Source organism: Cupriavidus necator (genome assembly GCF_040578825.1).
GTDB lineage: Bacteria > Pseudomonadota > Gammaproteobacteria > Burkholderiales > Burkholderiaceae > Cupriavidus > Cupriavidus necator_E.
In genome coordinates this window covers 1-57671 of sequence record NZ_JBEFLI010000029.1, presented here as the reverse complement: position 1 = coordinate 57671, position 57671 = coordinate 1, and the positions used below count along the sequence as shown (strand labels likewise).

At 66.3% G+C, this 57671-nt stretch carries 49 protein-coding genes (1 of these 49 running past the window's edge); 25 read left to right on the top strand and 24 right to left on the bottom strand.

Going from position 1 to position 57671, the window contains the following annotated elements:
- The 4 genes from AB1I47_RS16240 to AB1I47_RS16225 all read left to right on the top strand — a co-directional run.
- On the top strand, positions 1–722 hold the 3' portion of the coding sequence (locus AB1I47_RS16240) for an AbrB family transcriptional regulator (protein WP_354684771.1). 337 nt of this gene lie to the left of the window's left edge; 722 of the gene's 1059 nt are visible here — the last part of the coding sequence; its start codon lies beyond the left edge, outside the window; it ends in the stop codon at positions 720–722.
- A 51-nt stretch (positions 723–773) separates the two neighbouring features.
- Positions 774–1196 (top strand): PaaI family thioesterase, encoded by a 423-nt coding sequence (locus AB1I47_RS16235; RefSeq protein WP_354684770.1) that lies wholly within the window; start codon positions 774–776, stop codon positions 1194–1196.
- A gap of 12 nt (positions 1197–1208) precedes the next feature.
- Positions 1209–2108 carry a patatin-like phospholipase family protein gene (locus tag AB1I47_RS16230; protein ID WP_354684769.1) on the top strand — a complete coding sequence of 300 codons (900 nt, stop codon included), beginning with the start codon at positions 1209–1211 and terminating at the stop codon, positions 2106–2108.
- 64 nt (positions 2109–2172) lie between these two features.
- On the top strand, positions 2173–3642 hold the full coding sequence (locus AB1I47_RS16225; RefSeq protein ID WP_354684768.1) for a dihydrolipoyl dehydrogenase family protein: 1470 nt from the start codon (positions 2173–2175) through the stop codon (positions 3640–3642).
- A 17-nt stretch (positions 3643–3659) separates the two neighbouring features.
- Here the strand turns inward: AB1I47_RS16225 and AB1I47_RS16220 are convergent, their stop codons facing one another.
- Positions 3660–5126: a sensor histidine kinase gene (locus AB1I47_RS16220; protein ID WP_354684767.1), complete on the bottom strand. Its 1467-nt coding sequence runs from the start codon at positions 5124–5126 to the stop codon at positions 3660–3662.
- A gap of 2 nt (positions 5127–5128) precedes the next feature.
- Positions 5129–5803 (bottom strand): response regulator, encoded by a 675-nt coding sequence (locus AB1I47_RS16215; protein ID WP_354684766.1) that lies wholly within the window; start codon positions 5801–5803, stop codon positions 5129–5131.
- Positions 5804–6121: 318 nt separating this feature from the next.
- Between AB1I47_RS16215 and AB1I47_RS16210 the strand changes: the two genes are divergently transcribed.
- The gene (locus AB1I47_RS16210) at positions 6122–7183 is read left to right on the top strand and encodes an ABC transporter substrate-binding protein (RefSeq protein ID WP_354684786.1); all 1062 of its coding nucleotides are present in this window, start codon (positions 6122–6124) and stop codon (positions 7181–7183) included.
- Positions 7184–7208: 25 nt separating this feature from the next.
- On the opposite strand, the gene AB1I47_RS16205 is transcribed toward AB1I47_RS16210, so the two are convergent.
- The gene (locus AB1I47_RS16205; protein ID WP_354684765.1) at positions 7209–7955 is read right to left on the bottom strand and encodes a TetR family transcriptional regulator; all 747 of its coding nucleotides are present in this window, start codon (positions 7953–7955) and stop codon (positions 7209–7211) included.
- A gap of 635 nt (positions 7956–8590) precedes the next feature.
- Between AB1I47_RS16205 and AB1I47_RS16200 the strand changes: the two genes are divergently transcribed.
- The 3 genes from AB1I47_RS16200 to AB1I47_RS16190 all read left to right on the top strand — a co-directional run bounded on the left by AB1I47_RS16200 (position 8591) and on the right by AB1I47_RS16190 (position 14546).
- A complete protein-coding gene (locus AB1I47_RS16200; protein WP_354684764.1) occupies positions 8591–9841 on the top strand; it encodes an efflux RND transporter periplasmic adaptor subunit in 1251 nt (416 codons plus the stop codon).
- 68 nt (positions 9842–9909) lie between these two features.
- A complete protein-coding gene (locus tag AB1I47_RS16195) occupies positions 9910–13062 on the top strand; it encodes an efflux RND transporter permease subunit (RefSeq protein WP_354684763.1) in 3153 nt (1050 codons plus the stop codon).
- A 2-nt stretch (positions 13063–13064) separates the two neighbouring features.
- Positions 13065–14546 carry an efflux transporter outer membrane subunit gene (locus AB1I47_RS16190; RefSeq protein ID WP_354684762.1) on the top strand — a complete coding sequence of 494 codons (1482 nt, stop codon included), beginning with the start codon at positions 13065–13067 and terminating at the stop codon, positions 14544–14546.
- A 103-nt stretch (positions 14547–14649) separates the two neighbouring features.
- Here AB1I47_RS16190 and AB1I47_RS16185 read toward each other — a convergent pair whose 3' ends face one another.
- The 7 genes from AB1I47_RS16185 to AB1I47_RS16155 form a co-directional block, all read right to left on the bottom strand.
- Positions 14650–15489 (bottom strand): OmpW/AlkL family protein, encoded by an 840-nt coding sequence (locus AB1I47_RS16185; RefSeq protein ID WP_354684761.1) that lies wholly within the window; start codon positions 15487–15489, stop codon positions 14650–14652.
- Positions 15490–15541: 52 nt separating this feature from the next.
- Positions 15542–16819, bottom strand: coding sequence for a DUF2957 domain-containing protein (locus AB1I47_RS16180; protein ID WP_354684760.1), 1278 nt, complete (start codon positions 16817–16819; stop codon positions 15542–15544).
- Between the two features lie 38 nt (positions 16820–16857).
- On the bottom strand, positions 16858–18210 hold the full coding sequence (locus tag AB1I47_RS16175) for a DUF2957 domain-containing protein (protein WP_354684759.1): 1353 nt from the start codon (positions 18208–18210) through the stop codon (positions 16858–16860).
- A 229-nt stretch (positions 18211–18439) separates the two neighbouring features.
- A complete protein-coding gene (locus AB1I47_RS16170) occupies positions 18440–19345 on the bottom strand; it encodes a DUF1571 domain-containing protein (RefSeq protein WP_354684758.1) in 906 nt (301 codons plus the stop codon).
- Between the two features lie 229 nt (positions 19346–19574).
- Complete coding sequence (locus AB1I47_RS16165) at positions 19575–20570, bottom strand: TetR/AcrR family transcriptional regulator (RefSeq protein WP_354684757.1); 996 nt, start codon at positions 20568–20570, stop codon at positions 19575–19577.
- A 316-nt stretch (positions 20571–20886) separates the two neighbouring features.
- Positions 20887–22482 carry a GMC family oxidoreductase gene (locus tag AB1I47_RS16160; RefSeq protein ID WP_354684756.1) on the bottom strand — a complete coding sequence of 532 codons (1596 nt, stop codon included), beginning with the start codon at positions 22480–22482 and terminating at the stop codon, positions 20887–20889.
- An 8-nt stretch (positions 22483–22490) separates the two neighbouring features.
- Complete coding sequence (locus AB1I47_RS16155) at positions 22491–23072, bottom strand: hypothetical protein (protein WP_354684755.1); 582 nt, start codon at positions 23070–23072, stop codon at positions 22491–22493.
- Between the two features lie 111 nt (positions 23073–23183).
- On the opposite strand from AB1I47_RS16155, the gene AB1I47_RS16150 reads away from it, so the two are divergent.
- The 6 genes from AB1I47_RS16150 (at position 23184) to AB1I47_RS16125 (ending at position 28999) form a co-directional block, all read left to right on the top strand.
- Positions 23184–24245, top strand: a complete 1062-nt coding sequence (locus AB1I47_RS16150) for an AraC family transcriptional regulator (RefSeq protein ID WP_354684754.1) — start codon at positions 23184–23186, stop codon at positions 24243–24245.
- Positions 24246–24497: 252 nt separating this feature from the next.
- Entirely contained in the window at positions 24498–26051 is a 1554-nt protein-coding gene (locus AB1I47_RS16145; protein ID WP_354684753.1) for a flavin-containing monooxygenase, read from the top strand.
- A 44-nt stretch (positions 26052–26095) separates the two neighbouring features.
- Positions 26096–26986, top strand: a complete 891-nt coding sequence (locus AB1I47_RS16140; protein WP_354684752.1) for an SDR family NAD(P)-dependent oxidoreductase — start codon at positions 26096–26098, stop codon at positions 26984–26986.
- Positions 26983–27945 (top strand): alpha/beta fold hydrolase, encoded by a 963-nt coding sequence (locus AB1I47_RS16135; RefSeq protein ID WP_354684751.1) that lies wholly within the window; start codon positions 26983–26985, stop codon positions 27943–27945. The genes AB1I47_RS16140 and AB1I47_RS16135 overlap by 4 nt, the downstream gene beginning before the upstream one ends.
- 17 nt (positions 27946–27962) lie before the next feature.
- Positions 27963–28838: a metal-dependent hydrolase gene (locus AB1I47_RS16130; RefSeq protein ID WP_354684750.1), complete on the top strand. Its 876-nt coding sequence runs from the start codon at positions 27963–27965 to the stop codon at positions 28836–28838.
- On the top strand, positions 28835–28999 hold the full coding sequence (locus AB1I47_RS16125) for a rubredoxin (protein WP_354684749.1): 165 nt from the start codon (positions 28835–28837) through the stop codon (positions 28997–28999). Before AB1I47_RS16130 ends, AB1I47_RS16125 begins: the two co-directional genes overlap by 4 nt.
- Before the next feature lie 97 nt (positions 29000–29096).
- Here AB1I47_RS16125 and AB1I47_RS16120 read toward each other — a convergent pair whose 3' ends face one another.
- Positions 29097–29924 (bottom strand): MerR family transcriptional regulator, encoded by an 828-nt coding sequence (locus AB1I47_RS16120; protein ID WP_354684748.1) that lies wholly within the window; start codon positions 29922–29924, stop codon positions 29097–29099.
- A 107-nt stretch (positions 29925–30031) separates the two neighbouring features.
- On the opposite strand from AB1I47_RS16120, the gene AB1I47_RS16115 reads away from it, so the two are divergent.
- The 4 genes from AB1I47_RS16115 to AB1I47_RS16100 all read left to right on the top strand — a co-directional run bounded on the left by AB1I47_RS16115 (position 30032) and on the right by AB1I47_RS16100 (position 35716).
- On the top strand, positions 30032–31009 hold the full coding sequence (locus AB1I47_RS16115; protein ID WP_354684747.1) for a LysR family transcriptional regulator: 978 nt from the start codon (positions 30032–30034) through the stop codon (positions 31007–31009).
- Between the two features lie 115 nt (positions 31010–31124).
- Entirely contained in the window at positions 31125–32093 is a 969-nt protein-coding gene (locus AB1I47_RS16110; RefSeq protein ID WP_354684746.1) for a Bug family tripartite tricarboxylate transporter substrate binding protein, read from the top strand.
- A gap of 266 nt (positions 32094–32359) precedes the next feature.
- On the top strand, positions 32360–33331 hold the full coding sequence (locus tag AB1I47_RS16105; RefSeq protein ID WP_354684745.1) for a M14 family metallopeptidase: 972 nt from the start codon (positions 32360–32362) through the stop codon (positions 33329–33331).
- Between the two features lie 354 nt (positions 33332–33685).
- Positions 33686–35716 carry a methyl-accepting chemotaxis protein gene (locus AB1I47_RS16100; protein ID WP_354684744.1) on the top strand — a complete coding sequence of 677 codons (2031 nt, stop codon included), beginning with the start codon at positions 33686–33688 and terminating at the stop codon, positions 35714–35716.
- Positions 35717–35749: 33 nt separating this feature from the next.
- Here AB1I47_RS16100 and AB1I47_RS16095 read toward each other — a convergent pair whose 3' ends face one another.
- From AB1I47_RS16095 to AB1I47_RS16070, 6 genes are all read right to left on the bottom strand, one after another.
- Positions 35750–36277 carry an Sbal_3080 family lipoprotein gene (locus AB1I47_RS16095; protein WP_354684743.1) on the bottom strand — a complete coding sequence of 176 codons (528 nt, stop codon included), beginning with the start codon at positions 36275–36277 and terminating at the stop codon, positions 35750–35752.
- A 134-nt stretch (positions 36278–36411) separates the two neighbouring features.
- Positions 36412–36612 carry a hypothetical protein gene (locus AB1I47_RS16090; RefSeq protein ID WP_354684742.1) on the bottom strand — a complete coding sequence of 67 codons (201 nt, stop codon included), beginning with the start codon at positions 36610–36612 and terminating at the stop codon, positions 36412–36414.
- Positions 36613–36639: 27 nt separating this feature from the next.
- Entirely contained in the window at positions 36640–37236 is a 597-nt protein-coding gene (locus tag AB1I47_RS16085) for an OB-fold putative lipoprotein (RefSeq protein WP_354684741.1), read from the bottom strand.
- 46 nt (positions 37237–37282) lie between these two features.
- On the bottom strand, positions 37283–38527 hold the full coding sequence (locus AB1I47_RS16080; protein ID WP_354684740.1) for a glycosyltransferase: 1245 nt from the start codon (positions 38525–38527) through the stop codon (positions 37283–37285).
- Between the two features lie 108 nt (positions 38528–38635).
- Positions 38636–40063, bottom strand: coding sequence for a tRNA uridine-5-carboxymethylaminomethyl(34) synthesis GTPase MnmE (gene mnmE, locus AB1I47_RS16075; protein WP_354684739.1), 1428 nt, complete (start codon positions 40061–40063; stop codon positions 38636–38638).
- Between the two features lie 81 nt (positions 40064–40144).
- Complete coding sequence (locus AB1I47_RS16070) at positions 40145–40984, bottom strand: CHAD domain-containing protein (RefSeq protein WP_354684738.1); 840 nt, start codon at positions 40982–40984, stop codon at positions 40145–40147.
- A gap of 178 nt (positions 40985–41162) precedes the next feature.
- On the opposite strand from AB1I47_RS16070, the gene AB1I47_RS16065 reads away from it, so the two are divergent.
- A complete protein-coding gene (locus AB1I47_RS16065; protein WP_354684737.1) occupies positions 41163–41600 on the top strand; it encodes a PaaI family thioesterase in 438 nt (145 codons plus the stop codon).
- A gap of 27 nt (positions 41601–41627) precedes the next feature.
- Positions 41628–42014: a VOC family protein gene (locus AB1I47_RS16060; RefSeq protein ID WP_354684736.1), complete on the top strand. Its 387-nt coding sequence runs from the start codon at positions 41628–41630 to the stop codon at positions 42012–42014.
- Between the two features lie 18 nt (positions 42015–42032).
- Here the strand turns inward: AB1I47_RS16060 and tam are convergent, their stop codons facing one another.
- From tam to rpmH, 5 genes are all read right to left on the bottom strand, one after another.
- Complete coding sequence (gene tam, locus AB1I47_RS16055) at positions 42033–42803, bottom strand: trans-aconitate 2-methyltransferase (protein WP_354684735.1); 771 nt, start codon at positions 42801–42803, stop codon at positions 42033–42035.
- A 223-nt stretch (positions 42804–43026) separates the two neighbouring features.
- Positions 43027–44700, bottom strand: a complete 1674-nt coding sequence (yidC, locus tag AB1I47_RS16050; protein WP_354684734.1) for a membrane protein insertase YidC — start codon at positions 44698–44700, stop codon at positions 43027–43029.
- Between the two features lie 21 nt (positions 44701–44721).
- On the bottom strand, positions 44722–45030 hold the full coding sequence (gene yidD, locus AB1I47_RS16045; protein ID WP_354684733.1) for a membrane protein insertion efficiency factor YidD: 309 nt from the start codon (positions 45028–45030) through the stop codon (positions 44722–44724).
- A gap of 29 nt (positions 45031–45059) precedes the next feature.
- The gene (gene rnpA, locus AB1I47_RS16040) at positions 45060–45533 is read right to left on the bottom strand and encodes a ribonuclease P protein component (RefSeq protein ID WP_354684732.1); all 474 of its coding nucleotides are present in this window, start codon (positions 45531–45533) and stop codon (positions 45060–45062) included.
- Positions 45534–45705: 172 nt separating this feature from the next.
- The gene (gene rpmH, locus AB1I47_RS16035; RefSeq protein ID WP_008650850.1) at positions 45706–45840 is read right to left on the bottom strand and encodes a 50S ribosomal protein L34; all 135 of its coding nucleotides are present in this window, start codon (positions 45838–45840) and stop codon (positions 45706–45708) included.
- An 821-nt stretch (positions 45841–46661) separates the two neighbouring features.
- Between rpmH and dnaA the strand changes: the two genes are divergently transcribed.
- The 4 genes from dnaA to AB1I47_RS16015 all read left to right on the top strand — a co-directional run bounded on the left by dnaA (position 46662) and on the right by AB1I47_RS16015 (position 53732).
- Complete coding sequence (gene dnaA, locus AB1I47_RS16030; protein WP_354684731.1) at positions 46662–48467, top strand: chromosomal replication initiator protein DnaA; 1806 nt, start codon at positions 46662–46664, stop codon at positions 48465–48467.
- A 369-nt stretch (positions 48468–48836) separates the two neighbouring features.
- On the top strand, positions 48837–49952 hold the full coding sequence (dnaN, locus tag AB1I47_RS16025; RefSeq protein ID WP_354684730.1) for a DNA polymerase III subunit beta: 1116 nt from the start codon (positions 48837–48839) through the stop codon (positions 49950–49952).
- A 225-nt stretch (positions 49953–50177) separates the two neighbouring features.
- On the top strand, positions 50178–52703 hold the full coding sequence (gene gyrB / locus AB1I47_RS16020; protein ID WP_354684729.1) for a DNA topoisomerase (ATP-hydrolyzing) subunit B: 2526 nt from the start codon (positions 50178–50180) through the stop codon (positions 52701–52703).
- Between the two features lie 204 nt (positions 52704–52907).
- Positions 52908–53732, top strand: a complete 825-nt coding sequence (locus AB1I47_RS16015; protein ID WP_354684728.1) for a hypothetical protein — start codon at positions 52908–52910, stop codon at positions 53730–53732.
- Between the two features lie 253 nt (positions 53733–53985).
- Here the strand turns inward: AB1I47_RS16015 and AB1I47_RS16010 are convergent, their stop codons facing one another.
- Both AB1I47_RS16010 and AB1I47_RS16005 read right to left on the bottom strand, forming a co-directional pair.
- On the bottom strand, positions 53986–54735 hold the full coding sequence (locus tag AB1I47_RS16010; protein ID WP_354684727.1) for a nucleotide-binding protein: 750 nt from the start codon (positions 54733–54735) through the stop codon (positions 53986–53988).
- An 82-nt stretch (positions 54736–54817) separates the two neighbouring features.
- A complete protein-coding gene (locus AB1I47_RS16005; RefSeq protein WP_354684726.1) occupies positions 54818–56287 on the bottom strand; it encodes a hypothetical protein in 1470 nt (489 codons plus the stop codon).
- 273 nt (positions 56288–56560) lie between these two features.
- On the opposite strand from AB1I47_RS16005, the gene AB1I47_RS16000 reads away from it, so the two are divergent.
- Positions 56561–57671 (top strand): DNA/RNA helicase domain-containing protein (locus AB1I47_RS16000; protein WP_354684725.1); only part of this gene is annotated, 1111 nt, incomplete at its 3' end.

Here is a 57671-nt window from a genome sequence, read left to right as displayed (position 1 = left end):
TCGCCTTCAAGACCGCGTTCTTCTCCACCGCCATCGGCGGTGCCTCGGAGATGGCCAACCTCGCCGAGCGCAACGGCGCACGCATCGACCAGGTCGCCGCCGCCCATTCGCTGCGTGTGCTGATGGTGGTGGTGGCGGTGCCGGCGATCTTCCAGTACGGCGGCATCCATGGGCTCGATCCCTATATCCCGGGCCCGCGCGTGGTGAGCGCCCCGGGGCTGGTGGCGCTGGTGGCGATCACGCTGGGCGTGGCGCTGCTGATGCAGCGGCTGAACATGCCCAACCCGTTCGTGATCGGCACGCTGCTGGCGGCGGCGGTGCTGACGGCCTCGGGGGTCGAGCTGTCTGCCATCCCCACGTGGATGAGCCGTGCCGGCCAGTTGCTGATCGGCGTGTCGCTGGGCGTGCGCTTCTCGCGCGAGTTCCTGCATACCGCGCCGCGCTTCCTGTCCGGCGTGGCGCTGTACACGCTGCTGGCGCTGGTGGTGTCGGCGCTGTTCGGCTGGGGGTTGTCGGCGCTGTCGGGCGTGCACCCGGCCACGGTGATCCTGGGCACCACCCCGGGCGGCATTGCCGAGATGTGCATCACCGCCAAGGTGCTGGAGGTGGGCGTGCCACTGGTGACGGCCTTCCATGTGATCCGGATGGCCTTCGTGGTGCTGGCCACCGGGCCCCTGTATCATTGCCTCAAACATCGCGTCGCGCCGGAGGAGACAGCGTAGCGGTCCACACGGGACGGCTACGGCGCGGCCAGCCAGAACAAGGACACTGCCATGTCTGAAGCTTCACCGCAGCTGACCCTCGCCGCCATCGACGCCACCCTGGAGCGGGTGCTCGCGCCCTGGGTGCGCCAGCTCGGCCTGCGCGCCGAGGCCGTCGATGCCCAGGGCGTCACGCTGCGCCTGCCGTTCAGCGAATCGTTCCGCCATGCGGGCGGCGTGGTCTGCGGCCAGGTGCTGATGTCGGCGGCCGATACCGCGATGATCGTTGCCGTGGCCAGTGCGCTCGGCGCCTTCCGGCCGATGACCACGGTCTCGCTGACCACCAACTTTATGCGCCCGGTGATCGACGGCGACGTGCTGGTGCGCGCCAATGTGCTGCGCCTGGGCAAGACCGTGGTGTTCGGCGAGATCGAGCTGACCGGCACCGACGGCAAGCTCGCGGTGCAGGCCACCACCACCTACGCCCTGCTCTGATCCGCTGATCCATTGACTTCTTCCGCGCACGCCAATCCCTTCGACCAGGTCGTCTTTGCCGGCGGCGGCAACCGCTGCTGGTGGCAGGCGGGATGGTGGGACTCGGTCGCGCCGGAACTGCGGCTGCGCCCGCGCGTGATCGCCGGCATCTCGGCCGGTGCGGCCACCGCGTGCATGGTCTACGCGCATGACTCGCACCAGACCATGGACTATTACCGCGAGGTGCTGTCCAACAACCGCCGCAATGCCTACTGGAGCAACCTGCTGCGCAACGAGCGCGTGTTCCCGCACTACGGCATCTACCGCACCGCGCTGCTGACGATCTTTGCCGACGGGCGCATGGCGCACCTGCAGCGGGCGCCGGAGATCCGCATCGGCATCGCGCATATCCCGCGCTGGAGCGGACCGCGTCTCGCCGTCGCCGCCGGGCTGCTGGCGTACAACATCGACAAGCATGTGCTCAAGACGCTGCATCCGCGGCTGGGGCGCAAGCTGGGCTTCCGGCCGGAGTTCGTGCGGGCGCAGGACTGCGGCTCGCCCGAGCAGCTCGCCGACCTGCTGCTGCAGTCGTCCTCCACGCCGCCCTTTACCCCGGTGCTGCGCCGCGACGGCCGCCCGGTGCTCGACGGCGGGCTGGTCGACAACGTGCCGGTGGACGCGCTCGACACCGCGCCCGGCAATGTGCTGGTGCTGGTGACGCGGCTCTACCCGCGCCCGCGCCGTTTCGTCATCGAGCAAGGCGGCCAGCGCCGCCTGTACCTGCAGCCCTCGCAGCGCGTGCCGATCTCGAGCTGGGACTACACCCGGCCCGATGCCATGACGCACGCCTACGAGCTGGGCCGCCGCGACGGGGAAACTTTCCTGCGCGAGTGGCCGTCGATCCTGAATACCGAACTGCGTCCGGCCGCCTAGTGGCAAGTGTGGCGCCGGCCCGATCATTGTCGATGCGGCCCGCGTGCCGCGACAGGAGGCATGGATGACTAAGCGCCAGACAACCCCGGCCGGGACCAAAGAACCGCGGCGCGCCCGCGAGGTCAGCGCGGCGCCGCCGGTGCAGCAGGTACCACGCGCGCGCAGCGGCCGCACGCGCCGCAATGGCAAGGTGCGCGAAGCGGACCTGGTGGTGATCGGCGGCGGCTCCGGCGGCGTGGCCTGCGCGCGGCGCGCGGCCGCGCATGGCGCGCGCGTGATCCTGGTGGAGCGCGACGCCATCGGCGGCACCTGCGTCAACCGCGGCTGCGTACCCAAGAAGATGCTGTCCTACGGCGCGGGGTGGTCCGCCATCCTGTCGGGCTGCCTGTCGCATACCGGCGGCCATGAGGACTGGCGCGACGCCATCGTGCGCGTCAATGCCGAGGTGGCGCGGCTTAACGCCGCGTACACCCAGCGCCTGCACGAGTCCGGCGTGGAAATCCTGCGCGGCGACGCGCTGGTCACCGACAAGAACGAAGTGCGCGTCGGCGACGAGACCATCCACGCGCGCCGCATCCTGATCGCCACCGGCGCGCGCCCGCGTACGCTGGAAGTGCCAGGCGGCGAACTGGCGGCCAATTCCGACGACGTCTTTACCTGGCAGACCGTGCCGAGCTCCATCGCGGTGATCGGCGGCGGGTATATCGGCGTGGAGCAGGCATCGATCCTGTCGCGCTACGGCGTCAAGGTGGACCTGATCGTCGCCGGCGACCGGCTGCTGCCCCACTTCGACCACGAGATCGCCACCGCGCTGGCCGATGCGCTGGCCGCGCGCGGCGTGCGCCTGCACCTGAACGCCGAAGTCAACCTGCTCAGCCAGGCCAACGGCGCCGTGGAAGTCTGCTACCGGCCCACCGACCGCCCCGGCCAGACCGAAGCCGTGCGCGCGCAGGCGGCGCTGGCAGCGGTCGGGCGCGTATCCAATGTGCAGGGGCTGGGACTGGAAGACCTCGGCATCCATTTCGGGCCGAGGGGCGGCATCCGCGTCGATCGCCATTTCCGCAGCAATGTGCGCACCATCTACGCGCTGGGCGACGCCATCGAGGGGCTGCACCTGACGCCGGTGGCCACCGCGCAGGGCCGCTGGCTGGCCGACCGGCTGTTCAGCCGGCGCGGCGAGCGCGCGGATTTCGACGTGGTGCCCACCGCGGTGTTCTGTGAGCCGGCCATCGGCGCCGTGGGCCTGACCGAGGCGCAGGCGATCGAGGCCGCCGGCAACCCCGAGCGCATCCGCACGGTCGTGAAACGCTTTGTCTCGCTGGAGAACCGCTTCGGCGGCTCGCAGCACCAGTCAGTGTTCAAGCTGGTGCTCAATGCGCGCAGCGGGCGCGTGCTGGGCGCGCACCTGATGGACAACGCCGCGCCGGAGATCGTGCAGACGCTGGCGGTGGCGCTGCGGCTGGGCGTGCGCGAATCGCACCTGCAGACCACGCTGCAGCTGCATCCGACGGTGTCGGAGGAGTTGTTCGGCTAAGGGGGCATTCGCCGGCGTTATTCGCCGACCGGCAGCTTCAGCACCGCGCGCACGCCGGTGCCCTGCGCGCCCTCGCCCAGCTCCACCGTGCCGCCGAAGCGTGCCGCCATCTCGCGCGAGATCGCCAGGCCGAGCCCCGAGCCGGGCTCGGCATTGCCCACGCGCCGGTAGAAGCGCGCGAACACCTTGTCGCGCTCCTCGGCCGGGATGCCGGGGCCGTCGTCTTCCACCACCAGGCACGCGGTCTGGTCATCGCGCGTGGCCGACAGCGTGATGCGGCTGCCGCGCGGCGAATACTGGATCGCGTTATGGACCAGGTTGGCCAGCGCCTCGCGCAGTAGCGCGGGATCGGCGCGCACGGGCAGCTTCAGCCCCGGCACCGGCTCCCAGCCGAAGTCCTGCTGCTTGCCGCGCGCCAGCGGCAGGTAGTCCAGCGCCACCTGCTCGGCCACCGTGACGGCGTCGATGATCTCGATGGTGTCGGCTTCCTGCGCAGTTTCACCGTGGTGCTGGCGTACCCGCGCCAGCGCCAGCAGCTGGTTGGTCAGCCGCGCGGCCTGTTCGAGCTGGGTCACGATGCCGCCCACGGCTTCTCCGGCCGCCTCGCGCGCGGCCTCGGGATCGGGCGCGCGCAGCTGGCGCTGGGCGTACTCGGCTTGCGTCTTCAGGATCGCCAGCGGCGTGCGCAGCTGGTGCGCGGCATCGGCGATGAACTGCGCCTGGGACTGCGCCATCGCCGCCGAACGCGACACATGCAGGTTGACCGCATCGACCAGCGGCCGCACCTCGGCCGGCACGCGCTCGAACGTGAGCGGCGTCAGGTCCTCCGGCGAGCGCGCCTCGACATCGTCGCGCACGCGCGCCAGCGGGCGCAGCACGTAGGTGACGCCGCCCACCAGGATGGCAGCGCTCAGCACGATCAGCAGCAGGTCGCGCGCCAGCGCGCTGCGCCACACCGTGCCGATCAGCGCGCTGCGCGGCTCGGCGGTCTCGGCTACCTGGATGATCACGCGCATGCGCGCATCGGGCCGGTACACGGGCCGCGCCATCGCCGCGATGCGCACGGCCTGGCCCAGGTATTCGGCGTCGTAGAAGCGCGGCTGGTTGTTGACCAGCGTGCCGGCGGGCAGCGGCAGGTCGTCGTAGCCGGTGACGGTCTCGACGTTGCCCGTGCGTTCGGTCGACACGCGGTAGTACACATGCGTTTGCGCCGCCGTCTCGAACATCTCCATGGCGGCGTCGGGCAGCGTCAGCTGGATGCTGTCGCCGGCCATGCCGATGGCGTTGTCGATGGCGCGGAGCGAGCCGTACAGCGAGCGGTCGTAGGCGGTGTTGGCGGCTTCGCGCAGCGTGCCGTAGGTGAGCCAGGTGTCGATCGCCATCATCACTGCCAGCGCCGGCAGCAGCAGCAACAGCAACTGGCGGCGCAGGCTGCCGCGCCGCCACAGCAGCACGGGATGGCGCGGGCCCATGCGCAGGCGCATGGTCAGTGCCCGGCCTCGGGCTCCAGCAGGTAGCCGAAGCCGCGCAGCGTGACGATGGTGACACCGTGCCCGGCCAGCTTCTTGCGCAGCCGGTAGACCAGCACCTCGATCGCGTCGGGGGAGACGTCGGCATCGAGCGAGAACACCTTGTCGAGCAGCTGCGCCTTGGTCAGCGGCTGGCCGCTGCGCGCCAGCAGCGCGCCCAGCAGCGTGGATTCGCGCGGGGTCAGCGCCAGCGGCGCGCCGTCCAGCGTAAAGCTGCGGGTCTCGCCGTCGAACACCAGCGTGCCGCACTGCAGGCGCGGATGCGCGCGCCCGCGGCTGCGGCGGATCAGCGCCAGCAGCCGGGCTTCCAGTTCGGCGATGGCAAAGGGCTTGGGCAGGTAGTCGTCGGCGCCCAGGTTGAGGCCGCGCACCCGTTCGTCCAGCGTGTCCTGCGCGGTCAGGATCAGCACCGGGGTGCGGTCGTCGCGCCCGCGCATGCCCTTGAGCACGGCCAGTCCGTCCTTGCCCGGCAGGCGCAGGTCCAGCACCACCGCGTCGTATTCCTCGGCCTGCAGCCGCGCCTCGGCCTGCAGGCCGTCGGCGACGTGCTCGATCACAAAGCCGCCCTGCTCCAGCGCGCGGGCCACCCAGCGCGCCAGTTCAACTTCATCCTCCACCAGCAGGATGCGCATGCCGGTCCTCCTCCTCTGCCGGTTCCTGTTCTTGCGGCACGGGCGCAATCGCCGGGGTGCCGCGGGCGCCTATAATAACCCCGCCTTTCCGACTATGCCGCCGACTTTGCGGCGGACTTTGCCATGGTCCCAGGCTCGCAGGCTCTTCTTCGTCAGGCCTTCCTTACACGCCCCTCCGTGCTGTCCTTGCCGCCTCCGCCCGCTTCCGCGTTGCCCACTGCCGATGCCGCGCCTGCCTCGGGCCTGCGCCGCCGCCTGCTCGGCGCCTCGCTGCTGGCCGGCGCGGGCGTGAGCGCCGCACCCGTCCATGCCCAGTCTATGCTGCCCGCGCCACCGCCGGGCTACCCGTCCGGGTATGACGTCACCATCGCCCGCGCCCAGCGCGAAGGCGAGGTGGTGGTTTATGCCTCGACCGACATCCAGGTGGCGCGCCCGCTGATTGCCGCGTTCGAAGCGCGCTACCCGGGCATCCGCGTGCGCTACGAGGATCTCAACACACTGGAGCTGAACCAGCGCTTCCTGGCCGAAACCGCGGCGCTGGGCGGTGGCCGGCCCGCGCCGGGGATGGTGTACGCCGACGTGCTGTGGAGCACGGCAATGGACCTGCAGATCAAGCTGGTCAACGACGGCCATGCGCAGCGCTATGCCTCGCCCGAGCGCGCCGGCCTGCCCGGCTGGGCGGTCTGGCGCGACGAGGCCTGGGGCACCACCTTCGAGCCCGCGGTGGTCGTCTACAACCGCCACCACTTCGCCGGCATGCGCACGCCGCTCAGCCGCACCGGGCTGGCGCGGCTGCTGCAGGAGAATGCGCCGCGCTGGCGCGCGAAGGTGGTGACGTATGACGTGGAGCGTTCCGGGGTGGGCTACCTGCTGGCGCAGCAGGATGCGCGCATGGGCAGCGAGTTCTGGTACCTGGCGCAGGCGCTGGGACGCGCCGGAGTGCAGCTGTCGGCGTCCACCGCCGAGATGATCGAGCGCATCGCCAGCGGCGAGCTGGTGATGGGCTACAACCTGCTGGGTTCGTATGCGCTGTCGCTGATGGAACGGGGCGCGGCCATCGATGTGATCGCGCCGCGCGACTACACACTGGTGATGTCGCGGGTGGCGTTTATCGCGCGGCGTGCGCCGCGGCCCAATGCGGCGCGGCTGTGGCTGGACTACCTGCTGTCGCGCGAGGGCCAGGCGCTGCTGGCCAAGTCGACCTCGCAGCTCTATACCATCCGCACCGATACCGACAGCGTGCACACCGCCGCGGCGCTGTCGGAGCGGCTGGGCTACGCGCTCAAGCCGATCAGCGTCGGACCCGGCCTGCTGGCGGCGCAGGACGCCATGCGCAAGCGCGCGTTCCTGGCGCGCTGGCGCGAGGCGATGCGCGGGTAACCAGACCCCGGCTGCGCCCTGCCGGTCAGGGCACCAGGTCTCCGGTATCCAGCCCGCCGGCTCCCGCCGCCTGCTTGCAGGCCTGTTCGCACAGCGTGGACAGCTCTTCGTCGAGCCGCGCCATCGGGCGCGGCACATAGCCGTGGCGCAGTGCCGGGGAATACTTCAGGGTATCGATAAAGGCGTCGGCCATGCGCTCGGCATTGGCGTCGAGGTCGAAGTCCTCGGGCGAGAACAGCCAGTGCGCCAGCACGCCGCCCATGCAGGCATGGAAGGCGTTGACCGCCAGGTCCAGGTCAAGCTCGGCGGGCAACTGGCCCCGCTCCAGCGCCAGGCGCAGGTGCTCGCGGATCTTGACCAGGCCTTCCTTGTGCGACTGGCGCTGGCGCTCGAAGATGGCGCCGTTGTCCTGCACCATCTCGCACTTGTGGAAGATGATCTCGAAGATCCGGCGCCAGCGCGGGTTGATCACGGTCTGGCGCATCACGTAGGCGCAGATATCGCGGATGCCGCCCAGCGGGTCTTCCTGGCGCGCGAGGCGCTCCGGGTCGCACAGCGCCTCCACCGGCAGGTTGACGCGGTCGCACATGGCGGCGAACACATCGCTCTTGTTCTTGAAGTGCCAGTAGATCGCGCCGCGGGTGACCCCCGCCGCCTCGGCGATGTCGGCCAGCGACGGGCGCGCCACGCCACGGGCGTGGAACACGGTTTCGGCCGCGTCGAGAATCCGTTGGCGCGTTTCCAGCGCCTCTTCCTTCGTGCGTCTGACCATCTCTCTCTCTGATGCCGGCGATCACATGGCCCGACGGGCGTCATGGGCCGGCCTGTTTGGGGGTCTCCCTGGCGCCGTTGCCGTTCTTGCGGCCGGCGCTCTGGCCGGTGTTGCGCACCGGCGGGTCGTTGTCGTCACATGGCAATGCCGTCTCGGGCGTTGCGGCCGACAAAGGACGGCGCGCATCCTAACCCACGTTGGCGGTTTGCGCCGCAATTCCGGCCAGGGCCCCTTGCACTTGCGGACGGATCCGGTCGATAAATTCGAATTTGAGCCGCCTGCCAGCGCAAGGAAGTGTCGCCGATGTGCGTCAGCAAGCCCTTGCGTATGGAACAACTTAACATACATGCTTGAATGTATATATAATACGCGCTCACCCGGCTTTCGGCCAGCGGCCCACTGTGACATTGCCCTCACAGTTGGCATTTCCTGGCGAGGCCAGCCGGGGGTAAATCCAGTTCGTCATACAAAAGCCACCGTTCGTCGCAATCCACACCGCGACGCCGCGATTTGTGGCTAGCATCACGCTTTTGTCCGCCGCAAACCGTGCGGCGGGCTGTGTCGTTTTCCGTTTGCCACAAGATGGCAGGTCGGGGCGATGCGGCAGATCTCAAATTGCCATCATGGGGTTATCGATGAGGAAGTCCCAACGTATCCGTTGCGTTGCCGCCTATGCAGTCGCTGCGCTGTCGGCGCTGGCGCTCACCGCCTGCGGCGAAAAGAAGGCAGCCGGCGGCCCCCCGCCGCCGCCTGAAGTGGGCGTCGTCACCGTGACGCCGTCGTCCGTCGCCGTCGTCAATGAACTGCCGGGCCGCCTGGAAGGCGTGCGCACGGCCGAAGTACGTGCCCGCGTGGAAGGCATCGTGCTGTCGCGCAACTACACCGAAGGCGGCGAAGTGAAGGCCGGCCAGGTGATGTTCCGCATCGACCCGGCGTCCTACCAGGCCGAGCTGGCGTCCGCCCAGGCCGCACTGCAGCGCGCCGAAGCCAACGCCGTGTCGGCGCGCCTGAAGGCCGACCGCTACAAGCCGCTGGTGGCCGTCAACGCGGTCAGCAAGCAGGAGTACGACGACGCCGTCGCCTCCGCCGGCCAGGCCAACGCCGATGTGGCGTCGGCCCGCGCCGCGGTGCGCACCGCCCAGATCAACCTGGGCTACACCACCGTGACCGCGCCGATCACCGGCCGCGCCGGCCGTGCGCTGGTGACCGAAGGCGCGCTGGTGGGCAAGGGCGAGGCGACCAGGCTGGCGCTGGTGGAGCAGGTCGACCCGATGTGGGTCACCTTCACCCAGCCGGCTGCGGAAGTCACGCGCCTGCGCCGCGCCATCGAGTCCGGCACGGTCAAGGGCGTCAACGGCGGCGCCAACGTACGCCTGTACGTCGAAGACGGCCGCGAGTACGAGCACACCGGCAAGCTGCTGTTCTCGGACATGACGGTCGACCCCACCACCGGCGCGATCACGCTGCGCGCGCAGTTCCCCAACCCGAAGCGCGAGCTGCTGTCGGGCACCTTCGTGCGCGTGAAGATCGAGCAGGGCGTGGACGAGAACGCGCTGACCGTGCCGCAGCGGGCGCTGATCCGCGGCGCGCAGGGCGCCACCGTGATGGTGGTGGGCGCGGACGGCAACGTCGCGGCGGTGCCGGTCAAGGCGCCGCAGGCGATCGGCGACCGCTGGGTGGTCACCGAAGGCCTGAAGGGCGGCGAGAAGGTGATCGTCGAAGGTCTGCAGAAGGTCAAGGTCGGCGCGCCGGCCAAGGCCGTGCCGTTTGTCCAGGCGGGTGCCTCGGCCCCGGCCGCCACGCCGGCTGCCGCTTCGGCCGCCCCCGCGTCGGCGCCGAAGGCCGACGCGAAGCAGGAACAGAAGGCTGACGCCAAGCAGGGCTGAACGCTGCCGTACCACAAGTACGGCACCAATTACGGCACAAGCGGCTAGACAAAGAGGGAGCCAGTTTTATGGCCAAGTTTTTCATCGACCGGCCGGTGTTCGCGTGGGTGCTCGCGCTGATCATCGTGCTGGGCGGGCTGTTGTCGATCATGCAGTTGCCGATCGCGCAGTACCCGAACATCGCCCCGCCGACGATCTCGGTCACCGCCACCTATCCGGGTGCGTCGGCCAAGACGCTGGAGGATTCCGTCACCTCGGTGATCGAGCAGGAGCTCAACGGCGCGCCTAACCTGCTCTACTACAACTCGACCAGCGAATCGACCGGCCTGGCGACGATCACCATCGCCTTTGCGCCGGGTTCTAACGTCGACCTGAACTCGGTCGAAGTGCAGAACCGCCTCAAGCGCGTGGAAGCGCGCCTGCCGGCGGAAGTGCGCCAGCAGGGCGTGCGCGTGGACAAGGCCGGGAACAACTACATGATGTTCCTGACCGTGTCGTCCAAGTCCGGCACGGCCAGCGCGATCCAGCTCGGCAACTATGTCTCGGCGCAGGTGATCGACTCGATCCGCCGCGTGCCGGGCGTGGGCCAGGCCGACCTGTTCGGCACCGAGTACGCAATGCGGATCTGGCTGGACCCGTCCAAGCTGACCGGGTACAACCTGACCCCGCTGGACGTCAGCAACGCCGTGAGCGAGCAGAACGTCCAGGTCGCCGTGGGCGAGCTGGGCGCCACGCCTTCGCCCAAGGGCACCGAGCTCAACGCCACCGTCACCACCGAAAGCCGGCTGTCCACGCCGGAGCAGTTCGGCAACATCCTGCTGCGCACCAACCCCGACGGTTCGTCGGTGCGCATCAAGGACGTGGGCCGCGTGGAGCTGGGCGGCGCCGACTACTCGACGCAGGCCCGCACCAACGGCAAGCCGTCGGCGGCCATCGCCATCAAGCTGGCCCCCACCGGCAACGCGCTGTCCACGGCCACCGCGGTGCGCGCCAAGATGGAAGAGCTGTCGAAGAGCTTCCCGTCGGACTACCAGTACTCGGTGCCTTACGACACCTCGGCCTTCGTCAAGATCTCGATCGAGGAAGTGATCAAGACGCTGCTGGAAGCCGTGGTGCTGGTGTTCCTGGTGATGTACCTGTTCCTGCAGAACTTCCGCGCCACGCTGATCCCGACGCTGGTGGTGCCGATCGCGCTGTTGGGTACATTCGGCACGCTGCTGGCGTTCGGCTTCTCGATCAACGTGCTGACCATGTTCGGCATGGTGCTGGCCATCGGTATCCTGGTGGACGATGCCATCGTGGTGGTCGAGAACGTCGAGCGGATCATGAGCGAGGAAGGCCTCTCGCCACGTGAAGCCACGCGCAAGGCCATGGGCCAGATCACCGGCGCCATCATCGGCATCACGCTGGTGCTGACCGCGGTGTTCATCCCGATGGCGTTCTTCTCGGGCTCGGTGGGCAACATCTATCGCCAGTTCTCGCTGTCGCTGATCTCGTCGATGGCGTTCTCGGCGCTGCTGGCGCTGACGCTGACCCCGGCGCTTTGCGCGACGCTGCTCAAGCCGGTCGAAGCCGGCCATCACCATGAGAAGAAAGGCTTCTTCGGCTGGTTCAACCGCGCCTTCGCGCGTTCGGCCACCAGCTACCAGAGCATGGTGTCCCGCATCCTCGGGCGCACCGGCCGCTACCTGATCATCTACGCGGTCATCATCGCGGGCGTGGTGGTGCTGTTCCAGCGCCTGCCGTCGTCGTTCCTGCCCGATGAAGACCAGGGCTACATGATCACCGTGGTGCAGCTGCCCAACGGCGCGACGCAGGACCGTACCATCGGCGTGCTCAAGCAGATCGAGGACTACTACCTGCAGAAGGAAACCAAGGTGGTGGACCAGATGATCACGGTGGCGGGCTTCTCCTTCTTCGGCCGCGGCCAGAACGGCGGTATCGCGTTCGTGCGCCTGAAGGACTGGAAGGAGCGCACCGGCGATGGCGAGACCGCGCAGGCGCTGGTCGGCCGTGCCTTCGGCGCGCTGTCGTTCATCAAGGACGCGATCATCTTCCCGCTCAACCCGCCGGCGATCGCCGAGCTGGGCAACTCCTCGGGCTTTGACTTCCGCCTGCAGGACCGCACCGGCCAGGGCCACGAAAAGCTGATGGAAGCGCGCAACATGATGCTCGGCATGGCGGCGCAGAGCCCGGTGCTGGTGGGCGTGCGCCCCGAAGGCCAGGAAGACGCGCCGCAGCTGCAGATCGACATCGACCGCGAGAAGGCGCGCGCGCTCGGCGTCTCGGTGGCGGAGATCAACTCGACGCTGTCGATCGCGTTCGGCTCGAACTACGTCAACGACTTCATCTATGAAGGCCGCGTGCGCAAGGTGATCGTGCAGGCCGACGGCGCCGACCGCCGGCTGCCGGACGACCTGACCAAGCTGCGCGTGCGCAACAGCAATGGCGACATGGTGGCGTTTGCCGCGTTCGCGACGTCCAAGTGGATCATGGGCTCGCCGCGCCTGGAGCGCTACAACGGCATGCCGGCGGTGAAGCTCGCGGGCCAGGCCGCGCCGGGACGCAGTACCGGCGAGGCCATGCGCGTGATGGAAGAGAACTTCGCCAAGCTGCCGCCGGGCTTCGGCTTCGAGTGGTCCGGACAGTCATACGAAGAACGGTTGGCCGGCGCGCAGGAACCGATCCTGTACACGCTGTCGCTGATCATCGTGTTCCTGTGCCTGGCCGCGCTGTATGAAAGCTGGTCGATCCCGTTCTCGGTGCTGCTGGTGGTGCCGCTTGGCGTGCTCGGTGCGCTGCTCGGCGTGACGCTGCGCGGCATGCCCAACGACGTGTATTTCAAGGTGGGCCTGATCGCTACGATCGGTCTGTCGGCGAAGAACGCCATCCTGATCGTGGAATTCGCCAAGGACCTGCAGGCGCAAGGCAAGGGCCTGATCGAAGCCACGCTGGAAGCGGTGCACCTGCGTTTCCGCCCGATCCTGATGACGTCGATGGCGTTTATCCTGGGCGTGCTGCCGCTGGCGATCGCCACCGGCGCGGGTTCGGCAAGCCAGCGCGCCATTGGTACCGGCGTGATCGGCGGGATGATCACCGCCACCGTGCTGGCGATCTTCCTGGTGCCGGTCTTCTTCGTGGTGGTGCGCAAGCGCTTCAAGGGCAGCAAACGCCAGCGCATGCTCGACCAGAAGTGGCATGAGCCGCAAGAGGAAATCTGACAATGACAAAGACTCTGACCACGCTGCTGCTGGTGGCCGGCGTTCTGACGGGCTGCACGCTGGCACCCCGCTATGACCGCCCCGCGCCGCCGGTGGCGGGCAGCTACCCGGTGGCGCCCGAGGGCTACGCCACCGCCGAGGCCAAGAGCGGCGAGACCCGCCGCGCCGTCGATATCGGCTGGCGCGAGTTCTTCCGCGACCCGCGCCTGCAGGTGCTGATCGCCAACTCGCTGGAAAACAACCGCGACCTGCGCACCGCCGCGCTGCGCATCGAGGAAGCGCGCGCGCAATACCAGGTGCAGCGCGCCGACCTGCTGCCGACGGTGAACGGCACCGCCGCGTTCACCCGCGGCCGCACGCCGGCCTCGCAGTCGATCACCGGTTCGGACTTCACCGGCAGCACCTACCAGGTGGGCCTGGCGGTCAGCTCGTACGAGCTCGACTTCTTCGGCCGCGTGCGCAGCCTGTCCAACGCGGCGCTGGCGCAATACTTCTCAACGGAAGAAGCGCACCGCTCGGCGTATATCTCGCTGGTGTCGGAAGTGGCCAAGGCGTACCTGGCCGAGCGTTCCTACGCCGAGCAGTACGAGCTGGCGCGCGACACGCTGAAGGCGCGCGAAAGCACCTACGGGCTGGCCAGGCAGCGCTTTGAAGCCGGCGCCACTTCGGCGCTGGATTTGCGCGACAACGAATCGCTGGTGGCGCAGGCACGTGTCGCCGCGGCGCAGCTCGCGCGCCAGCGCGCGCAGGCGCAGAACGCGCTCGAGGTGCTGGTGGGCAGGCCCATCGCCACCATCGAGAACCTGCCCGAGCCGACGCGCCTGTCGGACGAGCGCATCGTCAGCGACATCCCGCCGGGGCTGCCGTCCGACCTGCTCGAGCAGCGTCCCGATATCCGCCAGGCCGAGCAGCAACTGAAGTCGGCCAACGCCAATATCGGCGCCGCGCGCGCGGCGTTCTTCCCGCGCATCACGCTGACCAGCAGCGCCGGCACCATCAGCCCGAGCTTCTCGGGGCTGTTCGATGCCGGCACGCACGCGTGGTCGTTCGCACCGCAACTGGTGCTGCCGATCTTCGACTGGGGCCGCAATGTCTCCAACCTGGACCTGGCCAACGTGCGCAAGAACATCCAGGTCGCCAACTACGAGAAGACCATTCAGACGGCCTTTGCGGAAGTGGCCGATGCGCTGGTGGCGCGCGGCACGCTGGAAGACCAGGTAACCGGCCAGGAAGAAGTGCGCAATGCGGAAGCGGCGCGCTACGAGTTGTCGCGGCTGCGCTTCCGCAGCGGCGTGGCTTCCTATCTGGATGAGCTCGATGCGCAGCGGCAGCTGTTCACCGCGGAGCAGGCGCTGATCCAGGCGCGGCAACTGCGGCTCAACAACGCGATCGACCTGTATCGCGCGTTGGGTGGCGGGTTGCAGGAGAACAGTCCGGTGGCGCAGCAGGGTACGGGTGCGTCGCAGGGGACGGTGACGCAGTGAGTTTTGCTCCCCTCTCCAGCTTGCGGGAGAGGAAGCACACAATCGGTAGTGCCAGCAAAAAGCCAGCGGTATTTGCCGCTGGCTTTTTTCTTTGCCCCTCCCCTCAGAACTTATACGAAGCCGCCAGAAAGAACACCAACGGATTCGGCTCCAGTTTAGTCTTCGACGTCGACAACACCGTCCCGTTGGCCGCCTTGATCGTCATCGTCGAGGTCGTCTTCAACGGGATATACGTTACCGCCGCCGTCAGCCCCCAATGCTCGTCGAAGTTGTAGGTGCCACCGATATTGAACACCGGTGCCCACGACGACGAAGCATCCGCGCTGACCGAAGTCGGCCCCGGAATCCCCGCCCCCGCCGCCAGGATTGCGCCAAGGTTGTTGTTCACCGAATTCGCGAACGCCGGATTGACTTCGATGTTGGTGAAGAAGTTATACGACACACCCAGCCCGACGAACGGCCGCAAGCGCGTGCCCGGCTCCAGGAAGTGGTACTGCACCATCGCCGCAGGGCTCCACTGCCGCGCCTTGGTGATGATCGGGTTCAGCGACGGATCGCCCAGGCTCTGGCGCCCGAGCGCGCCCGCCGGTCCCGGCGGAATCAGCTCGCCGTGGCCGTAGAGCTTGAATTCCGGCGGAATGCCGCCGACCGCGGTGACGGCGATATGGTCGGTGACGAAGTGGCTGAAGGTCAGCCCCAGCGTATTGGCATTGGACGACGAGATGCTGCTGCCCGGCGCGGTAAAGCTCGACGGCAGCCCGAGCGGATAGTTGATCGGCACGTCCAGCAGCGTGGTGGTCAGCGGATCGCTCTGGCCATGCGTGCGGATATGGAACCAGCCGGCCGAAACGACGTTGTCGCCCTTCTTCTGGGCGTGTGCAGGTGTAGCGATGACCGCCAGCGCGGCCAGCATCAGCGTGAGAGTGAGGCGTATGGTTTTCATCTTTTGTCCGCGGCAGTGAAAGTCACTGGTTGTTCGAATCGTGGCCCGATGCTTACTGCACGAAGGCGCCGATGGTGAAGTACGGCCCGCTGTCGCGCGTCTCCAGGAAGCCGAACACGCCGCCGGTGAACATCAGCTTGCCGGTGGCCGGCGCGCCAGCCGGCGCGTCGCGGTGCGTGGTGCGCACCACGCCCGGCACCTGCTGCGAGAAGTCGAGCCGGTACGGGATGGCGAGCGAAGCGTCCGAGGGCCGGAACGGATCCATCATCGTTGCCGCGGCCCCGATCAGCGCGGTCACGCGGTAGTTGAAGTTGCTGTCGACGCCGACATACTCGCCATTGACGGTGCCCTCGGTCACCGGCACCGCGGGCGCCATCATGCCGATGCCGATCTCGTCGTCGGCGCCCAGCGGCCCGTTGGCCAGCGAATCGTTGGCATAGCCCACGCGGATCATGACCGGCACCAGTTGGCCGCGCAGCTTGCCGACGATCAGGTAGGCCTTGCCCAGCGTATTGCCCAGCGTCGGCGGCTGGCTCTCGGCCTTGTAGTGGGTCGACAGCAATGCGCCGTTGGCCTGCGGCACGAAGTTGTTGCCCTTGCGCTCGCAGGTGCCGCTGGCGTTGTCACATACGGTGAAGGAACCATCGGCGGCCAGCGACATGCGGTAATCCTGCGCCACCACCTGGAACTGCTTCGACGGCACCTCATGGAAGCCGCTGCCGTTGTACTGCCCGGCGATCTTCGACAGGTCGGTCTCGGTCTGCGCGAAGCCGATGAACTGGAAGTACGGGAAGGTGGTGTCCGGCACCGCGCCCGCGCCGAGCACGCCGTTGAACTGGATGCGCGCGCCGGGGATGGTGCCGCCGGCAACGCCCTCCCCCACGAACAGCTTGGCCGGGCGGTTCGGGTCCAGGCTCGCGCCCAGCAGCTCGAAGGCGCACTGGTTCAGCTTCTCGGTCGGCAAGCCGGTCTCCGCCTTCAGCGTGCCGCGCATCACGTTCAGGCCGTTGGTGGGGTCGCTGCGCGTGGGCTGCACGGTGCCGGTCTGGCGCGGCACCGACGAATCCAGGAACGTGACCTGCCAGGTCTTCTGCGTGGTGTCGATCTGCACCTTGACCAGCTCGCCCGAGCCGGTGCCTCCGGTAAAGGTGGTCGAATAGTCGAGCGCTGCCGGGCATAGCCGCGCCTGCGCGGCAGACGGCGTCGACGGCGCATCGTCGCCGCCGCCGCCTCCGCCGCCGCAGGCAGTCAGGGCGGCTACGGCGGCCACAACCAGCGCGCGCGCCGGCTGGCGCAGCACATCGGTCTGGATCAGTCGATCGGGTTGCATGGCGTTGTCTCCTCGGTTCTGGGTCTTGTTGGATTCGCTCAGGGATTGGCCAGCACGCTGGCGCGGAAGACCGGGCTGGCGCTGCCCGCGCCGGACAGGTGGCCGAACACGCGCCCGCTGGCGATCAGCGCGCCGCTGGTGCCGCTGTTGTCGGTGGTGGTGACGATGCCCGGCGCGTTCTGCGTGAAGTCGAGCTGGAAGCCGCCGGTCTGGTTCATCGTCATCGGGTCGAGCAGGTCGACGCGCGCGCCCTTCACCAGCGACGCGGTGTACGCGAAGTCGCTGCCCGAGCCGATATAACCGCCATCGAGCTGGCCCGAAGCCAGTGGCGTGGCCGGCGCCATCAACGCGATGCCCGATTCGTCATCCACGTTCACCGTCAGCGGCAGCAGCGAGATCTGCGCGTAGCCCGTGCGCACCAGCACCGGGATCAGCGCACCATTGAGCTTGCCTACCACCATCAGCCCCTTGGCGCGGCTGGCGTTGTTGCCAGTGATGGCCGCGCCCTGGAACGACGGGTAGCGCCGCGTGCCGTCGGCGTTGCTGCTTTCGAAGGCGCCGTCGGCGCTGCGCAGTGTCCACTTGTTGCCGGTGCTGACGCAGCTGCCGCTGGCCGCGGTGCAGCTACCGTCGGCGTGAAGCGTCTCGGTGGCCTGCGCGGTCGCGGGCGTGAAATGGCTCGACGAGGTCAGCGAGCCGCCCGACGGTACCTGGTGGTAGCCGAGCAGGTTGTAGCTGCCCGCGACCTTGCTGAAGTCGGTTTCGGTCTGCGCGAACGCCAGCACCGGATAGAACGGGAAGGTGGTGGCCGGGATCGCGCCCAGCCCGAGCACGCCAGGGTACGAGATGGTCGCGCCCGGGATGCCGCCGCCGGCGACGCCATTGCCGAGGAAGATCACCGGCGGCCGCTCACTGTCGATATTGGCCTGCGAGGTGCCGTCGGATGCGGTCGCGGTTTGCAGTGCGATCGCGCAGCGGTTCTGCTCGGCGGTCGGCAGCGAGGTCAGGTTGGCGAAGCTGCCGGTGAAGGTCACGCCCGCGCGCGTCGGGCTGACGCTGCCCGGCTGCTTCGGCACCGGCGATTCGAGGATCTCCAGCTGATAGGTGCGGGCTGCGGTATCGAAGCGCAGCCTGACCAGTTCCCCCGCGCCCGAGCCGCCGGTGAAGGTGGTGCTGTAATCCAGCGTCGTCGGGCACAGCGATCCCGGCGGGCCGCCCACGGTGACCGGCCCCTGCGCCGGGCAGGTGCCGGTGGTGGCGCACTGCGGCGGCGTTTGCGTCGGCGTACTCTGCGCGCCATCGCCGCCGCCACCGCCGCATGCGGCAAGCGCGGTGGCAAGGCTCGCCCCGGTGAAAGCCAGCGTGCTGCGTCGAAGCATCGACATGGTCATTGCCTGTCTCCTCGTTTTTTTGTCGCGACCCCTGCTGCCGGATCTCTTGCCGGATCCCTCGCGGGTGCGGCGAACTCTCGCCGTTGCCGTGTTTTTGCGTCAATAGAGCGGCCGTTCCAAACAGGCGCCGCCGGCGTGTGGGCCGCGCAGGGCCGTCGATTGCCGCTGGCGCACGGCCGGCACGGCAAACGCCGCGCGCCGCGCTTCAAACGCTCGGTGCGCGCACCGCTCAGAAGCGATAGTCAGGATTGGCCGGATCGAAGGCCGAGGCCTCGAAGGTCTTGCGCACCAGCTTGTCAAAGACGATCTTCTCGACCATGTTGCCGTCGGCATCCCATGCGGTTTCCACGCGGATATACGGCTGCTTCAGGTCCAGCATCAGCTGCACCTTCCTGGCGTAGTACTGCGGCGCGCCGGCGGGCAGGTCCCAGGTGAGCGCCACCATGCGCACGCCCTGCTCCTGCACGATCTCGGCCTTGTTGTATTTCTCGGAGAGCCCCGCAGCGCGCAGCGTTCTGGCATCGCGCTCCAGCATCGACAGCACGTACTGCAAGCCGAGGTCGCGCACGGTGTGGTTCGATTGCGAACGCGCCAGCGTGCCGTCCAGCGCGATCCACATCGAGGTAAAGCCGAGCACGCCGCCGAGGTGGCCATACATCTCGTCCTTGCGGCGGGTCTCGTCGTAGATGATCTCCTGGCCCGACTGCGCGCCGCCCGGCAGCCACTTGGCATAGAGCTGCCGCGGCGAATGGCGGTAGCGGATCTGCATCTTCGCGGGCTGTTCCTGCCACTGGCCGTTGAGCCGTTCCTGGCGCGCCATCCAGTACTCGTACTCGGGATAGCGGTTCATCTCGGCGCGTGCCCATTTCAGCAAGGCATCGGGCTGCAGCGCCTGGAACACGGCCAGCACTTGCTCGTCGGACATGCGCGCGAGTTCGCCGCTGGCGACCTGGCGCGAGAACAACTGGGCCTGTTGCGCCGACGACAGGCCGTCATAGGCGGTGCCGCTATGGCTGGCGCTGGGGTGTTGCGTGGCGGTCTGGGCCAGCGCCGCGGGCCCCGCGGCCAATGGCGCGGCCAGGAGCCCGATGGCGATACCGACGGTGGCGGCAAGGTACAGCGGTTGGATCGACATGGCAGCTTCCTCCTGATGGTGTCCGCGGCAAGCGGAAACGCGGGCGGCGCAGGGCGAGCGGGGCCACCGCCGCACCCGTCGCTGCGGCTGCGCAAGCGAATGGGCGCACGGGGTCCGCAAGGCATGCGCGATGCCTCGCCGGGTGGATCGAGGTTTTCAGGTCTGCGGCACTGGCCGCAACGCGAGCGCGGTGGCGCCGGCCGGCGGTAACCGGGCGCGGCGCGCGCCGCTAGGTCCGGGTGCGCATCCGCATCCAGTCATCCAGCGGGTTGCTGGGAAAGCTCACGGTTTGCTCGCGCGCACGGACCGCAACACTGGTCACGGCGGCGCGGCTGGTGCCCTCATTGCGCACGGTGCGTGCGCTCATGCGGGCCTTGCCGATGGTGGCGGCGGTGACGGCGGCGCTATCGCTGGCCTGCTGCGTTACCGTTGCCTCCAGCGCGGCGTCATGTTCCGGCTGGAGGTCCGACTGCGGCCCTTGCAGCAAGGCCTTGCTCGCCTGCGCGGCGCGCTGTTCGCGCTGCTGCTCGCCCAGGTCGAACACCGACTGCAGTGCCGACAACTGGTCCGCATCCGGCTGCGCCACCGTCATGGCGGCTTCCACCATCGCGGTGAGCTGCGCCAGCACATGCGCATCGCTCATCTGCTTGCCCTGCGTGAACGCCGGCAGCAGGTTCTCAAGTTCTTCGGCGGCCAGCACGCCCGCCAGCGCCTTCAGCGCGAACTGCAGGCGCCAGCCGAGTTCGCGCCGCGGCAGCGCCGGCATGGCGCGCGCGAAGGCGTCGAAGAAGCGGTCGTACACCGGGGCGTAATGCTCCAGCAGGTACTGCTGGATAAAGGGCGAGCTGTCCGAATACACCCGTCCCAGCAGCCGCAGGAACGACGGCCCGCCGATCGCCGGATCGCGCGCCATCTGCAGCGCGGGCACGAACAGCGCGCCCATCACGTGTTCGCAGCGGATGCTGTTGCCGGGCCATTGCGCTTCGCAGGCATCGAGCAGCGCCAGGCGCCGCGCGTTGAGCGGGTCCAGCCGCCGGCTCAGCACGGCGTGCATCATGATGTCTTTGCTGCGGAAGTGGTAATTCACGGCCGCCAGATTGACGATGGCGCGCGACGTTACCTGCCGAAGCGAGGTGGCCTCATAGCCGACCTCGATAAACAACTTTTCCGTGGCGTCGAGAATCCGGGCCTTGGTGTCTCCTGCCGTGCTTTTGCCGGTCTTCATGGGGGCGTCTCTCTCCCTTGCTGCCTTGAACCCCTTTGCAATCTGCTTCGCTGCTTCGCTCCCAGCTCTGACGGCATACGGATGCTTGAAACAGTTGTACGAAGCCTATCCACGGCTTCGAGCGTTTCACAAGCGCTGAATTGGAAGGGCCACTCTAATTGCGGGCCTGGTGTGGGATTTCGCACGAACCTGTCTGCCGTGCCGTGCATGACAGCGGTTTGCCGCATGCCTGCAACGGCAAACATGGCAGGCATTGCCGCCTGCTGCATGAGGGCTGCGGTGCGATCGACTGCCATGCGCGCGACTGCGGAAAGCATCATGACGTGATATGACGCGCCAGCGTGTCGGCATTCTGCGCCGTCAGCGCGAACACCGACAATTGCGGGTTCGCCCCCACGCTGGTCGGGAACACGGAGCCGTCGAATACCGACAGGTTGGCAAGCTGGTGATGGCTGCCGTGGCTGTCCACCACGCCGCGGCGCGGGTCGTCGCTCATGCCGCAGCCGCCCATCAGGTGCGCGGTGAAGAGCGCGGTGCGGAACGGCCTGAGCGGCAGCCGCGCGATCGCATCGCGCGCCTCGGGCCAGCTACGGTAGTCGGCCGCATCCAGGTGGGCCGGCCGCACGCGCACCGCGCCCGCGGCAAACTGCGCCTCGGCCATGCTGAGCCACGCGCGCCGCACGCCGTCCCAGGCGTAGTCGCTCATCGCGTAATCGAGCAGCGGGCTGCCGTCGTCGGCCAGCCGCACGCGCCCGCCCTCGCTTTCCGGCACGAAGCCATCGCGCAGCAGCGCCAGCATCGCGTTGGTGTTGGGAAGCCGCGCCATGTCGCGTCGCAATGCCTCCCCGATGCCGTTGAGCACGCCGGCGCTGATGCCGGGGAACATTGGCGGCACCTCCAGCTTGTAGCCCATCTGGCCGGTGGCGCCGTCCTTCCACTGGAAGTGGTCGGAGGCCACCGATTGCGGCGCGCCATAATAGGGATCAATGCGATCCGGCATGATGGCGATGCTGATATTCACCGGGTGGATAAACGTGCGCAATCCCAGCCGTCCATGCGGATCCGGCGCGCGCGAGCGCAGCAGCAGCGCCGGGGTATTGATGGCGCCCCCGGCGGCAATCACATGCCGCGCGCGCACGATCACGCCAAAGCCGGTGGGCGTATGCCCGTCCGCGCCAAGCGCCGCGCCGGTGACTGACTGCACCCGCTTGCCGTCATGGTCGAGCGTGCGCACGCGCACGCGGTGCACCAGCGTCGCGCCGCTGGCCAGCGCCGCCGGGATGCTCGACACCAGCATCGACTGCTTGGCATTGACCGGGCAGCCGAAGCCGCAATAGCCCGAATTCCAGCAGCCCTTCACATTGCGCGGGATCACGTGCCATTCCCAGCCCAGCGTCTCGCAGCCGCGCCGCAGCACGTCGTTGTTGGGATTGGGCGCCATCGCCCACGGCGCGATGCCCAGTCGCGCCTCCACCTTGTCGAACCACGGCGCCATGTCGGCCTGGCTGTGGCCGGTGACCGCATGGTGCGAAGCCCAGTGCGCCAATGTCTGCGGCGGCGTGCGGAAGCTCGACGACCAGTTGACCGTGGTGCTGCCGCCCACCGCGCGGCCCTGCAGGATCGCGATGGCGCCGTCGGCGGTGGTGCGCGCGGCGGCCTCCTGGTACAGCTCGCGATAGGCGCGGTGCTCGTCCATGTCGCGGAAGCTGTCCGAGGTGCGCAGCGCGCCCTCTTCCAGCAGCACCACGCGCAGCCCGGCGCGGCTGAGCGCCTCGGCGCTGATGCCGCCGCCCGCGCCGCTGCCGACGATCACCACGTCGGCATCGAGCGTGCGCGTCGCGGTGAAGGTGGCGGCGTCGAGCACCTTCCAGCCGGCGGCGATGCCGGCATCGTAGAGATTGTCGATGGCCATGTTCGGTGTCAGGCGTGCAGCGCCTGGTAGATGGCCGCATTGGGGCCGGGATAGCCGCTGCCTGCCCACGCGGCCGGCATCACGTAGTAGCCCACGCTGCTGAGCTTCACCAGCACCACCGCGCCGGCATTGAGCGTGGCCAGCCGGCTCGCGCGCCAGCGCGCCAGAAAGGCCTGCATCTGCTGCGGCGTGGCGTGGTTCCAGTGCTGGCGGATGCCGGTCAGCGCCCAGCGCAGCGGCGTGCTGGCGAGCAGGCCGAACAGCTTGCGCAACTCGGCCTGCGCGCCCGCGCCCATCGCTGCGCAGTTGGCGTCGATATTGCGCAGCGCCTGCTGCATCAGCGCCGCGCGCCGTGGCGGCGGCGCTTCAGCGAGGTCGCTGACGATCGCCGGCAGCAGCGCGCTGAACAGCGCCACATCGTCCGGGCGCAGCCACGCCATGCCGGCCTGCGGCGCGGCATCGCCGGATGCGCAGCCGGCCAGCGACGGCACCAGCGCGGTACAGGCCAGCGCGGCGCTGAAGCCGGCGCCGACCTTCAGGAAGCCGCGGCGCGACAGCGCGTGCGGGGCACACAATGGATCCAGGGGCATGTTGTCTCCTGCGTCTGTCTGTTCTTGGGGCGGGGCAGGCCCGCATTGACGCTATCCGGAGTTTGGATAAAGATCGGTGCCCGGTCTTGATCCCGCATGACAGGTGATTTGATGCCACGCGCCAACCAGCCCGACGGCGGTGCCAGCGGCACGCTATCCTTCACCGTGTCGCTCGCCTACCTGCGCGCCGTGCTCGACCACGGCGCGCGCCAGGGCATCGCCCCGGCTGAACAACTGCGCGCCGTCGGCGTGGCGCCCGAGATCCTGGGTGCCACCGGCGCCCAGACCGCCACGCGCATTCCGGGCGCCGCGTACCTTGCGCTGCTCGACTGGCTCGAACAAGCCACCGGCGACCCGCACGTCGGCCTGCGGGCCGGCGCCGCGTTCGTGCCGCGCCACTACGCCGCGATGGGCTACGTGGTGCTGACCACGCCCACCGTGCGCGATGCCATCCTGCAGGGCATCCGCTATGAAGTCCTGGCCAACGATATCGGCCGCACCGGCCTGATCGAATCGCCCCATGCCGCCTGCATGACCTGGGAAGCGCAGCGGGGCCAGCTGTCGCGCCACGCGCATGAACTGCATATGGCGACGTGGGTGGTATTCGCGCGCTGGCTGATCGGTGAGCAATACGTGGCCACGCAGGTGGAATTCCCACATCCGGCGCCTGCCGATACCACCCTGCATGCGGAAGTGTTCGGCTGCCCGGTGGTATTCAGTGCCGGCCGCCATGCCCTGCATATCGCGACGTCGCTGCTCGCGCTGCCTTCATTGCAGGCCGATGCAGGGATGCAGGCGCAGATGACCCGCATCGCGGACTCGCAACTGCAGCTGTGCGTGCCGGCAGGTGCCGATGCGCTGGCGCAGGCGCGTGCCTATATCAGCGCGCGGCTGCAGCACGGCGACCTGCCGATCGCAGACGTCGCCGCGCACCTGTGCATGCCGGTTCGCACCTTGCAGCGGCGGCTGCAGGCGCAGGGCATCAGTTATTCAGGCCTTGTGGATAACGTGCGGCGCGCGCTGGCCGAGCAGTACCTCGCCGATCCCGCGCTCAGCCTGGCGCAGTGCGCGATGCGGCTGGGGTATTCGGAGCAGAGCGCGTTCACGCATGCATTCAAACGCTGGACCGGCGAAACGCCCCATGGCTGGCGGCGGCGGGTGAGCGAAGGCTGAAATCGTTGCCGGACAGCGTACCCACCGCTGCGCGCGCAAAAAATCCTTCCGTTTCAAACACACGAACGAATCCCGCGCTGCAAGCCGCCCAGGGCCCACATTGCCGCGTTTCATGTGCGCCAGCCGCCGCTGGAAATGCCCGGAAATTAGAACCATCCTTCAACTCACGGCATTGACCGCCCGCCATGCGCTTCCTACGATGACATCCATCAATGTCACAATCAACGCTGGAAAAAACGGTGAGGAGCGCCAATGCATGCACCCGCGGAACTGCCGACTGAGTCCACCGACATTGCCATCATCGGCAGCGGTTTTGCCGGCCTTGGCATGGCGATCCGGCTGCGCGAGCGCGGCGAGCGGGACTTCCTGGTCTTCGAGAAAGCGGACTCGGTCGGCGGCACGTGGCGCGACAACCATTACCCGGGCTGCGCCTGCGATGTGCAGTCACACCTGTACTCGTTCTCCTTCGCGCCCAACCCCGACTGGTCGCGCATGTTCTCGACCCAGCCGGAGATCCGCGCCTACCTCGAAGGCTGCACTGACCGCTTCGGCCTGCGCCCGCACCTGCGCCTGAATCATGAGCTGCGCCACGCCGCGTGGGACGAGGCCGCGCAGCACTGGCGGCTGCAGATGGCCGACGGCAAGGTGGTGCGGGCGCGCGTGCTGGTCTCCGGCATGGGCGGGCTGAGCCGGCCTTCTTACCCCGACATCCCCGGACTGGATGCGTTTGCAGGCGAGTGCTTCCACTCGCAGCACTGGAACCATCGCTATCCGTTGACGGGCAAGCGCGTCGCGGTAATCGGCACCGGCGCCAGCGCGATCCAGTTCGTGCCGCAGATCGCGCCGCAGGTGGCGCATCTCGACCTGTACCAGCGCACGCCCCCGTGGATCATGCCCAAGCCCGACCGCGAGGTCAGCGCGCTGGAGCGCTGGCTGTTCCGCACGCTGCCGTTCACGCAGACGCTGGTGCGCACGGGGATCTACTGGATGCTGGAGTCGCGCGTGCTCGGCTTCGTGCTGCATCCGCCGCTGATGAAGGTGGTGGAACGGATCGCGCGCCGGCACCTGGCGAAGCAGGTGCCCGATCCCGCGCTGCGCGCCACGCTGACGCCCGACTACACCATCGGCTGCAAGCGCGTGCTGATCTCCAACGACTACTACCCGGCGCTCACGCGCGACAACGTCGACGTGGTGACCACCGGCATCGCCCGCGTGGAGCGCGATGGGGTGGTGCTGCGCGACGGCACGCGGCGGCCGGCGGACTGCATCATCCTCGGCACCGGCTTCCATGCCACCGATCCGCTGCCGCGCGGCGTAATCGCGGGCCGTGACGGACTCGACCTGGTCGATGCGTGGCAGGACGGCGCGCAGGCCTACCTTGGCACCACGGTATCGGGCTTCCCCAACCTGTTCTTCGTGATCGGTCCCAATACCGGCCTGGGCCACAGCTCGATGGTGTTCATGATCGAGTCGCAGGTGGCCTACATCGTCGACGCCCTGCGGCAGATGCGCCGCGAAGGCGTGCAGGCAGTGGACGTGCGCGAGCCGGTGCAGCGCCGCTTCAACGCGCGCCTGCAGGCGCGGCTGGGCCATGCGATCTGGTCCGAGGGCGGCTGCGCGAGCTGGTACATCGACCCGCGCAACGGCCGCAACACCACGCTGTGGCCGGGCTTTACCTGGCAGTTCCGCCGCGCCACGGCGAACTTCCGGATGACCGACTACGACCTGTACCCGGTGCTGCGGCCGGCGGCGGACGAGGCTTCAGCGCCCGCTGCGCCCGACATCGCCACGGTCGCCGGCGCCTGAACACCACCACAACCACGACACCACACCGGAAGGAGACCCCGGACATGAAGGATTTCCGCAACAAGGTTGCCGCGATCACCGGTGCCGGCTCGGGCATCGGCCGCGCGCTGGCGGTGGCGCTGGCGCGCGCAGGCTGCCACCTGGCGCTGTCGGACCGCAATGCGGCGGGGCTGGCGCAGACGGCGGCATTCGCCATCGCCGCCGCGCCGCAGGCCCGCATCACGCAGCACACCGTCGATGTGGCCGACCGCGCCGCGGTCTACGCGTGGGCCGCCGCGGCCGCCGAAGCGCACGACCGCATCCACCTGGTCTTCAACAACGCCGGCGTGGCGTTGTCGAGCACGGTCGAGGGCATGAGCTACGACGACCTCGAATGGATCATCGGCATCAACTTCTGGGGCGTGGTGTACGGCACCAAGGCGTTCCTTCCTTACCTGAAGGCCAGCGGCGACGGCCACGTGGTCAACACGTCGAGCATCTTCGGCATCTTCGCGCAGCCGGGCATGGGCGCCTACAACGCCAGCAAGTACGCGGTGCGCGGCTTTACCGAATCGCTGCGGCAGGAGCTGGACCTGATGGACTGCGGCGTGTCGGCCACTACGGTGCACCCGGGCGGCATCAAGACCAATATCGCGCAGGCGAGCCGCGTGTCCTCCAGCGTCAACGGCTTCCTGGTGCGCGATGCGCAGCATGGCAGGGACGAGTTCGAGAAGTTCTTCATCACCTCGCCCGACAAGGCCGCGCGCGTGATCCTCGAAGGCGTGCGGCGCAACCGCCGGCGCGTGCTGATCGGGCCCGACGCATATGCCGCCGATGCGATGGCGCGGCTGCTGCCCGCGGCCTACCAGTCGCTGGTGGTGCGCGAAACGCGCCGCAAGCGCGACCTCGGTCCCGCCGTGGCCCCGGCGTCCGCCAGCCAGGGAGAGCGCCCGTGAACCGGATCGCGATCGAACAGGACGCGGCGCTGCTGGCGCCGCCGGGAACGCTGACGCGCTGGTTCGGGCAGGGCCGCGTGGGGCTTTTCAGCCTGTCGCGCGCCACGCTGGCGCAGCGCTATGCATTGCCCGCATCGCGCTGGGTGCGCGTGCTCGATGCGATGGTCCACTACACCGACGAAGGCCCCGCCGACGGCGAGACGCTGGTGCTGATCCATGGCTTCGGCGCGTCGCTGCATACGTGGGACGGCATCGTGCCGGCGCTGGCGCAGCGCTACCGCGTGCTGCGGCTAGATATCGCGCCCTTCGGGCTGACCGGGCCGCTGCGCGATGCGCGCGGACGCATCGTCACCATGGATGTGCATCGCTACCGCGATTTCATCGATGCCTTCCTCAACGCGGTGAAGGTGCGCCGCGCCAGCCTGATCGGCAATTCGCTGGGCGGGCTGATCGCCTGGGACCTGGCGGTGCGCCGGCCCAATGCCGTCGACAAGCTGGTGCTGATCGATGCCGCGGGTTTCCCGATGAAGCTGCCGGTCTATATCGACCTGTTCCGCCATGCGCCGGTGCGCTGGTCGGCGCCGTGGATGCTGCCCGAGTTCATCATCCGCGCCGCCACGCGCGACGTGTATGGCGATGCCTCGCGCGTGCCCGAATCCACCTTCCGCCGCTACGTGGATTTCTTCTATGCCGAGGGCAGCCGCGAGGCCGTCGGCAAGATGGTGCCGAAGCTCGACTTCGCCGGGCTCGACACGCACCTGCTCGCCAGCGTGCGCGCGCCCACGCTGGTGCTGTGGGGCGAGCGCGACCGCTGGATCCCGCCCGCGCATGCGCAGGCCTTCGCGGCGCGCATTCCCGGCGCGCAACTGAAGCGCTACGCGGGGCTCGGCCATGTGCCGATGGAAGAAGACCCGCAGCGTGTCGCGGCAGACCTGCTGCCGTTCCTGACCGGACATTGATCACCAAGGAGACCGCCATGATGCCAGTCCGCCGCGACGTGCATCCCCACCTGCCGCCAGCACGCATCAGCGACTGGCACGAACGGGGCCGTCACGTCACCCATTTCATCAACGCGCTGTCGATCTTCTTCCCCGCCGGGGAGCGCTTCTTCATGGACAGCGTGCGCAACTACCGCGACCAGGTGAAGGATCCCGAACTGAGCCGCGCCATCGCCGGCTTTATCGGCCAGGAAGCAATGCACACGCGCGAGCACATCCTCTACAACCGGCTGATGGAAAACGCCGGCCTGCCCGCTGCGGCGCTGGACCGCGCGGTGTGGAAGCTGCTCGACCTGCTGCGCAAGATCCTGCCCAGGTCATGGCAGCTTGCCCACACCATCGCGCTGGAGCACTACACCGCGATGCTCGCCGGCGGCCTGCTGCAGGACAGCCGCCACATGGGCTCTCGCTCGGAGGCCGGCTATATGCAGGTATGGACCTGGCATGCGCTGGAAGAAACCGAGCACAAGGCCGTGGCCTACGACGTGTGGAACACGGTGATGAAGCCCGGCCCGTATCGGTACTTCGTGCGCACCTTTACCATGCTGAGCACCACGGTGACGTTCTGGGCGATGGTGTTCGTGTTCCATATTGCGCTGGTGATGGCGGACAAGGACTGCCGCAACAAGCTGCCCGGATTCGGCAGCGTGATGCGCTTCCTGTGGGGCTCGCCCGGCGTGCTGCGCAAGATGATCCCGGAGTGGCTGAGCTACTTCCGCCCGGGCTTCCATCCGTGGGATGACGACAACCGCGCCGAGCTGGCGCGCATCGCACCGCTGATCGCCGAGATCGAGGACACCGCGCGCCGCGCGGGCGCTTCCACCCGCGCGCCTTCGTTGAGGAGCGCTGCATGACCGTCTGGCAGTGTCGTATCTGTGGGTTCGTCTATGAGGAAGCGTTCGGCATGCCCGAGCATGGGATCGCGCCGGGCACGCCGTGGGGTGCGGTGCCGGCGGACTGGAGTTGTCCGGACTGCGGCATGGCGAAATGGGATTTCGATATGGTGGCGGTGTAGGACGCTGCCTCGGTAGCTCGATGCGTCGGCATGTGCAAACCAGCAGCGTGACTCCCCCCTCCCGCAGGCGGAAGCGGGGAGCAAACCATCGCGGAAGTTACGGTTTTCCGCCGCCGTCCCCATCATGCAAATGCTCAATAATCGCCGCCACCCGATCCCCCAGATACTTGTTGGCCGAGATCTCCAGCGCCCGCATCATCTCCGTCTCCGCCATCACCAGCGCCAGCGGGCGGATGCGCCACAGCACGTCAACCAGCCGCGGCACGTCCTGCGGCGGCGGCAGCTTGCCGACGCCGAAGCGGTCGAGCTCGCGCACCACCATCGCCACGATCTGGTCCGATACCGCCTGGAAATGCCCGCGCGCCTGCGCGATGATCTCCAGCACGTCTTCCAGCGCAAAGCCGGCGCGCGCGATCTCTGCGCCCGCGGCGAGCGCGCGCGGACTGCGCGCCAGATAGCCCAGGCCGTCCGGTTCAAGTAGTCCCAGCGCAATCGCCCTCGCCAGCGCCGGCCGCGAGATCGCGCGGCCAAAGAGCCGCGCCAGCGCCAGGTACGAGTAATGCCGCGGCGCCTCGTTGGTCCACGGGCTGCTGATCGCCGTCTCCAGCCCCAGGATCGAGCGCAGGTCGTGGCCTTCGACGATGGCCTTGAGCAGCTCGGTGATATTGGCCAGCGTATAGCCGCGCGCCAGCAGGTGGTGGATCAGCTTGAGCCGCCCAAGGTGCGCCTGGGTGTAGATGCCGACGCGGCCGCGCCGCTGCGGCGGGTCGATCAGGCCGCGGTCCTGGTAGGAGCGCACATTGCGCACGGTGGTGCCGGTCGCGCGCGCCAGCTCGTCGATGGTGTACTCGGGAGCGGGCTGCGGCGGGTTGCCGGACGCCTGGCTGGTCGGGGACGATGGGGTGCGGCGCCGGGTCAGTGTCATGGCAAAAATTCTAACCGAGGAATGTGGCAGGCAAAGAAGACCGCCGGTTTTGCCGATAATGAGGGCATCGCCGCTCTGCACTCACCTGCCCTCACCGGTCCCTTCCCATGCACATCCGCTGGCTCGAAGACTTCGTCTGCCTGGCCCAGGCCGGCAGCCTGGCGCGCGCCGCCGAACTGCGCAACGTGACCCCGCCCGCGTTCGGCCGGCGCATGCAGGCGCTGGAGGTGTGGGCCGGCGCGCCGCTGATCGACCGCAGCGTGTTCCCGGTGCGTCTGACCGCCGAGGGCCGCCAGTTCCTGGAAGCCGCGCAGAGCGCCCTGCGCACCCTCGACGAAACCCGCCTGGCGCTGCGCGCCGCGCACCGCGCCGATGCCAGCACGCTGACCATCGCCACCGGCAAGACGCTGGCGCGCTCGATGGTGCCGGCGTGGCTGGCGGGGCTGCGCGAGGCGCTGCGGCATGACCCCGATGCCGCCGGCTTCCGCACGCGGCTGTCGACCTTCCCGACGCACGACGCGCTGGAGGTTTTCGCCGAGGGCGATGCCGATTTCCTGCTGTGCTACAGCCCGCCGGACCTGCCGGTGATGCTGGACGATGCGCGCTACCAGTTCCACCTGGCGGGCGTGGAGCGGCTGGTGTGCGTCAGCGCCGCGGATGCGGGCGGCGCGCCGCTGCATCGGCTGATGACCGGCAAAGGAAGCGACAAGGCCGGCGGCAAGACCACCGGCAAGACTGCCGCCAAGCCGGTGCCGATGATCGCCTACGCCGAGACCCTGACCCTGGGCCGCATGGTCAACCAGGAGATCGCGCGCCGCAAGCTGGCGCCGCGCCTGGACGTGATCGCGGTCAGCGACTTTGCCGAGTCGGTGCACGAGATGGTGCGCCAGCGCATGGGGCTGGCCTGGCTGCCGGCGCGGCTGATCGCAGACGACCTGCACGCCGGGCGGGTGGTGCGCGCCATTGCCGGCACCGGCGCCGAGGGCGACGACCTGGCGCTGGATATCCGCCTGTACCGCCCGCGCGCGCCGATGCGCCCCCTGGCCGAGGCGTTCTGGCGTGCCGCGGTGCAGGCGCCGCGCTAGCTTTGCGGCCATTGCCGGATCGGCAACCCCTGTTGCCAAAGCCGCACGCCGGCTTGGTCCCGCGCTCACTAACATCAAGCCACAACACTTAAACCGGGACCCCAGAGCCAAGACCATGAAGATCCTCCTGCGCGCGGCCGCTGCCGCACTCTGCCTTGCCACATCCGCCGGCGCCGTTGCCGCCACCTGGCCCGCCAAGCCGATCACGCTGGTGGTGGGCTACACCGCCGGCGGCAGCGTCGACCTGGTCGCCCGCACCATCGCGCCGGAACTCGGCAAGCGCCTGGGACAGAGCGTGGTGATCGAAAACCTGGGCGGCGCCGGCGGCACCATCGGCGCGTCCAAGGTGGTCAAGGCCGAGGCTGACGGCTACACGCTGCTGATGGGCTCGGGCAGCGAAGTGTCGATCGCGCGCCTGACCAACCCCGCGGTGCGCTACGACGGCGAGAAAGACCTGGCGCCGGTGACCTTCGTCGGCACGCAGCCGATGGTGCTGGTCGGCAAGGCCGGCCTGCCGGCGAAGAACGCCGCCGAGCTGATCGCGCTGGCCAGGGCGCAGCCCGGCAAGCTGGCATATGCGTCGTCGGGCGTAGGCACGCCGCTGAACCTCGCCGGCGAGCTGATCAAGCAGCAGGGCAAGGTCAATATCACGCACGTGCCGTACAAGGGCGCATCGGCGATGGCGACCGACCTGCTGGGCGGGCAGATCGACCTGGCAGTGATGGTGCTGTCGTCGGCGCTCCCGCATATCCAGGCCGGGCGGGTGCAGGCTTATGGCGTGACCGGCAGCAAGCGGGCGGCGGTGGCGCCGAATGTGCCCGCGCTGGCCGAGACGCCGGCGCTGAAGGGTGTGGATATGGGGGTTTGGTTCGGGCTGATGGGGCCGGCCAACCTGCCCAAGCCGGTGGTGGAGCGGCTGAATACCGAGATGCAGGCGGTGCTGGCGCTGCCGGAGGTGAAGAAGAAGCTGGCGGAAGCTGGCGTGGAGGTGACCCCGGGCAATCCTGCGCAGTTTGGCGGGTTTATCAAGCGGGAGACCGGGCGGTATCGGACGATTGTGCAGACTGCGGGCATTCAAGAGTAAGTGAGGTGTTGAGCGGCATCGCTTCTGCAAGCGCCTGCCCTCTCCCCCGCCCCTCTCCCGCGCGCGGGGAGAGGGGAGACCACAGCGGGCCTGGGCGAGGGCCGAAGCAGTTCGCAAGAACTGAAGCCGTTTCCCGACCGTCTGTTTGCTCCCCTCTCCCGCCTGCGGGAGAGCCGGGGGAGAGGGCAGGCGCCGGCAGGACCCACTGTCGCTAAATCAACCGAAATCAAAATCCCCTCCGTGCCACCTGAAGACACCAGATTCCGATGACCCAACAAGCCCTCCTCGAAGCCTACCCCGTCGACGTCACCTTCCCCGACATCCGCCCCTACGCCCCCGGCAACACCGGCATCCCCTACCTCTACACCTTCGACAGCGGCCAACCCGGCCCGCACGTCATGGTCAACGCGCTGACCCACGGCAACGAAGTCTGCGGCGCCATCGCCGTCAAGGCGCTGCTGGACCACGGCCTGCGCCCTCGCCGCGGCCGCCTGACGCTGTCGTTCGCCAACGTCGATGCCTACCACCGCTTCGATGCCGCCAGCCCAGATGCGTCGCGCTTCGTCGACCAGGACTTCAACCGCGTCTGGACCGCGGCCACGCTGGACGACACCAGCCGCGATTCCTCCGAGCTGCGCCGCGCGCGCGCCATGCGCCCGGTGATCGATACCGTCGACCTGCTGCTCGACCTGCACTCGATGCACGAAAAAAGCCGCCCGCTGATCGTCTCCGGTCCGCTCGACAAGGGCATCGCGCTGGCCCTTGCCTTGGGCGCCCCGGCCGACGTGATCGTCGACGAGGGCCATCCCGAAGGCCGCCGCATGCGGGACTACGACGGCTTTGGCGCTGCCGCCAGCCCGCGCAATGCGCTGCTGATCGAATGCGGCCAGCACTGGGAGCCGGCCGCGGTGACGGTGGCGCAGGACAGCACCGCGCGCTTCCTGCTGCATGCCGGCGTGGTCGATCCTAGCGACCTGCCCGCCGGCTGGCTGCAACCGCTGCCCACCACGCGGCGCGTGGTACGCGTGACCGAGCCGGTGGTGGCCACCAGCATGGATTTCCGCTTTGCCGGTCCTTACACCGGGCTGGAGACCTTTGCCGAGGCCGGCACCGTCATTGCCTGGCGCGACGGCGAGCCGGTGGTGACGCCCTATCCAGATTGCGTGCTGGTGATGCCATCGCTGCGGCAGTTGCGGCCCGGGGTCACGGTGGTGCGGCTGGGTCGGCTGGAGCGCTAAGCCTCTCGCCATCGTACGACCCACCACGGCCTCCGCTTGCCGACTGTGTACTCCCTCTCCCGGTTGCGGGAGAGGGCCGGGGTGAGGGCCAGGCGTGCCGACGAAGTGCCGCAGTCGATATTGCCAGCGCCCGCCCTCACCCCCAGCCCCTCTCCCGCACGCGCCAACCGACCAGCATTTGCGCCGTCCGCGCCACAAATCCGCGCCCGGCATCCCCCGAACGCTTCATCCACCCCCTTCCCTTCAAGTCCGGTCCGCTTCCATCCGTAAACCGCCACAAGACAACACGCCGCAGAGCGTGCCTTGTTCGCGCCCTCAACCACTGGCGCGTGGCCCTTTACCGGAGGACCTCGCATGCAACCGTCCGCTCCCCTGTCCGCCTACCCGGCGGCATCGCTTTCCCCTACCCGTTCATCCGCCACGTCACGGCTGAAGCTGGCCGGCGCACGTAGCGTCGGCACGCGCCTGGCGCTGATCATCCTGGTCGTGCAGCTGGTGGTGTTCTGCGCCTTCGCGCTGGCGCTGTCGGCCAGCAGCACGCGCCAGCTCGAAGCGCAGGAACGCGACAGCCTGCTGGCCGAAACGCAAACGCTGCGCGACATGGTCGCGCAGTTCGACGACACCATGCTGCAGGAGGCCGACCGCTTCCTGCGCACCTTCGCCTCGTTCGTGCCGGGCCCGTATGCGCTCGATCCCACGCAAACGGTCGAAGTCGCCGGCAAGCCCACGCCGCAGTTCCGCAGCGGGGACACCATCCTCAACGCCAACTTCGCCATCCCCGACCGCTTCCTCGACATCAGCGGCGGCACCGTGGCGACGATCTTCGCGCGCAACGGCGACGACTTCGTGCGCGTCACCACCTCGCTGAAGAAGCAGAATGGCGAGCGCGCCGTCGGCACGTTGCTGGACCGCAGCCATCCCGCGTACGCGGCGGTGACCTCGGGCCGCACCTACCGCGGCCTGGCGTGGCTGTTCGGCAAGCCCTATATGAGCAAGTACGAGCCGGTGCGCGACGCGGCCGGCAAGGTCGTCGGCGCGCTGTATGTGGGCGTCAACGTCGAGTCCGAGCTGGCGATGATGAAGAACCGCATCCGCCGCAAGCAGGTCGGCACGGACGGGCACTTCATGGTGATCGACGGCAAGGCCGGCACTGACCAGGGCAAGCTGCTGGTGGACCGCGCGCAGGAAGGCGGCAACCTGATCGATGCGCGCGACACGGCAGGCAAGACCTGGGTGCGCGACATGATCGCCGCGCGCGATGGCGCGGTGATGCATCGCGTGGCGCTCGGAAACGCGCCCGCCGGCGACCGGCTGACCGCCTTCGCGACGTACCCGGAATGGCAGTGGGTGATCGCCGGCACGGTGCCGCTGGAAAGCCTGCACCAGGCGCTGGTGGCCAACCGCAACCGCTTCCTGCTGGCCGGGCTGGTGCTGGCGCTGGTGGTGTCCGCGGGCCTGTGGTGGCTGCTGCGCCGCATGGTCAGCGCGCCGCTGGGCAGCGCGGTGCAGGCCGCCTCGCAACTGGCTGCCGGCGACCTGACCACGCGCATGGACAGCCGCCGCCGCGACGAGATCGGCGAGCTGATGCGTGCGATCGACGGCGTGGGACAGGGGCTCTCGGGCATCGTCGGACAGGTGCGTGCCAGCGCCTCGGCGATTGCCGGCAGTACCAGCGAGATCGCCAGCGGCAATGCCGACCTGTCGGCGCGCACCTCGACGCAGGCCGGCAGCCTGGAGCGTACGGTGTCGAGCCTGGAGCAGCTGGCCACCACCGTGAAGCAGAACGCCGACAACGCGCACGACGCCGACCAGGCCGTCGGCGGCGCCGCGGGCGCAGCGCGCGAGGGCGGACGCACGGTGGCGCAGGTGGTGCAGACCATGGATGGCATCCACCGCAATGCACAGCAGGTGGTCGACATCATCGGCATGATCGACGGCATCGCCTTCCAGACCAACATCCTCGCGCTGAACGCCGCGGTGGAAGCGGCCCGTGCCGGCGAGCATGGCCGCGGCTTTGCCGTGGTGGCAGGCGAGGTGCGCGCGCTGGCGCAGCGCAGCGCCAGTGCCGCGGGCGAGATCAAGCAGCTGATCGAGCGCACCGTGACCGACCTGCGCGCGGGCAACGACGCCGTGCAGCAGGCCGGCGCCGCCATCGACGATATCGTGCGGCGCGTGGAAGGCGTGGCGGCGCTGGTGCGCGATATCAGCGTGGCCTCGCGCGAACAGGCGCAGGGCCTGAGCGAGGTCAGCGGCGCGGTGGCGGAGATGGACAACGCCACGCAGCAGAATGCCGCGCTGGTGGAAGAAGCCGCCGCAACCGCGGACAGCCTGCATCAGCAGGCACAGGCGCTGCGCGATGCGGTGGAGGTGTTCAGGTTGGGGTGATTTGCCTGTCGTCCCCGCGAAAGCGGGGACCGTTCAGACCGGCGCAGCCTGCGTCCCGGCCGGCGGCTGCATCCCCGGGAACAACTGCTCGACCAGCTCATCCAGCTTCGCCGCCGGCTGCACGAAGTTGCTCAGGTTCAGCCCGCCCGCGCTGCGGTTGGCGTTGTAGATCGCCTTGCCGACGCGCTCGCCATTGCGGAACACCGTGATATCGACGCTGTTCAGGTACGAGGTCCAGTACCAGGCGCTGCGGGCGGTATATAGCGCCACCATCGGGCACGCCGCCACCGACGCATCCGCCTGCAGCAGCTTCACTTCGAAATTGCGCTGCTGCAGCGATGCGCGGAATGCCTCGACATAGTCATTGCCCGTGACCGGGTTCACCACCACGCACAGCAGCGTGCCGTTGGCGCCGTAGTGGCCGCGCGGACCGCCACCGGCCGGCTGGAACGCGGCAATGGCGTCGGAGCGGTCGGGGCGGTCGACCGGGGTTACGGCCTGGTAGGTCGAGCAGCCGGTAATCAGCAGGCCGAGGCTGGCGGCCAGCAGAGCTTTGTTCATGGGATTCCTGGATGGCATGAGGCGGCGCCGGCGCGCAATGCGGGCAGCCTGTCTTCACACTGTAGGCGCCGGCGCAACCATCCAATCTTGCGAACAGAACTGCAAAACCGGCGCTTCTGCGCCGGCGTGGCGCCTCAGGCCCCTGCGCCGCCCTGTGCCAGCCGGCCCACCAGGATCAGGCAAACGGCCGCCAGGCACAGCCCGATCACCGCCACCTGCAGCCGCGTCACGGGTTTGCCGCCCAGCAGCGTCTGGCTCAGCCACGCGGGCGAAACCACCCCGACGATCGTCGCGACCATGATCACGATGGCGAGGACGGACAACACGGATTGCATGACGAAACTCCGGAAGGGTCATGGGGATCAGTTAGCGCCGCCGCGCAGCAGGCAGTCGCGCAGCAGCGGCGTACCGTCCGCCAGCCCCGCGCCGTTGCATTCCAGCGCCACCTTCTGGCCGCGCCGGACCATGGTGGCGCGCGCCTCCACCTCGCACACCCGCCCTGCCGGCCCGCAGATCTGCCGTTGCAGCAGCAGCGCGCGCACGTTCACGCCGGGATCGTTGGTGCGGATATCGACAAAGACCTGGTCGCCCTCGCGGCGAATGCCGCTGGCCACGCCTTCGACGATCAGGTACTTGCCGACGTAGCGCTCGTTCGCGGCGTCAGGGCTGTTGCGATAGTCGTCCAGCATGGCGCTGGCCTGAATCTGCGGCAGGCGGTCGGCGGGACGGTCCGGGTCGATGCTGATGGGTTCGAGCGTGCCGTCGTGCGGCACGCCGCGCGCGACGCTGGCCGGTGCGGGTGCTGATGCCGGTGCCGGTTCTGCGGCGCTGGCATCGGCCGGCGCCGCGGGCTCGGGGCCGCCGACATCGTCGCGGCGGTCATTGCCGGCAAACCACAACATGCCAAGGACGGCCACGGCGACGATGGCAACGAGGATTTGCTGGGTACGGTTCAACATCGAAGGATCCTGCGTGAATGCGTGCGATAGCAGCGGGTGCCCGCGATTATGCGCCTTGCCGGCCGCAGAATCGCCCGATCGCGAGCACGGCGTTGTCGACGCCACGTTCTGCGGCGATCGCGCGGCCCAGCGTGGCAGCCTTCTCGCGCGTGGCGGCCAGCTCGGTAAAGCCGATCATCGACGCAAGCTGCGCGGCATCGATCTTGTGCCCTTCGACATGGCGCGGCGCCACGCCCAGCGCGGCCAGCCGGCCCGCCCAGAAGAACTGGTCACCGGCAAACGGCAGCACGATCGACGGCACGCCCGCCGCCGCCACCGCATGCGTGGTGCCCGCGCCGCCATGATGGATCGCCGCCGAGACGCGCGGCATCAGCCAGTCATGCGGCGTCGCGCTGACCACGTGGAAATTCGGCGGCAGCGCGCTGACGTCGATGCCGCTCCAGCCGGGATAGAACAGCGCACGCCGGCCATCCACCGCCTGCACCAGCGCCGTCACCACCTTCTGCCGGTCAAAGCCCGCCATGCTGCCAAAGCCGATATACAGCGGCGGCGCGCCCGCGGCGAGGAAGTCGCGCAGCGGCGCATCGGGCTGCCAGTGCGGCTGCGGCGGCATGGTCCACGCGCCGCACACCAGCCAGTCGGCATGCCAGTCGCGCGGGCGCGGCACCAGGTGCGGCGACATCGCGTACAGCGTCGGGAAATCGCGCCACATCGCCTTGCGCGGCGGCACGCCGAACAGCTTTGCGCGCGCGGCGTTGGTGGCCGGCCGGAACATGCGCCACAGCACGAAGTTGATCAGCATATGGCTGCCATAGCTGGCCCAGCCCGGCATCCGGAACGGTGGCAGCAGCGCCGACGGGAAATCGCGCGTGGGCGAGATCGGGAACATGCCCGCGGCAATCACCGGCTTGCCCAACTGCTCGCCCACCGACAGCGCCACATACGCCGTCAGCCCCGAAAACACGATGCCATCGGCATCGCGCGCGGCTTCGGCCAGCTGCGCCATCCACGCCTCGGTATTGTCCTCGGCAATGCGCGCAAACGCCCGCGTGGCCTCCGCCACGTTGCCGCCCTCGTTCATCAGCTTGTGCAGCGCGCCGCCGGGCGCCAGCGTCTGCTGGATGTCGCCCGCCATCGGCGCGAACGCCAACCCATGCTCCGCGGCCAACGCAGCCGCCGAGCGTTCGCCGAGCATCAGCACATCATGGCCGGCATCGCGCAGGCCCAGGCCCAGCGCAACGATCGGGCGACAATCGCCCTGGGTACCGAAGGTGATCAGGATGAGGCGCATGGAAACGAAGGCGCCGCGGTGCGCGGCGCGGGCAGGGTCGTGAGTGACCTGCAGTTTACCCGCGCCCGCGCGGGTGCGCGCAGCGGCATCGTGCCGCGTGTCAGCGCTTCATTTGCCGATGCAGAAGCGGGTAAAGATGGTCCCCAGCAGATCGTCGCTGGTGAATTCACCGGTAATGCTGTTCAGGCACTCCTGCGCCAGCCGCAGCTCCTCGGCAAACAAATCCAGCGCCTGCGCCTGGTGCTCGGCCTGTTCCGCCGCGATATCCAGGTGCGACTGCGCACTGCGCAGCGCCGTCAGGTGCCGCTCGCGCGCGAGGAACGTCCCTTCGTTGCCCGACTGCCAGCCGACCAGGCGCAGCAGTTCACGGCGCAGCAGCTCGATACCGGCGCCGGTGCGCGCCGAGATCCAGATCTCGGTCGGGTTGGGCCCGTTGGCGGCGACCACGTGCGGGCGGTTGCCGCTGAACATCATGTCGCCCACCGCGGGCGCCTTGTCGATCTTGTTGACCACGCGCACGATCGGCGAGCCCGGCGGAAGCTGGCCGCTGAGCTGGTCGTCGATGGCGTCGTCGGCCTCGGACAGGCCGTGGCGCAGGTAGTCGGTGGCATCGACCAGGTGCAGCACGATGTCGGCGCGGCGAATCGCGTCCCAGGTGCGTTCGATGCCGATGCGCTCGACCTCGTCCGAGGCCTGCTCGCGCAGGCCGGCGGTGTCGACGATATGCAGCGGGATGCCGTCGATCTGGATGGTCTCGCGCACGCGGTCGCGCGTGGTGCCGGCGATGGGCGTGACGATGGCCAGCTCGGCGCCGGCCAGCGCGTTGAGCAACGACGACTTGCCCACGTTGGGCTGGCCCGCCAGCACCACCGACAGCCCTTCGCGCAGCAGCGCGCCCTGGCGCGCCTGCGTCAGCACGGCGCCCAGTTCAGTGCGGATGGTGGCGAGCTGGCCGCGCGCGTCGGATTGCTCGAGGAAATCGATCTCTTCCTCGGGGAAGTCCAGCGTGGCTTCGACCAGCATGCGCAGGTGGATAACTTTATCCACAAGCTTGCGGATGGCATTGGAGAACTCGCCCTCCATCGAGCGCGCCGCCGAACGCGCCGCGGCCTCGGTGCTGGCTTCGATCAGGTCGGCGACGGCCTCGGCCTGTGCAAGGTCGAGCTTGTCGTTGAGGAAGGCGCGGCGCGTGAATTCGCCCGGCTCGGCCAGGCGCAGGCCGATGCTGTCGCCGGCCTGCAGGCAGCGCGTCAGCAGCAGCTGCATCACCACCGGGCCGCCGTGGCCCTGCAGCTCGAGCACTTCCTCGCCGGTGTAGGAATTCGGCGCCGGGAAGTACAGCGCCAGGCCGTGGTCGATGACCTTGCCGTGCGCATCGAGGAACGGCAGGTAGGTGGCGTGGCGCGGCCTCAGCGCCTGGCCGCAGACGGCGCGCATCACGGGGCCGACATCGGGGCCCGACACGCGCACCACGCCGATGCCGCCGCGTCCGGGCGCGGTGGCGATGGCGGCAATGGGAACCTGGGGAGCAGTCATGGCGGTATTGTCGCAGATCGTGTGCGCCCGGCGTGGTACCGGCAGCGCGGTGGGTCGGCCGCCATGGCGGGCGGGGATGGCTCAGCTCGTGCCAGCCAGCGGCGGTGGCGCCTGGTCGGTCACGGCCTGCTCTGTCACGGCCTGCTCTGTCACGGCCTGCTCTTGCAGGCACTCGGCCATCAGCCGGCGCGCGACCGTATCGTCGACAACGCCGCCGAGCTTCGCCTGCCGTTTGACCAGTTTGCGGTGCAGGCGTTTGCGGTAGCGCCTGGGCAATACCGGCTCGAACGCCTCGATCACGTAGCGCAGCCGCTTGCCGGCGATGCGCTGCGCGTGCACCGCATCGATATCGCCGCCGCGCGCGGCCCGGGCCAGCGCACGCAGGCGCTTGCGGCCGCGGCGCACGCGTTTGCTGGCGAAAGTGCCCAGCCGCCCCGGACTCTTGCGTGCCTGGGCGGCCATGTGGGCCAGGTCGCGATGCAGCGCGGGCAGCGGCCAGTCGCGGTAGGCGGCCAGCGCCGACAACATGGCTTCGCGTGCGCTGTCGCGGCGCTCGCGGGCGGTGTCGGCGACGGCGGCCAGCACGGTGTCGTCTGGCTCCCGCTTGCGCGCGGGGGCCACGGTCTCGGCCAGGAACACGTCCCAGTCGCGCACGTCGCCGGTGGCGCGGGTCAGCGCGCCCAGGTCGCGCTTCCAGCGGTCGCGTTCCTGGCGGGGCAACGACGGGCCCAGCGCCCAGGTCACGGCGCGCGCATGCCGCACCGCCACGCGCAGGGCATGCAGGTCTTCGGGGTCGTCGCGGCGCTGCAGCTGGTCGAGGGCATCCTCGATGCGGGCCAGGCCCGCCTGCGTCAACGCGGCGAAGGCGGCGGCGGGGCGCGTCTTGCGGCGCAGGACGGGTCGATTGGCGTCGGCGGTCATGGCGGTCTTCATGCGGTCAGGCGCGCATGCGGGACGCAGATGCTTGCAGTGTAGGCGACAGCACGCGCTTCTGCTCCATGCGGCGTACCAGGCGCGTGGATGGTTGACATGCCCCGCCCTTCGCGCTGGAATGCGCACATCCGTCTGGTGATGCAGTTGAACCGTACGAGGAACAGCCATGACCACCGAACAAGAGCGGCTCCTGCTGCGCGACACCATCGCGGCCGGCTTTCGCGATGCCGCCTTCGTCAACGACGTCGGCATCGCGCTGGCGGATTGCGGGCCCGGCTGGTGCGAATCGACGCTCGTCATCACGCCGCGCCACTTGCAGCACGATGGCATCGTCCACGCGGGCGTGCAGGCCACCATGGCCGACCACACCGCGGGCGCGGCGGCCACCACCATCCTCGAGACCGGCCAGCATGTGGTCACCGCGGAATTCAAGATCAACCTGCTCAGGGCCGTGCGCAGCGAACGGCTGCGCTGCCGTGCCGACGTGCTCAAGTCCGGCCGCTCGATCATCGTGGTGGAGGCGGATGTGTTCGCGGACGTCCACGGCGAATCCGTGCTGATCAGTCGCCTGAACGCGACCATGAGCGTGCTGGACCTGGCCTGAGCGTCAACCTCTGAAAGGAAGCGAGCCATGATCGACCATACCGGCGTGAACGTCAGCGACTACGGCAAGAGCCGCGCCTTCTACCTGGCGGCGCTGGGCGCCATCGGGTACGGCATCGTCAAGGAATTTCCGGCCAGCGTCACCGGCAGCACCGATGTGGCGGGGTTCGGCCCGCCGGGCAAGCCTGATTTCTGGGTCATCCGCGGCGTGCCAAACCAGCCGCCGATCCACGTGGCGTTCCGTGTGGACAGCCGTGAGGAAGTCGATGCGTTCTATCGCGCGGCGATTGCCGCGGGCGGGCGCGACAACGGCGGGCCTGGCATCCGGGCGCACTATCACCCCGACTACTACGGGGCCTTTGTGCTGGACCCGGACGGGCACAATATCGAGGCGGTGTGCCACAAGCCCGCCTGACGGGTTGGCGCTGAAGGCTCAGCGCGTCGCCATGATAAACAAGCGCGGGAACGGCAGCAGCACCGACCCGTCCGGCAGCGGCGGGTATGCCTTGGCGATCTCGGTTTCGTAGCGCGCCAGGTAGGCAGCACGCTCCGCGTCATCGAGCGGCTGCAGGAACGGCCGCAGGCCGCTGCCCTTGAACCACTCCACCACCGCTGCCGGGCCGCCCGCCAGCGGATGGTGGTACGTGGTCAGCCACACATCCACGCGCTGGCACAGCGGGCGCAGCAGCTCGTAATACCACTGCGCCGAGGCACGCTTGGCGCGGGCCTTGCTGGCGCTGGCGAGCTTGTCGGCCCATGGCGTTTCCGCGGCCACCTGGCGCATCAGCCGGTGCGCGGGTTCTTCCAGGTTGTCGGGCATCTGCACGGCCAGCGTGCCGCCGGGGACGAGCTTGGATACCAGCGTCGGGAACAGGCTGGCGTGGTCGGGCAGCCATTGCAGTACGGCATTGGCGAGGATCACGTCGTACGGCCCGGCATCGTTCCAGGCGCCGATATCGGCCACGCGGAACTGCACGTCAGGCAGCCGCTTGCGCGCGGCCTCGACCATGTCATCCGAGCTGTCCAGTCCGGTTACCGATGCGCACGGAAAGCGCGCCAGCAACACCTCGGTGGAATTGCCAGGCCCACAGCCGATATCCACCGCGCTGCGCACGATCTCGTTGGGAATGGCAGCGACGAGGTCGCGGACCGGGCGGGTGCGTTCGTCTTCGAAGGCGACGTATTGGTGGGCGGACCAGCTCATGAGGATTTCCTGATCTGTTGGCGCAGGCCAGTAGGATACGCCTGCCATAGCGACGCTGCGCCTGCCGCAGCCAACGCCGCCAGAAGGAGGCTCCTCTCTCCCGCAGGCGGGAGAGGGGAGCAACCCAGCAGCAGGCGCGAGCCACCAGCCATCACAACCCCCAAAAACAAAAAGCCCGGCATCACTGCCGGGCTTCCCGAAACTACCAAAACAACCAAACCAATCAGCTCTTGGCCACCACCGCGGCCTTGCCCTTCCCAAGCATCCGGTTGATCTGCCATTGCTGCGCAATCGACAGGATGTTGTTCACCACCCAGTAAAGCACCAGCCCGGCCGGGAAGAAGAAGAACATCACCGAGAACACCAGCGGCATGATCATCATCACCTTGGCCTGCACGGGGTCCGGCGGCGTCGGGTTCAGCTTGGTCTGCACGAACATCGACACAGCCATCACGATCGGCAGGATGTAGAACGGATCCGGCACCGACAGGTCATGGATCCAGCCCAGCCACGGCGCGCCGCGCATCTCCACCGACGACAGCAGCACCCAGTACAGCGCGATAAACACCGGAATCTGGATCACGATGGGCAGGCAGCCGCCGAGCGGGTTGACCTTCTCGGTGCGGTACAGCGCCATCATCTCCTGGTTCATCTTCTGCGGGTCGTTCTTGTAACGCTCGCGGATGGAGGTCATGCGCGGCTGCAGGTCCTTCATCTTGCCCATGGACTTGTAGCTCGCCGCCGACAGCGGGAAGAACACCAGCTTGATCAGCACGGTCAGCGCGATGATCGACCAGCCCCAGTTGCCCAGGAAGCCGTGCAGCTTCTCCAGCAGCCAGAACAGCGGCTTGGCCAGGATGGTCAGCCAGCCGTAGTCCTTCACCAGCTCGAGGCCCGGCGCAACCTTCTCCAGCATGTGCTCTTCCTGCGGACCGGCGAACAGGCGCGCATCGGTGCTCACCGTGGCACCCGGGGCCACTTCGCCCAGCGGCTGCTGGATACCCACGCGGTACAGGTTCGGATCGATCTGCTGGACGTAGAAGGTGTGGTCCTTGCCGGTCTGCGGGATCCAGGCCGAGGCAAAGTAATGCTGCACCATCGCCACCCAGCCGTTGTTGGCGGCGGCCGGCACGGTGGCCTTGCCCTTGGCGATGTCTTCGAAGTCGATCTTGTGGTACTTGTCGGCGTCGGTGTAGACCGCCGGGCCGGTGAAGGTGCTGTAGAACTGCGACTGCTCGATCTTGCTGCCGTCGCGCGCCAGCTCCAGGTACAGCGTCGGCGAGACCGGCGCGGTGCCCGCGTTGGTCACCGCGAACTTGGTGTCGACCACGTAGCTGCCCTTGCGGAACACGTAGGTCTTGACCAGCTTCACGCCATTCTTCTCGGCGGTCAGCGCCACTTCCACCTGCTCGGCGCCGTCCAGCGCGCGCGGGCCGGGGGCGGCGGTGAACACCGTGGTGTGGTTGGGCAGGTCGCCGCCGATTAGGCCCGAGCGCGCCATGTAGGTGCGCACCTTGTCACGCTCGAACAGCACTACCGGCTTGCCGTCCTTCTCCTGCTCCTTGAGCAGCTCCAGGCGCGACAGGATGCCGCCGGCGGTGTCGATCTCGGCGCGCACCGTGTCGGTGGTCACCACGATCTTCTCGCCGGTGGGCTGGGCGGCTGCCTGCGGCGCAGCGGCCGGGGCACCCGGCGCGGCTGCGCCCGGCTGCACGTTGGCCTTGGGCACGTCGCCCTGGGCGGCAACGCCGCTGGCGGCCGGCGCCGAGGCGGCCTGCTGCTGCGTCGTGCCCGGGAAGAACATCGACGCATGGCCTTGGGCGCGTTGCCAGTTGTCGTAGAGCAGCACAAGGGACATCGAGAAGATGACCCAGAGGATGGTGCGTTTGATATCCATGTCTGGCTGTGGTCGGAGAAATCAGGGTCTGGGCAGACGGATCGCGGCTGGCGCATGGCCCGCCGCGGCATGGACGGAACGGCCCGCGTGGGTGTCCGGCCTGGCAGTGTCGGCTTCCGTGCCCGGCACGGGATCATACCCGCCTTCGGTGAAGGGATGGCAACGGCACAGCCGGCAGACGGCCATCCAGCTGCCGCGCGCGGCGCCGTGATGGACGATGGCGTCGCGGGCGTAGTCGGAACAGGTCGGCAGGAAGCGGCACTGCGAGCCCAGGTAGGGACTCAGGGCGATCTTGTAGACGCGCAGCAGGGCTAGCAGGATTCGCTTCATGGCGGGCGATGGCGCGGCGATGGCGCGGTTCAGGCCGGAAGGCCCGGTGGCTGGCTTTGCGAGGGGCTCGCCGGTGGCGCCGCGGAAGGCGGTGCCGAGGGCGAGGCCGGCGGTGCGGTTGCCGGCGGTGGCGGCAGCGGCCTGGCCGCTACTTCCAGCAGGCTGGCGATTTCCGCCTCGCACGCTCTTCGGACCGCCGCGCGCGTCGCAAATTCCGCGCGCGGAAATTTCGCTTGCAGGCGCAGCAAGACGTCGCGCCCGGCGAGGCTTTCGCGGCGCTGCCGGAACAGCTCGCGCGCCATGCGCTTCACCAGGTTGCGCTCGGCGGCGCGCGGCGCGAACTTCTTGCCCACCACCACGCCAAGCCGCCCTTCCGGGCGATCGTTGGCGCGCACGTACAGCACGAAATGCGGGCTGCGCCGCCGGGGCCGCAAAGCAAAAACGGATGAAAACTCATCCGTCTTTGTGAGCCTCGCGGCTTTGGGAAAGGCATGGGCTGACACGCTGGGTATCACTGCGAGCGCTGGCGACTAATACTGCTGGCGCAAAAGCGGCGCCCTGCGGCAAGCTGCTGGCCGACCTGAAGCCGGGGCGGAAGGCATTGACGGCTGCGCGGCACGGCTGCGGTACGCTGCAGCCGGCGCCGGGCGCGCCGTCAGGCCGGTCGCCCGGGCCTCAGATGGCCAGGCGCTTGCGGCCCTTGGCGCGGCGTGCGTTGATGACGGCACGGCCGCCGCGGGTCTTCATGCGCACACGGAAACCGTGGGTACGCTTGCGGCGGGTAACGGAAGGTTGGTAGGTACGTTTCATGTTGCACTCTCTGGTTGATCTTGGCGCGCCCGACTCCGGCCAGGGGCCGGGCTGCCGTGGCCGCCGCGTATGGTTCGCATGGGGTTGCCGCTGGGCGAGGAACTGCCGCGGCGTGTCCGACGATTCTGGTTCTGTCTTTGCTGCCGGCCGTGTGGCGCGCGGTGCAGGCTAGTGGCCTGCGGGCGCGGACGGCACGGACAGGCCAGACCCGGCGATGCGCATACGTGATCCCCTGCCGCATCGCAGAACCCGGCATTTAATCCAGTTTTGCGCGCACTGTCAAGCCGGGCGTCGGTGTGCGCGGGCACAATTGCCACACCGCGCCGGCGCCCTCGGTGGCCCATTGTCCACAATGGCCGGTGAGTAAGTGGATGTGCCCTGAATGCCACCGGGCAATAGAGGATGGAGGAGCGAAGTCCCTGTTTTGCCAGAGATTTCGCCCGTTTCAGCGCCCCGGGAACCCGCATGGCAGCTAGGGTTGTGCACAGCAATCCACTGCATTTGCACAAGTTGTCCACAGACTTATCCTTTGTGGATAACTCAGGGGCGGGGGTACAATCCGGGTCCAAACACAACACGGGCTGCGTGGCGCAGGCGCAACCCGAGCCCCCACCGCTGCAACGCATGACTGAACGCACGCCAGTGCGGCGAGCCTGAAGGCTCTCCGGCGGCGGCATGGGCATGCTGCGGCGGTCTTGCCGGCAGGAACTGATTCGCATTCGTTCCTGCAGGCGAAGAGAGGCTCGGAGCGCGTGGCGTATGCGCCGCCCGTGGCGTGCCCGGAGACACGATCCCCGGGTGCGATTACTAAACAACAAACGATGCAAGATTTCTGGCAGGCGGCAGCAGCGCAACTCGAGCGCGAGCTGACGCCGCAACAGTTCAAAACGTGGATCAAGCCGCTGGCGCCCGTTGCGTTCGATGAAGAAACGCATGCGCTGCGGATTGCCGCGCCTAACCGTTTCAAGCTGGACTGGGTCAAGAGCCAGTTTTCCGGGCGCATCACTGCGCTCGCCTGCGAGTATTGGGAAGCGCAGGTCAGCGTCCAGTTCGTGCTGGACCCCGCGGCCTCGGGCCGCGCCGCCGCTTATATGCAACCTGGCATGCAGGGCCAGCCCGGCATCGGGCCGGGCGCGCAGGCGCCGGGCATGCCTGGCGCCATGGACGGCCACGCAGCGCAAGGTACGGGCATGGCCGGCTACCCCGGTGCCCAGCCGATGGGCGGCATGGGTCAGCCGCCGTTCGCTGCGCCGGGCCAGCAGCCCCAGCAAGGCTATGCCGACTACCCCACCGCGGCTGCCTATGGCATGGGCCAGCCGCCCTACGGCAACCCGTCGGCGGCACCGGTCCCGGCCGGCGCCCGCGGCCAGGCGCCCGGCATGGGCCAGCATGCCAACCACCACGGCAACCCGCACGCCAACGACATGGGCGAGATCGACGTGGTCCACATGGATCCCGCCGAAGCGAGCGCCCGCTCCTACCGCGTGCCGCAGCAACCGCAGCACCAGCCGCAACACCAGCAGCATCCGCAGCATGCGCAGCACCAGCCCCAGATGGGCGGCGCCACGCCGATGCCCGGCCACCAGCCCAGCGATACGGTCCACGAGCGCTCGCGCCTGAACCCGATCCTGACCTTTGACAACTTTGTCACCGGCAAGGCCAACCAGCTGGCAAGGGCCGCGGCCATCCAGGTCGCCAACAACCCGGGCAAGTCGTACAACCCGCTGTATCTCTATGGCGGCGTGGGCCTGGGCAAGACCCACCTGATCCACGCCATCGGCAACTACATGCTGCTGGAAAACCCGCGCGCGCGCATCCGCTACATCCACGCCGAACAGTACGTGTCCGACGTGGTCAAGGCGTACCAGCGCAAGGCGTTCGACGAATTCAAGCGCTACTACCACTCGCTCGACCTGCTGCTGATCGACGATATCCAGTTCTTCTCCGGCAAGAACCGCACGCAGGAAGAGTTCTTCTACGCCTTCGAGGCCCTGATCGCCAACCGGGCGCAGGTGATCATCACCAGCGATACCTACCCGAAGGAAATCACCGGCATCGACGACCGCCTGATCTCGCGCTTCGACTCCGGCCTGACCGTGGCCATCGAGCCGCCCGAGCTGGAAATGCGCGTGGCCATCCTGATGAAGAAGGCCGCCGCCGAGAACGTGAACGTGCCCGAAGAGGTCGCGTTCTTCGTCGCCAAGCACCTGCGCTCCAACGTGCGCGAGCTGGAAGGCGCGCTGCGCAAGATCCTCGCGTTCAGCAACTTCCACGGCAAGGACATCACCATCGAGGTGACGCGCGAAGCGCTGAAGGACCTGCTGACCGTGCAGAACCGCCAGATCTCCGTGGAGAACATCCAGAAGACCTGCGCGGATTTCTACAACATCAAGGTCGCTGACATGTACTCGAAAAAGCGGCCTGCCAATATTGCACGGCCGCGCCAGATCGCGATGTACCTGGCCAAGGAGCTGACGCAGAAGAGCCTGCCCGAGATCGGCGAGCTGTTCGGCGGCCGCGACCACACCACCGTGCTGCACGCCGTGCGCAAGATCGCCGACGAACGCAGCAAGGATGCGCAGCTCAACCACGAGCTGCACGTGCTGGAGCAAACGCTCAAGGGCTGACGCGTCAGCCGGCGCTGGAAGGCATTTTTGAAGGGTCGGCCCCTCGGGGCTGGCATACTGTAGGGTGCGCGCCGCGGACAACCCGTGGCGCCTGGGGAATTAACGTCAGCGACGCCGGGGCAAGTGTCCGGAAAGTGGCCACTGATAAGGCTTTGCGGTGAGTCGGGGCGGGATGGCAAGTGCATGGTAAGCGCACTAAGGCGCCAGCGTGGCTTTTTGTGCACAGCTGGTCCGCAGGCCGGTCCCGCCCCGCTTCACCGCAGCGGCTTATCCTTGGTACAATGGCACATTAACTCCTTGATTCCTAAGTGAATTTGGAGTTGTTTGCGTTCTGCGGTCGCCGACTACAAACGACGAAGGATAAATTCAATGCAATTGGTCAAAACCTCGCGAGACAACCTGCTGCGTCCGCTGCAAATCGTGAGCGGCATCGTGGAGCGCCGCCACACCCTCCCGATCCTGGCCAATCTGCTGATTCGCAAGTCCGGGTCAAACGTTTCCTTCCTGTCGACCGACATCGAGATCCAGATCACCACGCACGCCGAATGCGGCGTCGGCAACGACAGCGTCGCCACCACCGTGGCCGCGCGCAAGCTGCTCGACATCCTGCGTGCGATGCCTGACGGCGACGTGGCCCTGTCGCTCAACGACAAGCGCATGACCGTGCAATCTGGCAAGAGCCGCTTCGCACTGCAGACGCTGGCCGCCGAGGAATTCCCGACCGTTGCCGAAGCAAGCGAATTCAACGCCAGCGTCACGCTGCCGCAGAAGACCTTCAAGCACCTGCTGGCAATGGTCCACTTCGCCATGGCGCAGCAGGACATCCGCTACTACCTGAACGGCATGCTGCTGGTGGTCGAAGGCAAGAAGGTGATGGCAGTCGCTACCGACGGCCACCGCCTGGCGTACTGCGGCGTGGAGCTGGAAACCGAAGCCGCCGGTGTGGGCGCGCGCCAGGAAGTCATCATCCCGCGCAAGACCATCCTGGAACTGCAGCGCCTGCTGGAAGACAACGACGATCCGGTGCAGGTGCAGCTCGCCGCCAACCAGATCAAGTTCACGTTCGCCAATATCGAACTGATCTCCAAGCTGGTCGAAGGCAAGTTCCCCGACTTCCAGCGCGTGATCCCCAAGGGCTACAAGAACGCCTTCGCGATCGACCGCGTGCGGCTGCAGCAGGCGCTGCAACGCACCGCGATCCTGACCACCGACAAATTCAAGGGCGTGCGCTGCATCCTCGACACGCACATGCTCAAGATCAGCTCCACCAACGCCGACCAGGAAGAGGCGCAGGAAGAGCTGGAACTCGATTACTCGGGCGACGCGCTCGATATCGGCTTCAACGTGACCTACCTGCTCGACGTACTCGCCAACCTGAAGAGCGAGCAGGTGCAGGTCAGCCTCGGCGACTCGAATTCGAGTGCGCTGATTACCGTGCCGGAAGACGACAACTTCAAGTACGTCGTCATGCCGATGCGCATCTGATGATCCGGTGACAGGACCAGTACAGACGAAAACCGGAGCAGCAAACGGCACGCAATGACACCCGGGCCAAGCCGGGAAGTCCTGGGGATGACCATCCCGCAGCGGGGGCAGGATCCAAGCGATCCGCCCCTTTTGCCGTTTTTAGTAACCCGCCATGCGGACCCTTCGCGCCCCGCCGCTAAGCAGGCCCGGCCCGAATTTCGTATTTGCCGTGAGTAGAAAGACATGACCGAACAGCAGAAACCGCAACAGGAAAACACCTACGGAGCCTCCTCGATCCAGATCCTGGAAGGCCTGGAGGCGGTACGCAAGCGCCCGGGCATGTATATCGGCGACACCTCGGACGGCACCGGCCTGCACCACCTGGTGTTCGAGGTGCTGGACAACTCCATTGACGAAGCGCTGGCCGGCTACTGCACCGAGATCCAGGTCACCATCCACAGCGACAACTCGATCTCCATCGTCGACAACGGCCGCGGCATCCCGCCCCTGGTCAAGTTCGACGACAAGCACGAACCCAAGCGCAGCGCGGCCGAAATCGCCATGACCGAGCTGCACGCCGGCGGCAAGTTCAACCAGAACAGCTACAAGGTCTCGGGCGGCCTGCACGGCGTGGGCGTGTCCTGCGTGAACGCGCTCTCCAAGTGGCTGCGCCTGACCGTGCGCCGCGACGGCCAGGTCCACCTGATCGAATTCGCCAAGGGCGACGTACAGAACCGCATCGTCGAGACCGTGCCCGGCCCCGACGGCCAGCCCGTTGAAGTCTCGCCGATGAAGATCATCGGCGCCACCGACAAGCGCGGCACCGAAGTCCACTTCCTGGCCGACGAAGAAATCTTCACCAACGTCGAGTTCCACTACGAGATCCTGTCCAAGCGCATCCGCGAGCTCTCGTTCCTGAACAACGGCGTCCACATCAAGCTGGTCGACCAGCGCACCGGCAAGGAAGAAGACTTTGCCTTCTCCGGCGGCGTGAAGGGTTTTGTCGAGTACATCAACCGCTCCAAGAGCGTGCTGCACCCCAACATCTTCTACGCCAACACCGAAAAAGACGGCATCGGCGTGGAAGTGGCCATGCAGTGGAACGACGGCTACAACGAGCAGGTGCTCTGCTTCACCAACAACATCCCGCAGCGTGACGGCGGCACCCACCTGACCGGCCTGCGCGCCGCGATGACCCGCGTCATCAACAAGTACATCGAAGAAAACGAAGTCGCCAAGAAAGCCAAGGTGGAAACCACCGGCGACGACATGCGCGAAGGCCTGTCCTGCGTGCTCTCCGTCAAGGTGCCCGAGCCCAAGTTCAGCTCGCAGACCAAGGACAAGCTGGTCTCGTCCGAAGTGCGCCTGCCCGTGGAAGAACTCGTCAGCAAGGCCCTGACCGACTTCCTGCTGGAAACCCCCGCCGACGCCAAGATCATCTGCGGCAAGATCGTAGACGCCGCCCGCGCCCGCGAAGCCGCCCGCAAGGCCCGCGAAATGACCCGCCGCAAGGGCCTGATGGACGGCATGGGCCTGCCCGGCAAGCTGGCCGACTGCCAGGAAAAAGACCCCGCCCTGTCAGAACTCTTCCTGGTGGAGGGTGACTCCGCAGGCGGCTCCGCCAAGCAGGGCCGCGACCGTAAGTTCCAGGCCATCCTGCCGCTCAAGGGCAAGATCCTGAACGTAGAGCGCGCCCGCTTCGACAAGATGCTGTCCAGCCAGGAAGTGCTGACGCTGATCACCGCGCTGGGCACGGGCATCGGCAAGGACGACTACAACCTGGAAAAGCTGCGCTACCACCGCATCATCATCATGACCGACGCGGACGTGGACGGCTCCCACATCCGCACGCTGCTGCTGACGTTCTTCTACCGGCAGATGCCTGACATCATCGAGCGCGGCTATGTGTATATCGCGCAGCCGCCGCTGTACAAGATCAAGCATGGCAAGGAAGAGCGGTATATCAAGGACGATGTCGAGCTCAATGCCTACCTGCTGAAGCTGGCGATGGAGAAGGCGTCGCTGGTGCGGCCGGATGGGTCGGAGATCAATGGGGATGCGTTGACTGAGTTGGCGCGGCAGTATCAGTTGACTGAAGGCGTAATTGGCCGTCTGTCGCGTGTTGTGGATACGGACGCGCTGCGTGCCATTGCGGACGGCGTGACGCTGGATCTGGATAGCGCGGCGGCGGCGGAGGCTTCAGCGGTGGCGCTGAAGGCTAAGCTGGCGGAGATGCATGCGAAGACGTTGATTGGGGCTGCGGTCAATGATGATGGTACGGCGGATGTGTATGCGCAGTTTGATGAGAAGACTGATAAGCATCGGTTGATGATTGCGCGTCGTCATCATGGGAATGTGCGGTTGTCGCATTTGGATGCGGATTTTGTTCACGGGGCCGATTATGCGGCGCTGTCCAATGCGGCCAAGACGTTTCAGGGGCTGACGCCTGAGGGGACCAAGGTGCAGCGTGGAGAAGGGGACAAGCTGAGGGATCAGACTGTCAATGACTTCCATGGGGCGATGCAGTGGTTGCTTTCGGAGGCAGAGCGTGGGGTGTCGCGGCAGCGGTATAAGGGGCTGGGGGAGATGAATCCTGAGCAGTTGTTTGAAACCACTCTTGACGTTACGCAGCGGCGGTTGCTGAAGGTGCAGATTGAGGATGCTATTGCTGCGGATCAGATTTTCACCACCCTTATGGGGGATGAGGTGGAGCCGCGACGGAACTTTATTGAGAGTAATGCGTTGGTGGCACGGAATATTGATGTCTAAGACAAAAGCCAAGTGAAAATAAGAGATGCCTTTTCCTGTTTTCGTCATGCCACCTTGATTGTATTTTATTGTTAAGGCATAACACAAGAAAGCTCAGATTAATTTCTGAGCTTTTTTTTGACGGAATGCACGGCGATTGTGGTTGCCCGTCGAAGCAGATGGAATTCGTTTTGTATAATGCCGACAGCCTCTCCTCGAAAACGTATGAAGATGTTAAACGCACTCTCATCGGTCCCTCTGAAGAAACTCTTGGGAGTTATGCCCACCGGTTCTCCGACGATATTGGAAATGGCAGTGTTGTTACTGCAGCGGAGCGAACAGGCATTAGATACCTCTCGCACCATCGATATCCCATTGCTGCGGCCCGTCACGAGAATCCTTTCGACTTTAGGACTACTGCAAGGTGGAGCTTGGCTGTTTATGCGGCCAGCGCTGTTTTTTGTGCTCTACTCGTGTATCGCGCAGATAATTATCTTTTGGTGCAAAAATAATGGCATTCTTTCCCAGGGTGAAGCGAGTAACGCGCAATACGCTGCCTTCCTTTTTGTCGCGCTTATAACTGCTTTTGAGCTTCCAAGTCAATACGTATCTGATAAGGTGCATTCTAAAATAATTCGCCGGGTAAAAACCGAGTTCACATCGGAATGCGACATCGGGCCAGACGAGGCAAAGCATATTTTAGATACTCTAAAAGAGCTCCATGAGCGTGCAAGTGCTCGTGTAAGGACTGCGCAATGGATCATTACCTTTGCGTGGGCATCCCTCCTCTTTGTCTGGGCTCAATATAGCAGCATGGCTCAAAAGAACTTATCGCCTAATGATTTTGCAAGATTTTTGTCCGACTCAATTTCCAACGCCGTCGCATTTGCTGCAATTACTCTACTTTGTGCCTGGGTCACCTTTGGTTATAAGCGAGCTATTGAGAGAATATTTCTCACGGCCAGAGTGGTAATGCGAGAGGTACAAATATCCTCCAATGGCCCAGATTCGGGCAAGAATCCCGAGGGCCACGATCCCTATCAAAAGTAGATGTCATAGCGCTTGTATCTGGATTGCTGAACCTCCGATGAAAATGCTGAACTTGGCTTTTTTGTGCTTCAGGAGATCAATGAAGAGCGTGCCGCGGATATTAATCTACGGCATCTCGAACGAATAGTGGCTGATCGAAAACGCAGCCAGCGATGATGGTAATTTCTGCCAAGGATCGGCTGCCGAGTGGATCCTATCCCGTCAAAATAACCAAAATCGATTGGGATCGTCGAACGCCACTGTCGCAACAGCGTCAAAGTAGATCCGCAATGGCCTTCCGAAGCTCGTCCTCTTTGGATTGGGGAACAACCCACGCTTGCAGAGCCTTGTTATAGCTAAGATATCCCAATCCTGATAGCCGTGACTTGTGTGGGTACGTATTTCCCTTTAACAAAAATGACTTCTTATAGGGTTCCAAAGTTAGGAGCACCGGAGTCGATGCCGGTGCGGGATTAACGGGGTCCGTAGACGATTGTGCACTCGGTGTTTTTTCGATCGTTTTCGATATCGATATCGGAAGGCTCGTCGGTGTGACGTCGGTGTCTTGAAAGGATCTCAGTTCATTTACGACCCGGCGGATTTGCATGCAAGCCGGATTGACTGCTGCTTCCCAATTTGCATCGCTTCGGTTCGATTCATACTTCGTGGGATTCACACCATACAGGTCGGTGGGGAGGCGAATCTTGTCGGAGTCTGGGACGAGAAAAAAGCACCTTTCAGGTCCCAGGCGGCCAATGAACAACCCAAGTTCAAAGAGCACATTGTCTCGAACAACTTGGTCTGCACTATCGCGCATTATTGAGATGTCATCAGGGCTAAATACAAAGATTCCGAAGTCGGACGACCTCAATATGCGCATGAGATCCGAAAGTGTTGATGAGGATGGTTGAAAGACCCCGTCCTTCCATACTGTGCACTCCGCATCATACGTAAGATTTGCGTGTAATGCATTTGCGATCTTTATGCCTTCTCTCGACGACCCAATGAAAATCTTCGGTTTCATGGATTCTCCCGTAAATAGTTCGGAATTGAATTTTGATTATGGTGGTGACTGCGCGAGGGAATCTTCCAGCCGTCACTTACCGTTAGGCCTTTGATGCCGATGGTTTGTTATCAGTGGCATCTATGAGAATGATGTTGTTGTCTCCGATTAGCTCGTGGGTTCGTAACAGGCGGTGGACTTTTGAGTGCTCTGCTTCCGTAAAATACAAAATTGCTTTTATTGGCGCTCGATTTGCCCGGGCGGCATCCGAGTAGATTTCCGCCTGCTTTTTAAGATTTGATTCGAGGCTGGTATTCGAGGCCAGTTTAAATTCGATCACAGTTTTGTCAGTGCTACCAAACGACACAACGAAATCGGCGGGGCCGCGACCGTTATTGACCTCCGCGTTATAATCGAAGGTTGCGGCAAGCCATGTAAGTTTAAACATGATCTGCAGATCTGTTTCTCGGCGAACTGGCTTGCCTTCAACATAAAACAGCTTGTAGCCATCCTGTTTTTCAATTACGTGCTTCAAGTAATTGAGTCGCTGAAGCGCATCCTCACGAGTGTTCGTTTGGATTTCATAGAAGTTTCCCTTCCAAAGCAATTCAACAAGGTCCCGCAATTGTTGCTCGAAGAGAATTTGAGTGCTTTTGACCTTTTCTTCACTAAGTGCCTTTGCGCCGTCGCCCTCGCGCTCCTTCAATGCGATATAAGCATCCAAGAGCATTGGGAACTTCAGAAGCACTTTCTCGTATGCCTCATCCCGATCCTTCTTTGTAGGTTCAAGCGGCATCACCTGGATGACATAGTTCGAAATCTGTGCCCGCAATTGCTCATTGGGGACAGCGGCGGCAACGGAGGAAAAGTCCGCAATTAGATCGGCGTGGTTAATCCAGGTTTCGTCCTTCGTTAGCATATCAATTGGAGTCAGTAGGACGAAATCTCCACAAAAGGCCGGCAACATATAACGTTTCGTGATCCATGTCTTTGTGTGGTAATTGAACTCTGCTTTCGTGACAGGAAATTCGCGGCACTTTGCTGGATCGACATACTTTTTGGCGAAGTCCTCCGTGTACTGGGCTAGGTATCCTTTGATCAAGTTCGTCACAAAATCGCTGATATTATCGCGGCCGACGCCATTTTTAATGAGGCAAAGTTTTTCTAGGTGGACTCCAATGCCAACGCCGCCAGCCTTTATGTCGAAGACTGTGTGAAGATTTGTATTGAGATTATTTGCGAATGTCCTGCCAAGTCCGTGACCGCCATTTCCGATTTTGCTGTAGCCGAACCAATTTTGCCGTACTTCTGGGAAGCAGTACCATGCTTCCATTAATCCTTTTGGTAGTGTCGAGGTGGCATTTGTTTGTAGAAAGGAAAGATAATTAACGATATCTTTGTGCAGTGCCTTGTATTCGTCCTTTTCGCTATTGAAAAGTAGAAAAGGGTCAACAAAAAGGGGGAGGTCGTTGATGAGGGAGATGTTAAAAGATCCGTGATTGCGAATCGTCTCGGAGGAAACGCCAAAGAAATCCGAGAAATAGATCTTAATGTCGTGTTTGCGCTCTGTCACGCCAGGGTCCTTGTCTCTGGTGGAAATTCTTGTTCTGTAAGGAATCACGTTCGAGACTAACACATAAATTGCTCAGAATCGGCCCCCGTTTGGGGTGGGATGCAGCCCGCGCTGACGGCACTACGGCGGGGAAGAGCACTCAAGGCATATAAAACCCCTGCACCGCGGCGGCAGACTGTTTTTCCCAGATAGTGACTAGTAACTTTTTTGTTTCAGGCATAACATAGACCATTTTTGCATCTGGCTTCCCAGACAAGGCCAAGGGGTCGATTCGTGCAATTGTATACAGGTAGCTCCCTACAGTTCATCGATCAAACGATCAGAAATGCCATTGCGGCAACCCTTCAATCCAACTTCTTTGAGGCTTATCGCTACCAACCATCTAGGCAGGAGGTGATGTCATGGCAGAACTCCCTGCTCCAGATGGCAGTGACCCTTCAAGGGGCAGGCCTGACTGACCACGGTGTGACGCTCGAATACCAATTGCCACTTAGTGCAAGGCGACTGGATTTCATGATCACCGGCCACGATGGAAGCGGCGCCCAGCATGCAGTAGTTGTGGAGTTGAAGCAATGGGGCGATGTCGGTCCGAGTGATGCAGAGGGCTGCGTATCTACCTGGCTTGCGGGGTCAGAGCGCGACGTACTTCACCCTTCCTGCCAAGTTGGGCAATATGAGCAGTATTTGCGCGATGTGCATTCGGCATTTAGCTCCGGTGAGGTAGGCCTATCGTCCTGCGTCTTCCTGCATAATTTGCAGCGTGATACGGAGAATGAAATCTTCCAGGCCCGACATGCGGAGTTTCTGCAAGCGTATCCGGCCTTTGCCGGCGATCAGGTGGGCGAGCTCAAGGAATATCTGCGGAAGCGCCTTGTAGGGGCTAAAGGTGTACCTGTGATGGAGAAGGTCCTTTCCAGCAGGTACGCGCAGAGCAAAAAGCTTCTTGAACATACCGCGAAAGTTGTGCGGAACCAAACAAGCTATGTTTTGCTGGACGACCAGAAGGTCGTCTTTAATAAGGTTTTGTCGCGGGTTCGTAAGTATGCTCGCCGGAAGGACAAGCGGACAATGGTCCTTGTTCAAGGAGGGCCGGGTACTGGAAAGTCCGTAATCGCCTTACATTTGCTGGGTGAGCTCGCCGCAGAAGGCTTTAGTGTCCTCCATGCGACAGGATCAAAAGCATTCACTGAGAACATCAAGAAGGTCGTCGGCTCGCGCGCCGCTGCTCAGTTTGGGTACACCCACTTCAATATGAAGGGCAATATCGAGCCGGGCTTCTTTGATGCTCTAGTACAACATCCCCTAAATAGGTTTAATAATTATCGGGCTGCAAATACGGCTGCAGGAGCGCGACGACCACCTGGGCCATCTCATCGAGCGAGCC

Excerpts from the sequence above, each read along its gene's own strand:
- AB1I47_RS16235 (WP_354684770.1), top strand. The coding sequence starts at position 774 with ATGTCTGAAGCTTCACCGCAGCTGACCCTCGCCGCCATCGACGCCACC.
- AB1I47_RS16225 (WP_354684768.1), top strand. The coding sequence starts at position 2,173 with ATGACTAAGCGCCAGACAACCCCGGCCGGGACCAAAGAACCGCGGCGC.
- AB1I47_RS16220 (WP_354684767.1), bottom strand. The coding sequence starts at position 5,126 with ATGCGCCTGCGCATGGGCCCGCGCCATCCCGTGCTGCTGTGGCGGCGC.
- AB1I47_RS16215 (WP_354684766.1), bottom strand. The coding sequence starts at position 5,803 with ATGCGCATCCTGCTGGTGGAGGATGAAGTTGAACTGGCGCGCTGGGTG.
- AB1I47_RS16210 (WP_354684786.1), top strand. The coding sequence starts at position 6,122 with ATGCTGCCCGCGCCACCGCCGGGCTACCCGTCCGGGTATGACGTCACC.
- AB1I47_RS16205 (WP_354684765.1), bottom strand. The coding sequence starts at position 7,955 with ATGGTCAGACGCACGAAGGAAGAGGCGCTGGAAACGCGCCAACGGATT.
- AB1I47_RS16200 (WP_354684764.1), top strand. The coding sequence starts at position 8,591 with ATGAGGAAGTCCCAACGTATCCGTTGCGTTGCCGCCTATGCAGTCGCT.
- AB1I47_RS16195 (WP_354684763.1), top strand. The coding sequence starts at position 9,910 with ATGGCCAAGTTTTTCATCGACCGGCCGGTGTTCGCGTGGGTGCTCGCG.
- AB1I47_RS16190 (WP_354684762.1), top strand. The coding sequence starts at position 13,065 with ATGACAAAGACTCTGACCACGCTGCTGCTGGTGGCCGGCGTTCTGACG.
- AB1I47_RS16185 (WP_354684761.1), bottom strand. The coding sequence starts at position 15,489 with ATGAAAACCATACGCCTCACTCTCACGCTGATGCTGGCCGCGCTGGCG.
- AB1I47_RS16180 (WP_354684760.1), bottom strand. The coding sequence starts at position 16,819 with ATGCAACCCGATCGACTGATCCAGACCGATGTGCTGCGCCAGCCGGCG.
- AB1I47_RS16175 (WP_354684759.1), bottom strand. The coding sequence starts at position 18,210 with ATGACCATGTCGATGCTTCGACGCAGCACGCTGGCTTTCACCGGGGCG.
- AB1I47_RS16170 (WP_354684758.1), bottom strand. The coding sequence starts at position 19,345 with ATGTCGATCCAACCGCTGTACCTTGCCGCCACCGTCGGTATCGCCATC.
- AB1I47_RS16165 (WP_354684757.1), bottom strand. The coding sequence starts at position 20,570 with ATGAAGACCGGCAAAAGCACGGCAGGAGACACCAAGGCCCGGATTCTC.
- AB1I47_RS16160 (WP_354684756.1), bottom strand. The coding sequence starts at position 22,482 with ATGGCCATCGACAATCTCTACGATGCCGGCATCGCCGCCGGCTGGAAG.
- AB1I47_RS16155 (WP_354684755.1), bottom strand. The coding sequence starts at position 23,072 with ATGCCCCTGGATCCATTGTGTGCCCCGCACGCGCTGTCGCGCCGCGGC.
- AB1I47_RS16150 (WP_354684754.1), top strand. The coding sequence starts at position 23,184 with ATGCCACGCGCCAACCAGCCCGACGGCGGTGCCAGCGGCACGCTATCC.
- AB1I47_RS16145 (WP_354684753.1), top strand. The coding sequence starts at position 24,498 with ATGCATGCACCCGCGGAACTGCCGACTGAGTCCACCGACATTGCCATC.
- AB1I47_RS16140 (WP_354684752.1), top strand. The coding sequence starts at position 26,096 with ATGAAGGATTTCCGCAACAAGGTTGCCGCGATCACCGGTGCCGGCTCG.
- AB1I47_RS16130 (WP_354684750.1), top strand. The coding sequence starts at position 27,963 with ATGATGCCAGTCCGCCGCGACGTGCATCCCCACCTGCCGCCAGCACGC.
- AB1I47_RS16125 (WP_354684749.1), top strand. The coding sequence starts at position 28,835 with ATGACCGTCTGGCAGTGTCGTATCTGTGGGTTCGTCTATGAGGAAGCG.
- AB1I47_RS16120 (WP_354684748.1), bottom strand. The coding sequence starts at position 29,924 with ATGACACTGACCCGGCGCCGCACCCCATCGTCCCCGACCAGCCAGGCG.
- AB1I47_RS16115 (WP_354684747.1), top strand. The coding sequence starts at position 30,032 with ATGCACATCCGCTGGCTCGAAGACTTCGTCTGCCTGGCCCAGGCCGGC.
- AB1I47_RS16110 (WP_354684746.1), top strand. The coding sequence starts at position 31,125 with ATGAAGATCCTCCTGCGCGCGGCCGCTGCCGCACTCTGCCTTGCCACA.
- AB1I47_RS16105 (WP_354684745.1), top strand. The coding sequence starts at position 32,360 with ATGACCCAACAAGCCCTCCTCGAAGCCTACCCCGTCGACGTCACCTTC.
- AB1I47_RS16100 (WP_354684744.1), top strand. The coding sequence starts at position 33,686 with ATGCAACCGTCCGCTCCCCTGTCCGCCTACCCGGCGGCATCGCTTTCC.
- AB1I47_RS16095 (WP_354684743.1), bottom strand. The coding sequence starts at position 36,277 with ATGAACAAAGCTCTGCTGGCCGCCAGCCTCGGCCTGCTGATTACCGGC.
- AB1I47_RS16090 (WP_354684742.1), bottom strand. The coding sequence starts at position 36,612 with ATGCAATCCGTGTTGTCCGTCCTCGCCATCGTGATCATGGTCGCGACG.
- AB1I47_RS16085 (WP_354684741.1), bottom strand. The coding sequence starts at position 37,236 with ATGTTGAACCGTACCCAGCAAATCCTCGTTGCCATCGTCGCCGTGGCC.
- AB1I47_RS16080 (WP_354684740.1), bottom strand. The coding sequence starts at position 38,527 with ATGCGCCTCATCCTGATCACCTTCGGTACCCAGGGCGATTGTCGCCCG.
- mnmE (WP_354684739.1), bottom strand. The coding sequence starts at position 40,063 with ATGACTGCTCCCCAGGTTCCCATTGCCGCCATCGCCACCGCGCCCGGA.
- AB1I47_RS16070 (WP_354684738.1), bottom strand. The coding sequence starts at position 40,984 with ATGACCGCCGACGCCAATCGACCCGTCCTGCGCCGCAAGACGCGCCCC.
- AB1I47_RS16065 (WP_354684737.1), top strand. The coding sequence starts at position 41,163 with ATGACCACCGAACAAGAGCGGCTCCTGCTGCGCGACACCATCGCGGCC.
- AB1I47_RS16060 (WP_354684736.1), top strand. The coding sequence starts at position 41,628 with ATGATCGACCATACCGGCGTGAACGTCAGCGACTACGGCAAGAGCCGC.
- tam (WP_354684735.1), bottom strand. The coding sequence starts at position 42,803 with ATGAGCTGGTCCGCCCACCAATACGTCGCCTTCGAAGACGAACGCACC.
- yidC (WP_354684734.1), bottom strand. The coding sequence starts at position 44,700 with ATGGATATCAAACGCACCATCCTCTGGGTCATCTTCTCGATGTCCCTT.
- yidD (WP_354684733.1), bottom strand. The coding sequence starts at position 45,030 with ATGAAGCGAATCCTGCTAGCCCTGCTGCGCGTCTACAAGATCGCCCTG.
- rpmH (WP_008650850.1), bottom strand. The coding sequence starts at position 45,840 with ATGAAACGTACCTACCAACCTTCCGTTACCCGCCGCAAGCGTACCCAC.
- dnaA (WP_354684731.1), top strand. The coding sequence starts at position 46,662 with ATGCAAGATTTCTGGCAGGCGGCAGCAGCGCAACTCGAGCGCGAGCTG.
- dnaN (WP_354684730.1), top strand. The coding sequence starts at position 48,837 with ATGCAATTGGTCAAAACCTCGCGAGACAACCTGCTGCGTCCGCTGCAA.
- gyrB (WP_354684729.1), top strand. The coding sequence starts at position 50,178 with ATGACCGAACAGCAGAAACCGCAACAGGAAAACACCTACGGAGCCTCC.
- AB1I47_RS16015 (WP_354684728.1), top strand. The coding sequence starts at position 52,908 with ATGAAGATGTTAAACGCACTCTCATCGGTCCCTCTGAAGAAACTCTTG.
- AB1I47_RS16010 (WP_354684727.1), bottom strand. The coding sequence starts at position 54,735 with ATGAAACCGAAGATTTTCATTGGGTCGTCGAGAGAAGGCATAAAGATC.